Origin of the sequence: Mycobacterium sp. GA-2829, assembly GCF_001499965.1 — a bacterium.
Lineage (GTDB): Bacteria > Actinomycetota > Actinomycetes > Mycobacteriales > Mycobacteriaceae > Mycobacterium.
Map to the genome: position 1 here is coordinate 56,087 of NZ_LQIT01000007.1, position 57,671 is coordinate 113,757.

The window sequence follows — 57,671 nt, forward strand, 5'->3', positions numbered from 1 at the left end:
TCGATGACGGCGGTCTCGAGTTCACCGTCGCGCAGCTGTACGAGTTCGGTGGTGATCGCGTGGACTCTCAGGTCGGCGTAGGTCGCTCCGGCCGCCTGCGCGGCGGACAGTGCGGCGTCGGCCAGTTGCTGTCGCGGGAGGGCGAGGAAATCGGCGTCGACTCGGCGGGGCGCTGGCACGGGCTCCACCGTAACGGCGAGCGGGCCTGCGCACCGATCAGGTGGGCGCCGAACTGGTCGGCAGCACGGTGAGTTCCACCGCGAGCGCCGCGCCGCAGACCACCACGATGATCGCCAGGGTGATCCAGTCACGGGCCTTGGGTCCCGCGGGTGCGGCCGAGATCTGCCCGGTCCCGCCGCGGGCGGTGATCGCGTCGCCCATCTCGTCGGCACGGCGCAGCGCGACGGTGACCGCGGCCGCGAGCAGGTCGACGATCTCGATCAGCCACCGCTTACGGCGGTCCTTCCGGCGCGACAGGTGCTGTTTGGGCCGCAGCCGCCGCGCCGCGTAGAGCGTGGCGAATTCGTCGATGAGCATCGGAAAGGCCCGCAGCGCCAGCGCGATCGCCACCGCCCAGTCGTCGACCGGGATCCGCAGTGCCCGCAGCGGCCTGCCCAGTTTGGCGACCGCGGGGGCGATCTCGGCGACGTTGGTGGACCACGACACCATCGCGCCGAGGCCGAGCAGCACGATCGACAGCGCGGTGATCCGCAGGAAGTTGAACAACCCGCCGAGACCGACCTCGAGCGAACCGAGCGTCACCACCGGATCACCGCCGCCGAACGTGGCGGTCAGGCCGCCGAGGAACAGCAGCCCCCACAGGAACACCGGGATGGACGGCAGCGCCCCTCCCGGGATGTGCGCCAGCCGCGCGGCCACCAGAACCAGCAGCCCGACCGCCGCGATCGGCACCCAGCCCGGGTAGAAGGTCAGCAGCACCCCGATCGCGGCGACCGCGATCAGTTTGGTGCCCGCCCACAGCTCATGGATGACCGAACGGCCGGGCACCGGGCGCAGCAGCACCACCGGGCGGCGCTGACGGCGGGCGGGGGCGGTCACGCGACACCTCCCGCGGTCGCCGAAGCGGGCGCGAGCACCCCGTCGCGCAGATGCAGGGTGCGCGGGCACAGCTCCTCGAGCCCGGAGAAGTCGTGCGAGATGACGACGACGGTCAGCCCGGCGTTGCGTCGCAGGTCGGTGACCAGGCGCAGGAAGCCACGCTGGCTGGCCGCGTCGAGCCCGGCCAGCGGTTCGTCGAGGATCAGCGCGCGGGGTTTGCGGGCCAGTAGGCCGGCGAGCACGACGCGGCGCATCTGACCACCGCTGAGCTGGTCGATCCGCCGGTCGGCCATGGCCGCGTCGAGCCCGACGGTGGCCAGCGCCGCCCGCACCCGGTCGCGGTCGTGGTGGGAGAAGCCGGCGGCCGAGGCGATCTCCCGGCCGACGTGACTGCGCATCAGCTGCAGGCGGGCGGCCTGGAAGGAGATCGCGACGGCGCCGACCTGGTCGGAGACCGGTTTGCCGTCGAGCAGGCAGTCGCCTGCCGTGGGTACGGTCAGCCCGGCCATGATCCAGGCCAGCGTCGACTTGCCGGAGCCGTTGAGGCCGTGGATGAGCAGACCGTCGCCCTCGGGCACCGAGAAGTCGATGTCACGCAGCGCGGTCTTCGCCCACGGGGTGCCGGTGGCGTATTCGTGTCCGACGCCGACGAGTTCGAGGACCGGCGCAGTGACGGTGTCGGCGACGGGGGTGGTGCCGGTGGGCGCCGCCCCGGTCTCGACCATCTCGGTGTTGTCGGCCGCGCCGCCGTTACCGGTGAGGTTGATGGTGCGGTCGGCGACATTGGCCTCGTCGTTGTAGTGCGTGATGTGCACCAGCGACATGTCGTGGTGCTCGGTGAGCCCGGACAGCACCTGGATGAGGCCTTCGCGGCCCTGCTGGTCGACCATGCTGGTGACCTCGTCGGCGATGAGCAGCTTGGGTTCGCGGGCCAGCGCGGCGGCCACGGCTAGGCGCTGCAGTTCGCCGCCCGACAGGCCGCCGGTGTCGCGTTCCTCCATCCCGTCGAGGCCGACCTCCGAGAGCAGTCGGGGCACGTCGGTCTGCGTTCCGGGCGGCAGCCCCCAGACGACGTCGTCGGCGACCCGGGTGCCGAGCACCTGGCTCTCCGGGTGCTGCATGACCACCGCGGTGCCGCCCAGGCGGCCCAGCCCGACGGCGCCGGGACGGTCGACGGTGCCCGCCGTCGGTTCGCGGCCGGACAGCACCAGCATCAGCGTGGTCTTGCCGGACCCGTTCGCGCCGGTGACCGCGACGTGTTCGCCGGGATCAACCGAGAGCGACACGGGGCCGAGCGCGTCGTGCGCGGTCCCCGGATACCGGAACCGCACGTCGCGCAGCACGGTCGGAACCGGCGCGGCCGCGCCGGTTTCGGCGGGCGCCTCGAGTTTGTGGACGTCGGGAATGCTGACCAACCGGCCGAGCACCCGGGACAGCGCCCACCACCCGACCAGCGTCACCATCGTGATGCTGAGGATCCCGGAGCCCCCGATGACCAGCGGCCAGTAGTCCAGCGCGGTCGCGAAGTCACGTTTGAGCCGCTCGGCGGTGTCCTCCATGTTGGGGATCCGCGACAGCACCGCGGCGATGCCGTTGATGTTGGCGGTCAGCGAATCGAAGATCAGGTTGCGCAGGCGGGAGAGTACGGCGAGGGCGGCGACGGCGGCGGCACCGAACGCGGTGCCTGCGATCAGGGCCGCCACGAACACCGTCGGGGTGCCGCGGCCACGCCGCTTGACGATGCCGGTGAGGCCGCCGATGTAAGCGCAGTCGATCACCGACATCATGCCGCCCATCCCGGCGATCAGGAACGCGATGGTGGCACCCGCGACGGTCGCGGCCAGCAGCACGCGCAGCCGGTAGCGGTAGGCCAGCAGCCCCATCGGAACAGTGCCGAGCAGGGACAACGCGGCGGCGAAGGGCACCACGACCGCGATGATCGCGGTGGCCGCGCACAACGCGGCCATCACCGAGGCCTGCGCCAGTTCGCCGGGTTGCAACGACCCTGCGCGTCGAGGCTGGCTCGGCGTGGGGGTCGGGGTCATCACCCGATTCTGCCAGCCGGTCCGGTCGCGGCTGCGTCCGCTGGGGTCGGGCGGTGCTCGACTACATAGTGTTCCTATGTATCATGGACGCCATGACCCCACCTGCCACCGAGGAATCCCCAGTGGCCGGCGGCGAACTGCTCGGCGGTGAACTGCTCGCCGTCGTCGCCCGGCTCAACCGGCTGGCCACCTCGCGCACGCGGCTCCCGCTGCCCTGGGCGCAGGCCCGGTTGCTGTCGACCATCGAGGACCAGGGCGAGGCCCGAATCTCCGACCTTGCCACCCTCGACCACTGTTCGCAGCCCACGATGACCACGCAGGTGCGCCGGCTCGAAGACGCCGGACTGGTCTCGCGGACCACCGACCCGCTCGATGCGCGGGCGGTCTTGATCCGCATCACCGACAAGGGCAGGACGGTGCTGGCTCAGGCCCGCGTCGATCGCGCCGCCGCGATCGATCCGCGGTTGGCGCAGCTCTCGTCCGAGGACCGTCAGACGCTCGCCGACGCCGTCGAGGTCATCAAGCGGTTGCTCGCCCAATCCGACTGACAGACAGGAGACGCCCCACTCATGTGGCGCCAACCCAAAGCCGTCTGGGCCGTAGCCTTCGCCTGCGTTGTGGCATTCATGGGCATCGGCCTCGTCGACCCCATCCTCAAACCGATCGCCGACAACCTCGACGCCTCCCCCTCGCAGGTGTCGCTGCTGTTCACCAGCTACATGGCGGTGATGGGCGTGGCGATGCTGATCACCGGCGTCGTGTCCAGCCGCATCGGCCCCAAGCGCACACTGCTGCTCGGCCTGGTGGTGATCATCGTCGGCGCCGGACTGGCCGGGATGAGCGACACGGTCTCAGAGATCGTCGGATGGCGTGCGCTGTGGGGGCTGGGCAACGCCCTGTTCATCGCGACCGCCTTGGCGACGATCGTCAACGCCGCGCGCGGTTCGGTCGCGCAGGCGATCATCCTCTACGAGGCCGCACTGGGCCTGGGCATCGCCGTCGGCCCGCTCGTCGGCGGGGTGCTTGGTGAGATCTCATGGCGCGGACCGTTCTTCGGCGTCTCGGCGCTTATGGTCATCGCGGTGATCGTCACCGCGATGCTGCTGCCGACCACGCCGCGCGCCGCGCGTGCCACCACGCTGGCGGATCCGTTCCGCGCACTGCGGCACCGCGGACTGCTCGGGGTCTCGGTCACCGCGCTCCTCTACAACTTCGGCTTCTTCACGCTGCTGGCCTTCACACCGTTCCCGCTCGACCTGGGCGCCCAGGAAATCGGGCTGATCTTCTTCGGCTGGGGCGTGTCGCTCGCGTTCACCTCCGTGGTGGCCGCACCGCGATTGCAGCACCGGTTCGGCACCGTGCCAACGCTGTTGGTCAACCTGGTCGTGATGTCGGCGACGCTCGCGGTGATGGCGGTGGGCACGAACAACAAGGCCGTGCTCGCGGTGTCGGTCATCGTCGCCGGCCTCTGGTGCGGCATCAACAACACGCTGATCACCGAGGCGGTCATGAAGGCCGCACCCGTCGAACGCGCAGTCGCCTCGGCCGCCTACAGCTTCATGCGGTTCGGCGGCGCCGCGGTGGCCCCGTGGCTCGCCGGTGTGCTCGGCGAACAGATCGACGTGCACCTGCCGTACTGGGTGGGTGCGGGTGCGGTGCTGGTGGCCGCCGGTGTGCTGGCGTGCACCCGTAAGCACCTGTCCGGCATCGACGCCGAAGAGGACGACCTCACCGAGCGCACCGACGAGGCGCGCGCGGTGACGGTGGGCAGTGAGACCTGAGCCTGCAACCTAGGTCTGCACCGCCGGATCCGCGACCTGGGCGCCGGTGTTCAACGTGATGACGTTCGTCACGAAGCTCCCGGTGAAGGGGTCCAACCGCGCGACCGCGAGCTCCAGCCGCGTGCCGTCGGCGCTGAGGGTGAGCGGTCCCTTCGCCAAACCGCCGATGGCGAACGGCAGCCCGACGAGGTTGCCTGTCCCGGTGTCGTAGGTCGCCACGACGGTCGTGGAGGTGCCCGCCTTGGGGTGGTGCACCGTCACCAACCGGTAGGCCCGGGTGCCGTCGGTGCTGAAAACCGGCGCACCGGTGGCGGATCCGCTGAGGGTCTCCCACTCCCCCAGCACACCGCCGGCCACACTGTCGATGACCACCACGGTGGTCGTCGGCGAGTCGGTCTTCGGATCCTCCTTGGTGACCGTGAGGTAGCCGACGTCACCGGTGCGTCCGCTGAACATCATGCGGCCCAGCGGGGTTCCGTCGAAGGCCGCGGTGCCCAGCAGGTCGCCGGTCGAAGCGTCGAAGACCGCCACCACCTGATCGGTGGTCACATACAGGCGCGTGCCGTCGTCGCTGAACTGTGCCGCGCCCACCGAATGACCGAGGAGTGCCGTCGACCCGATCAACGTTCCGTCCTCGGCGTTGAGCACGACCACGTGGCGGTACCACTTGTCGGTGGCCAGGTCATGCTCGGTCAGCGTCAGGTAGGCGCGCGTGTCGTCGGCGCTGAACCGAAGCACTCCGCCACTGGGCTCGCCGACGAGGGTCAACGCGTCGCCGACCTGGGTTCCGGTCGCGGTGTCGATCACCGTGAGCATCGTGGTACCGGTCCCATGGGTCTGCGACGACGGGTGGATCGTCGTCAGGATGGCGTGGCTGCCGTCGGCGTTGAACTGCAGCGGGTTTCGCTCGTCGACGCCGGTCGCCGACACGGTGCCGATCACCGTGCCGGTCACCGCGTCGATCACCGCCACCTCGACCCGCGCCGGCTGATCGTCGGTGGCGAACCGGGTGACGACGCGTTGGTACAGGCGGTCGGGGGTCTGCTCCGCGAACTGCAGGCTGCCCCGCCCTCGGCCCTGCAGCACGATCGGGGTGCCGATGAACGAGCCACTCGCCACGTCGAACACCGAGATCTGCGTGGTCTCGTCGAAGGTGACCGGGTCCCACACGTTCGTCGACACGTACGCCCGCGTACCGTCCGGGCTGAACCGCACCACCGGGATTGCGTCGTCGTTGGCGGGATCGGTGAGAGCGTATCCGTCCAGGGTGACCGGATCGCCGATCAGCTGCCCCGTGACGGCGTCGAGCACCGCGACGGTGGCCTTGGAGGTACCGGTGAAATAGACGTCGACGGTGGTCACCCGGATCAGCCGGGTGTCGTCAAGACTGAAAACCAGTGGCCCACTGGGTTTCCCGTCGACGAGGACGGGATCACCGACCAGGGTCCACGTGGCGGTGTCGATCACCGACACCCACGTCTTCTCCGGCGTCGTCGCGTCGACACCGGAGCCCAGGTTGTGGGTGGTCAGATAAGCGCGGGTACCGGCGTCGTTGAACTCGAACGTGCTGTCGGCCAGAATCGTCCCCCGGTTCCACACCGGCAGCCCGGAGACGGTGATCGGGTCGGCCACCACGAGGCCGTCGGCCCCGAATACGTACACGCTGGTGGACCAGGTGCGCGCGGTCGGGTCGAACACCTTGGCGGCCTGGAAGACGATGTCGCCGTCCTCGCTCCACTGCAGGACGCCCGCCCGCTCCCCCTCCAGCGAGACCGGGGCTGTCACGGCTCCGCCGGCGCGGGCGTCGATGATCACCACGGTGGTGGTCGAGGTGCCGGTGGCGCGGTCGGTCTGCTGCGCGGTGTGCACGACGAGCGCGCCGTGCGGGCTCAACGAGAGCTCACCCGGCCTGCCGTCGACCGTCACCGGGTCGCCGATCTGCTTACCGGTCACCGTGTCGACGATCACCACCGTGGTGGTCGCGGTCCCGGTCGAGTCGTCGTAATCCTCGAGCATGCGGTAAGTCCGGGTGCCGTCGGCGCTGGTGAGCACCGAGTCCTGGGCCTCACCGATCACACGTACCTCGGCGATCACCGTGGGGCCACCGGTGACGACGGTGACCTCCACGACCTTGCGGACGGTGTCGGGTTGCGCCAGCCCGAGGATCTGCGCCCCGCGATGGAGGACGTTCTGGATGGCGCCGGCGACGCCGCCGAGCCGATAGGCCGAGGTGTTGCTCGCAGTGACGACGAAGCGGTCGACCCCGCCGGTCTGGGCGAACTCGGCGCTCGGCTGATAAGTGAACGCGCCGGTCCTCGGGTCGACGATGACGCGGCCCCGCGGAGTTTCGCCGGTCCCGCTGTAGGTGAGCGGCTGCCCGTGGAAGTCGCTGCCGAAGAGGTCACCGAGTAAGGCACCGTTGGTGGTCTGCCCCATCAGCGCGGGCGACAGGTGCGGGCTGCGGTTGAAGAAGGTGTAGTCGATCTCGCGGCGCAGCCACGCCAGCACCGCCCAGATGGTCGGGTTCTGCGCGGGTACCGAAGGGCCGTTGGTGGCGCCTTGGGGATTGATCCCCATCCACGACAGCACATTGGACACGAATCCACGCACGGCGTTGGCCGGTGCGGTCAGCGTCTGGGTCACCGGGGCCGGTGAAAAGGTATGCGAGACAGCGCTCCTCGATGCAGCGCCGGTGACGAGAGCGGCGGCTTCGGCTGCCCCGGTGGGCGCGGCGTCCGTCGGCGACGAATCGTCGGCGGGTTGATCGACGACGGTGTCGTCCTCGTCGGAGGCAGGCGCTGTGGTGACCGGTTGCGGCGCCGGTTGGGCGGGTGTACTTGGTTCGGCGGGAGCCTCGTCGTCCTTCGCCGACGACGTCTCACCCCGGTCATCGGCGGGCTCGGTCTCGACGACTGCGGCGTCGGCCGGTTCTTCGCCAGTGGGCTCTTCCTCCGCGGGCTCTTCGTCGACCGGCTCTTCGCCCTCGAGGTCGTCGTCTTCGGCGTCGTCGTCGCCCGATTCGACGTCTTCGGACTCGGTGTCGTCAGAGGTGTCGTCGTCGGACTTCGGGTCGGTCGTCTCGGCAGGACTCGGATCCTGATCCGAAGCGCGTGACTCGGTGGCCGGTGCGCTGGACGTATCGTCGGCCCACGCCACCGGCACATCGCCTACGGCGAACCCCACCCCGAGGGCCACCGCCAACGCGCCGACCCGTCCCACATACCTGCCGTATCCCACCAACTGCTGCCCTTCGTCGTGCACTCCGGGCCGGTTGTGGGCACGGGCCGCGCACCGGCGCGGCCGGGCAAGCATATGGTTGCTGAGCCTGACTCGTTAGCTTTTCAAGGATTTGCTGGCTGTCGGCGTGTCCACACGGGTCCAGATTTGCCTGCGTGACAACGGATCACCGGAGGCCGCAGCCGAGGCCATGCCTCTGGGACGGTTTGCCAGATCCGCAAGCGCGGTTGCATTGTCAAGCTCAAATTGACGTGGGCGTAATTCCCGTGGTTCGCCCCAGTCGGGTCTCAGGTGACCGTGGTGCCGATGAGCAGTCCGACGCCATAGGTCGCCGCGATCGCGACGGCGCCGAGCGCGAGTTGGCGCGTCGAGGCGAACACCACCGGTTTACGGGTGAACCGCGCGGCAACCCCGCCGACGATCAACAGACCGACCGCCCCGCACAACAAGCCCGCCCATAACGACTCGAACCCCAGCAGGTACGGGAGCAGCGGAACGACGGCCCCGATCGCGAACATGAGGAACGACGAACCGGCCGCCACCCACGGCGACGGCTTTTCCTCCGGATCCACCCCGAGTTCCTGCACCAGGTGGAAGTTGACCGCGCGGTTCTCGTCGCGGTGGATCTCGGTGGCGGCCCGGCGGGCGGTGTCGTCGGACATGCCCATCGCGACCAGCATGTCGACGAGTTCGGCCTGTTCGGCCTGGGGGTGCCTGCGGAACGACCGCCGCTCCACCCGTACCTCCGAGTCGATCTGCTCGTTGGCGGTCGTCACCGACGTGTACTCCCCGAGAGCCATCGAGAACGCCCCGGCGAGCAGCCCCGCGACACCGCTGAGCACGACGGTCTGCGCACCCGCGCCGGCCGCCACTCCCGCGATCAGCGCGGTGTTGCTGACCAGGCCGTCCATCGCCCCGAATGTCGCCGCGCGCAACCATCCGCCGCTGACGTCGGCATGCCTGTGGTCCATCGTGTGCGGCAGGCCGGTCGGTGATACCGGAGCGGGCCGGTCGGGTTCGGTCATGACGTCATTGAACGCTTGCGCGAAGGTGACGGTTTCGTGAGGTCGCCCTGGGTTTGGCACATCACGGTTTCGCGCAGTGGATAGCGGGTTACCGTCAGGTATGACCACCACTGCGGAGCATCTGCGAAACGCCCTCGACGGGCGCTGGCGCGACGTGAAGAACGACATGCGGGAAAAGCTCTCCCACGAGGTCTTCAAACCGCACTACACCCCCAACACCGTCATCGCGCGCACCAAGGTGAACGAACAGTTGCGGATCATGGCCGCCGAGGGCGCCGCCGAGGACGGCTTCGCCAAGGAGCACGGCGGCAACGGCAACGTCGGCGCCGCGATCACCCAGATCGAGATGCTGGCGATGAGCGATCTGTCGCTGATGGTCAAGGCCGGTGTGCAGTGGGGGCTGTTCGGCGGCGCGGTGGAGAACCTCGGCACCGAACGCCATCACGAGCAGTACGTCAAGCGGATCATCGACTGCGATCTGCTGGGCTGCTTCGCGATGACCGAGACCGGCCACGGCAGCGACGTGCAGTCGCTCGAGACGACGGCGACGTACGATCCGCAGACTCAGGAGTTCGTCGTCAACTCCCCCACCCCCACCGCCCGTAAGGACTACATCGGCGGCGCCGCCCAAACCGCCCGCATGGCAGCGGTTTTCGCGCAGCTGATCACCCACGAGGGCGGTGAGCCGGTCAATCACGGCGTGCACTGCGTGCTGGTGCCGATCCGCGACGAGAACGGCGATGACCTGCCCGGCGTCACCACCTCCGACTGCGACTACAAGGGCGGACTGCCCGGTGTGGACAACGGCCGCATCGTGTTCGACAACGTCCGGGTGCCGCGCGAGAACCTGCTCAACCGCTACGGCGACGTCGCCGAGGACGGCACCTACACCTCCCCCATCGAGAACCCCAACCGGCGGTTCTTCACGATGCTCGGCACCTTGATCCGCGGCCGGGTCACCGTGGGCGGCAGTGGTGCGGCCGCCGCGCGGGTGGCACTCGACATCGCGACCCGATACGCGTTGCAGCGCAAGCAGTTCTCCGCACCCGACGGTGGTGAGGTCGTCATCATGGACTACCTCGTGCACCAGCGCAGGCTGCTGCCGCTGATCGCCCGCTCGTACGCACTCCAGTTCGCGCAGAACGAGCTCGTCGCCAAATGCCACGAGCTGCAGAGCATGGAGCGTCCCGACGCCGAGGAACAGCGTGAGCTCGAGGCACGCGCCGCGGGCCTGAAAGCCGCCAACACCTGGCACGCCAGCAGGTCGATCCAGGAAGCGCGCGAAGCCTGCGGCGGCGCAGGTTATCTCGCCGAGAACCGGCTGATCGGCCTGCGCGGAGACATCGACGTGTTCACCACGTTCGAGGGCGACAACCACGTGCTGACCCAGCTGGTCGCCAAGGAACTGCTCACCGCATACGCCGACGATGTCAAGGGTATGAGCCCGGTGGAGTGGGTGCGCTTCGCGGCCAACACCGTCGGCACCCGGGTCATGAAGCGCACCGCCGCCGAGACGATCATGCAGACCATCCTCGACACCCGGCAGGACAACGAGGAGGAGGGCAGCCTCTTCAACCGCGGCACCCAGGTGCAGATGTTCGAGGACCGGGAGGAATACCTGCTGTCCTCGGTGGCCCGCCGGTTGCAGAGCAAGTCCAAGGAGTCCTCGGCGTTCGACGCGTTCAACGCCGTCCAGGACCACGTGCTGCACACCGCGCAGGCCCACATCGACCGGATCATCCTGGAGGCGTTCGTCGCGGGCATCGACGCCTGCGAGGACGAGGAGGCCCGGCGCATCCTCGGCATGGTGTGCGATCTGTACGCGCTGTCGGTCATCGAAGAGGACAAGGCGTGGTTCATCGAACACCGCTACCTGTCCACCGAGCGCGCGAAGGCCGTGACCCGCGGGATCAACGAGCGGTGCCGGTCGCTGCGGCCGTATGCCGAGACACTGGTCGACGGGTTCGGCATCCCCGAACCGCTGCGCTACGCCGCGATGATGGATCCGAGCGAACTGATGTCCCCCGAGCCGGCCTAACCGTTCGGGATCGGGTCGGCGGCCTCGAGCTTGCCGTCGGCGCCGATACGGAACCGGACGGTGCCGATACCCGTTGGGCAGCACGGGGCTTCGTCGCCCTGGCGCCACTGGTACTGCACCGTCACGGTGTCCGCCCCGGTGGGCAGCACCGAGATGTAGGGCCGCGGCTGCGGCGTGGCCGGACCCAGCGGGGCGTTCCCCGCGAAGAACAGCACCTGCTGGGGGCTGTCGGGTTGCGGTGGGGTGGAACCGATCTGGACCCAGTACAGCCGGCAGTCGGTGGTGTGTCCGTCGGCGACCTGCGTCCACGTCAGCCCCGGCGCGGCCGGTGGGGTGCCACTGATCGCGCGCTGCACGGTGTCCGGGGTGGGCCCGTCCGCCGGGGTGCACGTATCCGGTTCAGGGGGCGCGGCACCTGGTGGACTCCAGCCGCAACCCGCGGCCAGCAGCGTCGCGGAGGTGAGCAGGACGAAGGCAGGCCGCATGAGGACGAGCCTACGCATCGGCTCCGGCGCCTCATCTCCTACTCTGACCACGGCATAACTCTGCCTACTGTCGAACGAAGGAGTTCCCGATGGCGTGGTTCCTGGCGATGCAAGGGCCGCCGAGCAAGCTCGGCCAGTCGCTGGTCTACGAATTGGCCGGATCCGCCGACCGGACCAAGCTGGCCGAGGAGATGGCCAGCGCCGCGACGCTGGACCGGGTCGTGCCGGTGCCGGCGATCTTCGGTGCTCAGCGTCAGGAGGTGACGCTGTACGTGCGGCCCGCGGCGTGGGGCGTATGGGCGTTCTACGAACTCTCCGAGGAGGACCGCAGGCAGATGCTGGCGGCCAACCCCCTCGTCAACGCGTTGGCGCAGGCGGCCAAGCAGCAGCAGGCCGGCAGGGGTCAGGGCCCCGGGCCGGGCCAGACCCCGCTGGGCCTCTAGCCCACACCGGCGAGCGGGCACAACGTCGCCCGCCCGCACGAGGTTTGCCCCCATCGCTCGCCGGGTACGAACATCCCCGTCGGAGGGTCAAGCTCGGGTTCGTTGACTGTGCCCGGGCACCGGCACCGGCGAGGAGTGGGCATGACCCTTTACAGCACCGTGGCGCGACGACTGCGCCAGGCACCGATCGCGATGGCGGCGACGGTCGTACTCCTCGGCGCGATGTGCTGGTCCGCACCGAGCGCGCAGGCGTTCTACATCCAGAACCATGCGAGCATCACCCGCAGTGCGTTGCCGCCGGACCATGTCAACGAGGTCGCCATGCTGCAGATCCTCAACGGCCCGCCGCCGGGAGGCGGTGCGATGGGCAGTGACGCGTTCGCGGCGGATCAGTGGCGGCATATGGACAACGCGAAGAACCCCGCCGATATCTGCGCCCGCGCACGCCAGGCGTGGAACATCCTGCAGCCGGTCGTCCTGCGCGGATCACAGCCCGCCGACCCGGGCGCCCGGCTACTCGTGGACGGACCCGCGGCGAACGCCGCGATCGGGGGCCTGTTCCACGCGCAGCAGGACTTCTACGCCCACTCCAACTGGGTGGAGGACAACATCGCCGCCGGTCAGCTGGATCGGCTCGCTCCCCCGTTGTTCCCGTCCTGCGACCCCGGGGTCTTTCCCGCCGATCTCCACACCGGCTACTTCAACATCCTGTACTCGAAACAGTTCCCTCTCGACGGCTGCCCGCCCGCGGGTCCGCCGCCCGGCTACGCCGACTGCCATGCCGCGTTGAACAAAGACGGCCCGGACACCGCCCGCGGCGGTGAGCCGGTGCCCGGGACGTCGATGCGCGAATACGATCTCGCGGCACGGTTGGCGACGACCGCGACAACGAACCTCTACCAACAGCTCCGCGGTCTCATCGCCGGCGCGGTCTCCGCACAGCATCCCGGCGTCGACGCAGAGTGCGTGGCGGCGAAGGTCTTTCGTCCGGACCTGTTGGGGCCCTGCCGACCGCGCGGGTGATGGGATCCGGGCCCCGCGCGGTTCTGTGCAGACGCATCGTCTTCGACGCGAAATACTCGCGCACCCCGGCACGGCTCCCCTAAACTGTCGGAGTTGCGCTTACCGCGAGGGGGCCACATGGCCACAACGCAATCAGCGAATTTCACTGCCAATCTCGTCAAGGTCGGGGTCGACAGTCTAGGCGGCGTTGTCCAGGACACGATCATCTCGCGCGTCCGCCGCCGCAACGGCGCGCGCGATCCCGTCACGCGGTTCAATCCCTTCGCCGACGCGGTGATCGCGAACCCCTATCCGGAGTACGAAGAACTGCTGGCCGGACCGCCGGTGCGGTACAACCCCCGGCTCGGGATCTGGATCGTCCCGCGCTTCGCCGATGTACGGGCGGGGTTGCGCGATCACGAACACCTGTCGTCGGCGCAGAGCCAGAGCCGCTTCCGCGTCGAACTGCCGATGATGATCACCAAGGACCCGCCCGACCACACCCGACTGCGCGGGCTGGTCTCCCGCGCGTTCACCCCGCGGGCGCTGGCGATGTGGGAGTCGGCGATCGAGTTCCACGCCGAGCGTCTGGTCACCCGCATGCTCGCCATGCCCGATCCCGACGGCGTCCGCGACCTGGCCAAACTCCTTCCCACCCGTCTCATCGCCTCGATGTTCGACATACCCGAGGCCGATCACGCGCGGTTCCGGGAGTGGTCGGAGGCGCTGATCGACGGTTCGTTCGTCGAGGTCGGCCGCCGGACCTTCGGTGTGGTGCAACGCATGGTGTTCGCCACCTTCGCGATGCGGCGGTATCTCCAGCCGCTGTTCGAACAGCGCCGCAGACACCCCGGCAGCGACCTCATCTCGCTGATGATGACCGCCGAGGACGGCGACAAACTCACCGACGACGAGATGTTCTGGGGAGTGGTCATGCTCGTCGTCGCGGGCAACGAGACCACCACCAATCTGCTCGGCTGGCTGATGCACACCTTCGCGCAGCGGCCCGACGTCTACGGCGCTGTCCGCGACGAGCCCGCGCTCATCCCGGCGCTCATCGAGGAGCAGTTGCGTTTCGAATCGCCGGTGCAGGGGTTCTACCGCACCGCCATGGTCGACTACGCGGTCGACGACTACGTCATCCCACGGCAGTCGCGGGTGCTGTTGCTCTTCGGCGCTGCCAACCGCGATCCCCGCCATTTCAATCAGCCCAACACATTCCGGCTCGACCGCGGGTCGATCGACCACCTGGCCTTCGGTGGCGGTGTGCACTTCTGCCTCGGCGCCGGACTGTCCCGGCTGGAGGCACGCCAGTTCGTCCTCCACCTGACCCGGCGGGTCGCGGCCGTCGAGCCAACGGGCACTCCCACGCGGCTACACAACGCGACGATGCACGGGTGGAGTACCCTACCGCTGCGCCTCGTCCCTGCCGAGACCTGAAGCGCGCCGACCGTGGGATCGGTTCTGGTGACCGGTGCGTCGCGGGGCATCGGTCTGTCGATCGTCACCCGGCTGGCCGACGCCGGATGGGATGTGGTGGCCGGTGTGCGCACCGAACAGGACGCCCGCGACGTCGGTGCGCGCAATCCGCAGCACATCTCCCCGATACTGCTGGACGTTACGGACTCTGAACAGGTTGCCTCCCTGCAGGATTCGCTTCCGATGCGACTCGACGCCGTCGTCAACAACGCCGGGGTGGTGGTCCCCGGACCGCTGGAGACCGTCCGCCCGGAGGAGCTGCGCCGCCAGTTCGACGTGAACGTGGTCGGCCACCTCGCGGTGACCCAGGCGGTGCTGCCCCGGCTGCGCGAATCCCAGGGCCGCATCGTGTTCATCTCAAGCCTCAACGGCCGCATCTGCGTCCCGCTCATGGGTGCGTACTGCGCGTCGAAGTTCGCGCTCGAGGCTGTCGCCGATGCGCTCCGAATGGAGTTGGCGCCGTGGCGGATTCCCGTCATCGTCATCCAGCCGACCCAGACCGACACCGACATGGTCCGGAATGCGGGGGCACTGGTCGAGGAGACGGAGGCGGCGATGCGTGACGACCACCGCATCCTGTACGCCGGACACATCGACGGGATGCGCAGGTTCATCCGACGGTTCCATCTGTCCGCGGTACCCGCCGACGACGTCGCCACCGCAGTCGCCGACGCGCTCGGCGCGCGCCGACCGCGCGCCCGCTACATCGTCGGGATCGGCCATCAGTTCCCTGCTCTGCAGGCGGCGATCCTGCCGAATCTCCCGCCCGCGGCACGCGATCCCCTGCTGCGGCGCTTCGGCAGTCAGCCGGGACCGCATCGAACCCGCTGAGATTTTGCTGAAGCGATGCTGAAAGCGCATCTTCCCGACGGTGTGCGGGTTTACCATCGACAGGTGCGAGAAGGTCGGGGTGACGGACGCGGTTCTTCCGTCATCGAAGCCCGCGATCTGTGCAAATCGTTCGGACGCGGCGACGCTCAGACGCCGGTGCTGGACCACATCGACCTGGACATCGGCCAGGGTGAGTTCGTCGTGCTGATCGGGCCGTCCGGTTCGGGGAAGTCGACGCTGCTGAGCATCCTCGGTTTGCTGGAACCGCCGTCTGGCGGTGACGTCCTGGTCGACGGCCAGAGCGTGAGCCGGCTGTCCCGGCGGCAGTTGGCCCGGCTGCGGGGCCGCAAACTGGGGTATGTGTTCCAGTCGTTCAACCTGCTCGCCGGTCTGTCGGTCGTCGAGAACGTGATGCTCAGCGGTCTGCTGGTGGGCGAATCCGGTCGCGCGCAGCATGACCGGGCCATCGGACTGCTCGAACAGTTCGGCCTCGGCGGCAAGGCCAAACGCGTACCCGCGGAACTGTCGGGCGGCGAACAGCAGCGCGTGGCCATCGCCCGTGCCCTGTTCATGGAACCCGACGTCATCCTCGCCGACGAGCCGACGGGCAACCTCGACACGAAGAACGGCCGCATCGTGCTCGACGCGCTCGAGACGCTGAACGCGGAGGGGCAGACGATCGTCATGGTGACCCACGACCTGTCGATCGCCGAACGCGCCCCGCGGCTGATCGCGTTCCGCGACGGACACATCGAATCCGACAGCGGCCGAACCGACTACGACGGTGAGGTGCGCGATCCGGGGGTCGCAGTGCTGCGAGAACCCGACGGGTAGTGCCGCCCATGGCGCGTCGGCGACTGGCGGCGACTCTCAGCGTGCTGCGGATCATCAATCTTCGTGCCATCCGCCGCCACCTGCTGCGCGCGACGCTGGCCGCGATCGCCCTGGGCGGCGGGGTGGCCGTCGTCGTCGCGGTGCTGATCGAGGCGACGAGCGTCAGCAAGGCCGTCGACGACGTCGGGTACCGCATCGCAGGCCCCGCACCGCTGCGCATCGTCGGCGCCGCGAACCACGGTGGCATCGCACCGGCGAATCTCGATGCGGCGCGCGCGATTCCGGGCGTGTCGGATGTCGTGCCCGTGATCCGCGCGGTCACACTCATCCGCACCGGTGAGCGCGAGACGTACGTGGTGGCGCTCGGGATCGACTGCACCGCACGCTGGATCATCGACCCGGCCGTCTGCCCGCCGGACCGTGCGGAGCCACCGGTGCCGGCCACGTCCACCACGCTCGGCGCCGAGCTGCAACCGGAGTCGACGTTGGTGACCGACGCCGGGCAGCTGCGGTTGGACGCCGTGCAGCGCGTCTCGCAGCTGGACACGATGAACAACGGACTGGCGGTGGTGCTGCCGCTGAGCGTGGCCAAGGCGCAGTTCGCCCGGGGCGACCGGGTCGATCTGGCGTATGTGACGCTCGCCGACGACGCCCGGGCACCGGAGATCGGGGCCCAGTTGCGCGACGCCCTCGGACCCGGCTTCAGCGTGCTGACCCGCAGCGATCCCGACCGCGGCTTCAACGTCAACACGGTCCTGTTACCCCTGCTGTCGATGTTCGCTTTGATCGCCGTGGGGGTGGGCGTCATCCTGATCTCCCAGATCACGCGGCTGTCGGTCGAGGAACGCAGGCACGAGATCGCGGTCGCCGGCGCGCTCGGCGCCTCACCGCTGTCGGCGGTCACCGGATTCCTCGCCGAGGCCGCGATTCTGGGGGCGGCCGGATCGGTGCTCGGAACGCTCGTCGGTATCGCGATCGCCCATCCGGTCGTCGGCAGCGCCAGCGCACTGACCCAGTTGTATCTCGGTGTCAACGTGCCGGTCGTGGTCCGGCCCGACATTCTCGCCGCGGGGGTGGTGGTGGGCATCATCCTGGCGGTGCTCGCCGCGGCGCCGCCCAGTCTGTCTGCGCTGCACACCGCCATCGCCTCGGAGCTTTCCGGCCGGTCGGCTCAGGAGGACACCCAGCCACGGCGGATCTGGCCGAAAGCCCTCGGCCTGCTCGCGCTCGGCACGGTCGGCGTGCTGGCCGCGACACTGCCCACCCGGTCCGGCGGCCTCGAGGCCTGGCAGGCCACGCTGTCCAGCGCCGCCGTGGTGGTGGCGATCGTCGGAATGCTCACCGCCGCCGCGTACTTGAGCGCACAGGTCATCACGATGGTCAGGGTCCCAGAGCGGATCCGCGGCGCGACCGTGCGGGTGGCGCTGACGGGTCTGCGCGCCAACCCCACGCGAACGACGGCGATCGCAGGTGCGGTGGCCGTACCGGTGGCGGTGGCGATGCTGCTGTCCTCCTTCCTGGCCGGGATCGACCGCGCGTCCTCGGACCTGGCAGAGGCGCAGGCGAGCGGACGGCTGGTGGCGGGCACCACCCGCTTCAGCGACTGGGGGTCACTGGACGCGAAGATCTCACCCGAGACCGCGGATCGACTGGCGGCACTGCCCGGAGTGGAACGCGTCGAGCGGATGGTGGAGATCGAGATCGCGCTGGCGGACGGGGCGCCGGCGTACGTGCGGGCCGAGGACCATCCGACGTATCCGTTCCCGGTGCTCGCCGGCAGCCCGCCGGAGCAGACCCTCGAGTCCGGACAGTTGATCATCGGCGGCGTCCTGGCGCGCGAGCAGGGCCTGCGGGTGGGCGACACCGTGCGGTTGGGCAGCGGAGCCGAGGCGCGCGACCTGGCGGTCGGCACGATCGTGGCGACACCTGAGGTCGGCGGGCGCCGCATCTACATGCCGTACCGCTCCGCCGAGGAGATCTTCGGACCGCAGTACGCCGGCCTGGTCCGCCTGAAACCGAAACCGGGGGTGCCGGAGGAGCGCATCGAAACCGAGATCGCCGCAACGAGTTTCGCGCAGCCGGTCAAGGTGGTCGACGCCCGCGGTTACGAGAACGCAACGGCGAGCGGGGTCAACCGCTTCCTCACCACCCTCAATGCGCTCAAATACGGTTTGCTCGCAATAGCTTTCGTATCGGTGTCGGCCACGCTGCTGCTCGTCGGGATGCGCAGGCGCCGCGAGACGGCGCTGATCCAGGCGCTCGGCGCGACCCCGTCGAAGGTCTTCGCCGTCACCACCGCCGAGGCGGTCGTCGCGTGTGCGGTGGGCGCGGTGTTCGGCGCCGTGCTGTCGGTGGCGATCATGGAGGCCGTGCGCGGGGCGGCGGTCGTCACGGTGGGGTCGCTCAGCCCGTTGACGTTCTCCTGGGTGGAGGCGGTCAAGTACTCCGCACTCGCCGCGGCGGCGGCGATCCTCGCCTCCATCGGTCCCGCCTGGAAGAGCACGCAGACCGCACCCGCAACCGCGCTCCGCGAGGAATGACCCCGGGGCGTCAGAACCGGTAGGTCGTGCAGGCGATCTGGAGGCCGGACCCCGCAGCCAGGACCAGAGCGGTGTCGCCCGCGCCGACCGACCCGTGTCGGCGGGCGTGCACGAGGTTGTAGGGCAACGCCGACGAGAACGGGTCAGCGGTCACCTCGGGCGCGGCGAACCGCGCTTGCGGGATGCCGAGGCGCGTGGCCAGTTCCGCACGCGCGGCGTCGGGGAGGTGGGGTCCGAACACCGCGGCGATGCCGGCCCGGGTCAACCCCTCGCGCTCCAGCAGCTCCTCGACGGCGTCGGGGATGCACGCGAGGAGGTGGGCGGTCAGTTCCGGATCGCGGTCGATGTGCAGCCACGTCCGCCCGTTCTCGTGCCGGGTGTAGGTGGCGAGCGCGTCGGCGTGCGCGGGGTCGTGGCGGTAGACGAATCGCCCGAAACCCTCGGTGCCGTCGCCTCGGCGGAGGATCACCGCCGAGCCGGTCTCGAGGATCCCGAGCAGGGGTCCACCGCGCTGCCCGCCGTTGTTCTCGATCTCGGCGGCCACCACCATCGCGGTCTCGACGGTTCCGGCGTCGATCATCTCGGTTGCGGCGTGGCATCCGTTGAGGAAGCCCACGGCGCCGTTGAGGAGGTCGAAGGCCAGCGTCTTCGGGCCGTCGGGTGACCGGATGTCGTCGTTCATACCGAGCTCGCCCGCGATGAACGCCGCGATGGCCGGTTCGCTGATGAATTCGCTGCGGTACACGCCGGCGTGGATGAGCAGGTCGAGGGCGTCGGCGCCCAGCCCGCTGTCGTCGAGACAGGCTCGCGCGGCGCGCACTGCCAGATCGACCGAATCCGGCTGCGCGCTCTGTGCCGGGGCCGTGCCGACCCCGGCGATGCGGACGCGGTGCGTGGCCACGTGGTCGCTGGCCCGCGTGTTCGGTGTGCGGCGGGCGTTCGGCGCTTGTCCGTTGTGGCCGTCGGCGTTGCGACGGAGCCGGTCGGGCAGGTCGTCGAAGGTGTAGAGGGCGGCGCCGACGGTCTGCCCGGAGCCGCTGATGCCGAATACCGCATTGTCCCCGGACTGGATCCGGTTGCCCAGGATGTGGTCCTTGAGCGCCACGAAATGCGATGTACTGGCGGTGTTCCCGCGCTCCGCGAGGTTGAACACGGTGTTACCCGGGTGGGCGGCAGCCTTGCCGAACACCCGGTTGATCGCCAGCATCGCATCGTTGAGCGAGGACTCCGAGGTCTGGTGGATCACGAGGTGATCGCAGCTCTGGGGCCGCCAGCCGTGCCGCTGCATCACCGCGGAGACGAACGGCACCGCCGCCTTGACCGCGACCGCCGTCCCGCCGATGGAGTCGGTGACCATGATCGCGCCGCCGTGGGACTTGTCGGTCACCTTGGCCACGCACAGCTTGCTGTACCGGCCGAGGGTGGCCATCTCGATGTCGTGGAAGCCGACGCGGTCGTTGGGTCCGCGTTCCAGGATGACCGCCGCGCCCGCGTCGCCGAGCGTGAGGCACGCCAGCCGCGGGTCCATCGGGCCGTCGATCTCCTTCTGCGCCGTCTCGGTCAGGTGCGTGATGTACTCGCCGCTGACCACCATCGCGCAGCGCACCCCACCGGTCTGCAGGAACGCGTCGGCGACCTTGATACCCGTCCACATGCCCGCACAGGCATTGCTGATGTCGAAGGCCACCGCATTGACGAAACCGCACCGGTCACGCAGCCGCACCGCGGTGCCGGGCTCGAACACGAACTTGTGGTCCGGACCGTCACAGCGGGAGATGTTGCAGGCGATGAGCAGATCGATCTCCCCGGGTCCGTGGCTCGAGCGGGACATACAGTCGACCACCGCCTGCCGCGACAGGTCGATCGAGAACTCCCCCGGCGCGACCACGCGCCGGTTCCGGATCCCGGTGAGCCGTTCCATCGGGATGCCGATCTCGGTGGCGCAGCCGGCGAGCACCGCGGCGGTGGACACCGCTTCGGCGGGCAGGTACGTGCCGATGCTCTCGATCAGCGTGTTGTGGGTGCGCCGCCGACGAGCGGGCACCACCGCGGCGGGATGGGTCGTCTCCTCGACCACGTCGGCCACTTCGGGCGCCATCACCGGCCCACGGTTGCGATCCGCCGAATCCTCGGAGCCGTCCTCGGCGGCCAGCGCGGCGATGGTCCCGCACAGGAAGACCGCCTCCGGCGTCAACGCCAGACCCGCCGCCCGCGCCTTGGTGGTGACCTCGAGGCTGTGCGTCGAACACCCGCCGAGCGCGAAGAAGTCGTCGTGGATGCCGATCCGGTCGACGTCGAGCACCTCACGCCAGATGCCGGCCAGAATGCTCTCCGCGCGGGTCCGCGGCGCGACATACTCGCGCTGCTCCGGCGGTTCATCGGCGGCCACCGCGGTCAATGCCCGGCGGTCGACCTTCCCACTCGTGTTGTGCGGCAACGACTCCGTGATCCGAAAGACGGCGGGAACCATCATCGTGGGAAGCTTGTCGACGAGGAAACTCCGCAGGTCGGCGGTGGACGGCGCGGGGTCCTGCGCGGGCACCAGGTACGCGACCAGCCGGGTGTGGCCGGAGGCGTCCCGACCGGGTACCACCGCGCACTCGCGGATTCCGGGGCACTTCGACACCGCCGCCTCGACCTCGCCGAGCTCGATCCGGACACCGCGGACCTTCACCTGGTCGTCCAGGCGTCCCAGGTACTCGATGTTGCCGTCGGGCAGGTACCGCGCCAGATCGCCGGTGCGGTACATCGACTTCCCGGGTTCGCCACCGAACCGGTCGGCCACGAACTGGGCGGCGGTGGCGTCGGGCCGGTTGAGGTAGCCGCGGCCCACGCCGGCCCCGGCGATGTACAACTCCCCCGGCACCCCGACCGGCACGGGTTGTCCCGCGGCGTCCAGCAGGTGGACCCGCACGTTCGCGATGGGCCGTCCGATCGGGACCCGCGGGCCCGCGGCGCCCTGCACGCAGCGGAAGGACGTGGCGGTGACGGCGGCCTCCGCCGGACCGTACTCGTTCCACAGGTTCGCGTTCAGCGTGGCCAGGAAGCGTTGGGTGAGTTCGTAGGGCACCGGTTCACCACCGCAAGAGACCCTGCGCAGCGCCGTGCATTCGGCGACGTTCGGGTCGGCGAGGATCGCGCGCAGCATCGACGGGACGAACAGGGCCGTGGTGACCGCTTGTTCGGCCATCGTGCGCACGAGGTACCCGACGTCTTTGTGGCCCTCGGGCGCCGCGATGACCACCCGCGCACCGGCGATCAACGGCCAGAAGATCTCCACGATCGACACGTCGAACGTCACCGGCGTCTGATGCAGCATCCGGTCGTCGGCGCCCAGCGGGTCCGCCTGCTGCATCCACAGCAAGCGGTTGCGGATCCCGCCGTGGGTGATGAGCACGCCCTTCGGCACCCCGGTGGAGCCGGAGGTGTGGATGACGTAGGCGAGGTTGGCCGCGGTCGTGTGCGCGGGGCGGGCCGGGGTGTCCGCCTCGACGGAGTGGTCGAGGCACAACCGCACACCGGCGAAGTCGCTCAGCCGGTCTGAGAACCGTTGGTACGTCAGGCAGAGCGGTGACTGCGCCACACCGGACACCATGGCGGCGATGCGGTCGACCGGTTGCGTCGGATCGATCGGCATGAATGCGCCACCTGCCTCGACGACCGCGAGCAGCGCGACCACGAGGTGGATCGAGCGGGGCAGCAGGACGGGCACGATGGTGTCCGGGGCGACGCCGAGACTCTGCAGGCGGGCCGCTAGTTTCTCTGCGCGGCGGTGCAGTTCGGCGTAGGTCACCTCGTCGCCCTCATACGTCACGGCGATCGCATCGGGGCTGCGCTCGACCACCGCCGCCACCATGTCGTGCAGACAGTCAGGGGCATCGAAGTCGACGCGGGTGGTGTTCCATTGCGCCTGTTCGCGGCGCTCGGCGTCGGTGAGCAGCGGCAGTTCCGAGAGGCGCGCGGCGGGGTCGGCCACGATGCCGGCGAGCAGGGTCCGGAAGTGCCCGGCGATGCGTTCGATGGTGGCCGCGTCGAACAGGTCGGTGTTGTACTGCAGTGCGCAGACCAGCTCGCCGTCCCGCTCGCCCATCAGCATCATCAGTTCGTCGGGCGCACCGCCCTGTCCGATGTGCACGGTCCGCATGTCGAGTGTCGTGGCGCCGCGGTCGCCGTCGGACCCCTCCCGGAACCGGCGGTGTTGCTCCCAGGCGAACGACACCTGGTACAGCGGAGCAGTACTGGCGTCCCGGACCGGCTTGAGCCGCTCGACCAGCAGCGTGAACGGATACTGTTGGTGCGCAAAGGCTTCGAGCACGATCTGCTTGACGTGTGCGAGCAGTGTCGTGAACGGTGCGTCGCGGGTCGCATTCAGCCGGAGCACCAGTGGATTGGCGAAGTATCCGACCACGCCTTCTGATCCCAGCCGCTCGCGGTCCGCGAACGGTGAGCCGATGAGGATGTCCTGCTGACCGCTGTAGCGGTGCAGCAGTGCCGTGTACGCCGCGAGCAGCGTCATGTACGGTGTGGCGCCCGCGGTTCGGCCGGTCTCCTTCAGCGCCGCGGTCAATCCGCGGTCGATCGTGAAGCGGTGGACGCCACCGCGGTAGGTCTGCGCGGCACGGCGTGGCCGGTCGACCGGCAGCTCGATGACCGGCAGGTCGCCGGCCAACCGGTCCCGCCAGTAGGCCCACAGGCGTTCCCCGTCGGGTCCGGCCAGCATCCGGCTCTGCCGTTCGACGTGCTCGATGTAGGTCTCCGGGCGCGCCGCGGGTGCCTGTGCGCTGTGCTGGGCCGCGTAGAGCCTGCGCAGTTCGTCGAGGATGACGTCGATGGACCAGAAGTCGACGGCGATGTGGTGGACCACCAGGACCAGGGTGTGCTCTCCGGACGCGCGCCGCACCAACGACACCCGCAGCACCGGACCGGCCTCCAGGTCGAACGGGCGGTCCGCCTCGCGGCGCAGCCACCGGTCGAACTCGGCGTCGGAGTCGATGTCGCACCGGGTGATTCGCGCCGGCCACCGCGGATGCACGAGCTGCACCGGCTGCCCCTCGCGGACCGCGTAGGTGGTCCGCAGGATCGCGTGCCGGTCCACGAGCCCTTGGACGGCCTTCTCCAGCGCGGACTCGTCGAGCCTGCCGCTGATGTGCCCGGCGTAGGTGATGTTGTAGGCGGGACTGCCCGGGGCGAGTTGGTGGAGGAACCACAGGGACCGCTGTCCATAGGACAACGGATGCGCCGACGCCGAGACCTCGGCTCGCTGTTTGAGCAGACGCGCCAGCAGTTCCCGCTTCTCCGCGGTGGACAGCCCTGCGACGTCAATGGAGCTGGTCGTCATCGTCGTTCTCTCCGGCCGCCAATATTTCGCAGAGCAGATCGTCGACGTCGTCGTCGGCGACCTCCGGTATGCGGGTGAGCAGGTCGAGCCAGCGCGAGCCGTCGCCGTCCGGCACCGCCACTGCGGTGTCGGAGACGGTCACCTCGGCGGGGAAGTCGGTGAGCGCGATGCCGAGCCACTCGACCAGCTCGGCGACACTCGGCCCGTTCAGCAGATGGACGACCGGTATCTCGATCCCGAGGTCCTGCTCGACGCGGGCCCGGAGTTCGGCCGCCATGAGCGAGTCGAGGCCGAGCGTGTGCAGGGGCGCCCGGATGTCGAGCGACTGTGGGAGCAGGCCCAGCCTGCTCGCGGCCTGCTCCCGTAGGTAGGACTCGAGCAGCCGGTCTCGTTCCTCGCGGCCGGCGGTGCGCAGCAGGTCGCTGAGATTCGGCGCCACCGAGACCGGAGCGGTCAGGGGGACGGCTCTCTGGAGACGGCGCCTGCCCGCGCCGAGAACGCCCACCGCGGCGCCCAGCAGCCGCCGGATCAGCGCCGCTGTCGGGACGCCGGGCGGGCCCTCCAGCGCGGAGCCGGCAGGTCGCATCGCCTCGGCGCCCAGTAGCGACTCCGACGGGACGGCCGCCTCGAAAGGTGTTGCTCGTGTGCCGTTTTCGGCGGGTTCGAGCCAGAATCGCCTGCGCTGCCACGGATACGTCGGCGTCACCGGGCAGTGGGACCCGCGGGGCTGCACCCGAGCCCAGTCCACCGCGTGGCCGTTGGCGTAGTGGGTGGCGAGCGCTGTGTGGTCGTCGCCGGTTTCGCCGGCGTGGGCGTGCACCGCGTCGGATCGCTGCCCGGGGCGGCGCTGTCCCGCGTGGGCTCCGGGATGCGACGCCCCCCGCCGGTAGGCCGCCAGGGCGTCGACCAGCTCGTCGCGGGTGGCGCCGACCACGGCGAGCCGATGGTCGTGGTGATCGCGGCGCACACCGGCGGTGTGACACAGATCGGCGATCCGCGCGCCCGCCGTCAACGCCGACTCGTACCGGCCCGCCAGTGCGACAAGCGCTTCGGGCGACTTGGCGGAGACGGGAAGGATGTACGGCTGATCGTCGCCCGCCTCGTCAGCGGTGACGCGGACCTCCGGCGCCTCCACCAGCACCACGTGCGCATTCGTGCCGCCGAACCCGAACGCGCTCACCCCGGCCGTGGCCCTGCCGCCACCGTCGGGCCACGAGGTCACGCTGTCCGCGACCCGCAACGGCAGGTCGGCGAACGGGATGTTCGGATTCGGCCGCGTGTAGTGCAGCGTCGGCGGGATCAGCCGATGGTGCAGTGCCAGTGCGACTTTGATCAGTCCGGCCACACCGGCGGCCGCCTCCAGGTGTCCGATGTTGGTCTTGACCGAGCCGACCAGGCAGCGGGTCTGCGGCGGGCGGTCCTGTGACAGGACCGCCCCGAGCGCCTGGGCTTCGATGGCGTCGCCCACCAGCGTGCCCAGACCCTGCGCCTCGACGTACTGCACCGCCCCGGGCGACACCCCGGCACGCCGATACGCCTCTGCCACAACGGCTTCCTGCGAGACCCGGCTGGGGGCCATGAGGCCGTTGGTGCGGCCGTCCTGGTTGACAGCGGAGCCCCGGATGACCGCGTACACCCGATCGGCGTCGGCCAGAGCCCGGCTCAACGGTTTGAGCACCACCATCCCCGCGCCCTCACCCCGCACCCAGCCGTCGGCACGCGCGTCGAAAGCCTTGCATCGACCGTCCGCGGCCAGCACCCCGGCCCTGCTGAAGTTGAGCCCGATCGCCGGGGTCAGCATGACGTTGACCCCGCCGGCCAGCGCCAGCTCGCACTCACCGTCGCGCAGGCTGCGGCACGCCTGGTGGACGGCGACCAACGACGACGAGCAGGCACTGTCCACCGCCAGGCTGGGCCCGCGGAAGTCGAAGAAGTACGACAGCCGGTTGGCGGCGATGCTCGAGGCGGTCCCGGTGCCGCTGTAGCCGTCGATCAGTTCGGGACGGCTCAGCTGCAGGTGCTGGTAGTCGTTGGTGGACACACCGGTGAACACCCCGGTGCGGCTGCCCGCGAGTCGCTGCGGCGCCTGACCGCCGTCTTCGAGGGCTTCCCACGCCACCTCGAGCAGGAGCCGCTGCTGCGGGTCCACTCGGACGGCTTCGCGCGGCGAGATGCCGAAGAACGCGGCGTCGAACTCGTCGATCCGGTCGAGGAATCCACCCCAGGCGGCGGCGCCACTGACGTCGGCGCCCCAGCGGTCCGGCGGCGTTTCGGTGACGGCGTCGACTCCTGCGCACAGCAGCTGCCAGAACGCCGACGGACCGTCGGCGCCCGGGAAGCGGCATCCGATGCCGATGATCGCGATGGGCTCGTCCGCGCGCGGTTCCGGCAGGGCGGCGGGCGCGGTCCGGGTGTCGTCGGCCGCGTCGCCGGACAGATACGCGGCCGCCTGATCGATCGTCGGGTACTCGTACACCAGCGTGGGCGGCACCGCGCGGCCGAGCCAGGTCTCCAGCGCCCCGAGCATCTGGATGGCGTGCACGGAGTCGAGCCCGTGGTGGGCGAACGGCAGGGTGGTGTCGATCTCGGCCGTCGAGACCCCGAGCTCGAGGGCCAGCCGGTCGACGAACCACGCCCTGATCTTGTCGGTGTCGGCCGACGGTCGGCCGGGGTCCGTCGCGGCCGGTGTCCGGCGGTCATCGGGCGGTGCGGGCGCGTGCCACTTGGCGAACACCTCGAGCGTTCCGTCGAGATAGCGCTGTCTGCAGGCGCTGCGCCGGATCTTCCCGCTCGACGTCGTCGGGATCCGTAACGGCTCCATCAGCACGACGGTGTGCGCGCGGATGTCGTGCTGGGCGGTGACGGCGGCACGGATCTCCGCGATCACTGCGTCGACGTCGTCCTCGCCGAGCAGTTCGCGGTCGACCTCCTGGACCACGGCGAGCTGTTCTACGCCGTCGGCCTCGAGCGAGAAGCACGCACCGCGACCGCTCATGAGCGCCGGGTGCGTCTCCTGGACCGTCGCCTCGATGTCGTTCGGGTAGTAGTTGCGGCCGCGGATGATGACGAGGTCCTTGAGCCGTCCGGTGACGAACAACTCGCCGTCGAGCAGAAAGCCCAGATCACCGGTGCGCAGGAAGGGACCGCGGCCGGTGTCGGACGTGAGCGCCTGGAACGTCTCCCGCGTCTCGGCGGGTTTGTTCAGGTACCCCTGCGCGATGTTGTCCCCGGCCACCCAGATCTCGCCGACCGCACCGGGACCACATTCGGTGCGGTGCACGGGATCGGCGATGACGATCTCCTCGCCGTGGCCCGCGGGTCCGCAGCCCACGACCGCGGCGGCGGTGGGATGGCCGGCGGGCACCCGGGCGACACGGTGTTCGCGCAGCGCGACGCCGTCGAGGTGTCGCACCGTTGGCGCGACGCCGCGCTGCGCGTTGCCCGACACCAGCAGGGTCGCCTCGGCGAGGCCGTACACCGGGTGAAACGTCTCGGGGCGGAAACCCGCGGGCGCGAAGGCGCTGGCGAACCGCTCGAGGGTGGCGGCCCGCACGGGTTCGGCACCGCAGTACGCCCGCACCCAGTGCGACAGGTCCAGCGCCGCGCGCTCCTGCGGGGTGCTGCGTTCGACGCACAACTCGTAGCCGAAGTTCGGCCCCACACTGATGTTCGCGCGGTGCCGGGAGATGGCCTCCAGCCACGCCATCGGGCGCTGGATGAACGCCGAGGGCGGCATCAGGAAGCTGGTCCCGCCGAAGTAGGCGGCTCCGAAGACGCCACCGATGAGGCCCATGTCGTGGTGCAGCGGCAGCCAACTGACCACGCGTGTCCGGTCGCCGAGGCCGGCGTCCCTGCTGATGGTCTCCAGGTTGGCGAGAAGGTTACGGTGGCTCAGCACAACGCCTTTCGGCGCACTCGTCGACCCCGAGGTGTACTGCACGAAGGCGATCGCATCGGCGGCGACGTCCGGGGTGATCCAGTCCGAGGCGGCGTCGGGTGCGACGGCGTCGACGGCCAGCCAGCTCATCGACCGGTCGGCGGTGAGCCCGTCGAGGACCTCTCGCATGCCGGACTGCGTGTCGGCGGTGGTCAGCACAAGGCTCGCCTGGACGTCGGCCACGATCGACGCGACGCGGGACATCAGCCGGTTGTGCACCGGCGGGTGTACGGGAACAGCCACCACCCCGGCGTAGAAACAGCCGAACATGGCGGCGATGAAATCCAGACCCGAGGGACACAGCACCAGCGCGCGCTCACCCGCCGCGTGGTGGTCCTGCAGTGTGGCGGCTATCGCGCGGGCGCGGGCGTCCAGACCACCGTAGGTGAGCCGGCTGTGCTCGTCCGCCTGTGTCGAGTAGTCGAACGCTAGCTTGTCCGGGACCGCCGCTGCCCTTTGCCTCAGCAGTTCCAGCAAATTATATGTCACCGCGCACCCGATCCTCAGGCGTCCGCCCGATGAAGGTGTTGTTGTTTCACCCGCAACCTCCTGAGCCGCGTTGTCCACGGCCCTCGCCGGAACCGGCGTGGTTGGGGCTGTTCATCACTACCGGCCTCGCGGAGGTCGGCATCGTCATACGGTTCGTCGGTTATGGCCCGGGCTAGCCATCGGATCGCCCCGGCGAACTGTTTCGATCGTCCTCTTTGGACCGGAAAGCGTCAATATCCAAACCGTTGACGCAGCTGGCAATTTTCTGTGAACAAATTGTTGGCGAAGTATGGCAACGCGCACCGCGTCGTGCACGACGCCATTTCGGGCGGACTCGGTACGCGCGTCAGCAACACCCCGGAGTTCGGCAAGAAACCACTGCCGTCGTCGACCCGGGCACCGACCGATCGCATCGGGCAAACTGAGCGATGTTTGAGGAATTGACGTTCGCACAATGTCGCGACCGAATACGGCGGCTGCGGCACCGGTCGATGATTGAGTGATGCCATGCGGTCTCAGCGGACCTATCAGGCACTCGGGGTGTACATGGCGCTCAGCGCCGTCGTGGAGGCACTCGAGCCGGGTTTCATCGCCCGCACCCGGGAGACCGTGCAACTACCGCCGCACGTGCGGCGGCTCGTCTGGCCGCTCAAGGCCGCGGCAGCGGCCTCCCTGCTGGCGGTGCGCCCGTGCCCCGGCGTGGCCCGCCTCGGCGCCGGGACGTTGACGGGATTGTTCGTCCTCGCAGTGGCCGCGCACATCCGGGTCCGTGACCTCAGCGTCGCGATGCTGGCCGCGGCTGTGAACGCGGCGGTCTTCGCCGCGGTGAGCGTTCGGGGGCCGTGACTCAGGAATCATCGTCGGAGCCGCCCGAATCGTCCTCGGAGTCGTCCTTCTCAGAGGATTCGAGCTTGTCCGCGTGCTTGGTCAACAACGCGGCGAGTTCGCGGGCTTCCTCGACCTGCAGGACGTCCTCGGACACGCGTCCGTCCTCGTCATCGAACCGCTCGAGGGTGATCGCGTTGTCCTTGGTTCCGACATCCCACCGGCTGCCTTTTTCACGAGCCATGAGAAGAGCCTTTCGACGGAGCGAAGTGGATACGTGCGGATACCCACCTCGCGAACGCCGGAACCGGCGACGCGTTTCGAAAGAGCTCCCCCGGCTGGACTCGAACCAGCAACCCTTCGGTTAACAGCCGAATGCTCTGCCAATTGAGCTACAGGGGACTGCGGTGTCCGCGTGAGCTTTCCGCGCGAACCGAGGAGTGACTCTAGCCTATGGACCCACGCCGCCGCCAACGCGCTCCCCGGCACGGCGCGAACCGCCCGTCATGAGGCAGGATGGGAGCCACGCACCGTCTAGTGGAAGGGCCTTCGTGATCGGGTACGTCGCCGTGATGGCCGTCGGGTACGTGTTGGGCACCAAGGCAGGCCGCCGCCGCTACGAACAGATCGCCGGCACCTACCGTGCGGTGACCAGCAGCCCGGCCGCGAAGGCCGTCATCGAGACGTCACGACGCAAGATCGCCGAGCGGGTGTCCCCCGATCCGCAGCTGACCACGCTGACGCCGATCGATGAGAAGACGACGGTGCTGCACCCCGAGGCGCAGACCGAGAAGTGAGGCGCGAAGCGCGCTAGTTGCCGCCGATACCGCGGCTGATGGTGGTGCCCGGCAGCAGCGGACCGGTGCTGATCCCGTTGCCGTTGAAGCTCACCGACGGAGTCCCGACGCCGACGCCGTTGCCGTTGGAGTAGCCCAGGCAGTGGCCGTCTTCCTTGTTGCCGAACCATGCCAGGCACGCCGGGCCGGCCTGGGTGGCCTGCTCGGGTGCGGACGTCAGCGCGGCGGCCAGGGGCGCCGCGACAGCGGCGGCGGCGAATGCGCCGATCGCGACCGAACGCCGGATCTGTTTCATGGTTGCCACAGGAGCTGCCTTCCCTCGCCGTTCCCCCAACGGGTGTATAGCGCGCTCACCATATCGCGTTACAGCGACTCACGCAGTGAGGTCGTCGCCGCTGGCCTGTTCCAGCAGGCTGCGCCGGTACGCCTCCATCGCGACCAGGTCACCGAACAGCGCGTGATATTCGTCGCCCTGCTCCACCGGCGACATGCGCTGCAGCTTCGACTTCACCTCGGCGATCTGGCGGCCCACCCAGACTTCCTGCAGCCGGGCCAGCACACCGCCGATGTAGCGCGGCAGCTTTTCCTCGTCCTCGACGCGAAAGGCCTCGACGCTGAGCTCGTTGACGAGATTGGCCGCCTGCGGGCTGGCGGTCTGCCCGCGCACCGTCTCGATCCACTGCGCACCGGACAGCCCTGCAGCCGCACCGCCCGCGGCCTCGATCGCGGTCCGCACCGCCCGGTAACCGGGGTGGGTGAAGCTCTCGACGGTCAGCGCATCGAAGACCGGTCCCGCCAGCGCCGGGTACTGCAGCGCCGATTTGAGCGCCTCCCGCTGCGGCCACAGCGTCGGATCCTTCGGATCCGGCCGGGCGGCGGGTTCGGCGGTGCGGCGCTGCGGCGCGGCCGGTTCGGTGCCGTTGCGCCTGCGCCCGCGTTCGGGCGCCCCGCGTTTGGACGCTTCCTCGCGCACCCGGCTGAGCACCTGCGCCTCATCGGCCCACCCGGTCCAACCGGCCAACCGGCGGGCGTACACGTCGCGCAGCGCGTGGTCGCGGATCCGCGACACCAGCGGTACGCATCGGCGCAACGCCTCCACCTGCGCCGACGGATCGTTGTCGAGGACGTCGCCGGAGGGGATCAGGCTGCGGACGGCGAACTCGAACATCGGGATGCGCCGGGCGACCAGATCGCGCAGCGCGTTGTCCCCGGATTTCAGCCGCAGGTCGCACGGATCCATCCCGTCGGAGGCGATCGCCACGAACGATTTACCCGCCACCTGTTGATCGCCGTCGAACGCCTTGAGCGCGGCGGCCTGACCGGCGGCGTCACCGTCGAACACGAAGATCAGCTCACCGCGGTACCAGTTGTCGTCCATCATCAACCGGCGCAGCAGCGCGAGGTGCCCGTCGCCGAACGCCGTGCCGCAGGACGCCACGGCGGTGGTCTCTCCTGCCAGGTGCATCGCCATCACGTCGGTGTAGCCCTCGACGACGACGGCGCGGTGCGCTTTGGCGATGTCGCGTTTGGCCAGATCCAGCCCGAACAGCACCGCGGACTTCTTGTACAGCACGGTCTCGGGGGTGTTGACGTACTTGGCCTCCATCGGATCGTCGTCGAAGATCCGCCGGGCGCCGAACCCGATCACCTCTCCCCCGGCCGCCCGGATCGGCCACAGCAGCCTGCGGTGGAAGCGGTCCATCGGGCCGCGCTTACCTTCCCGCGACAGTCCCGCGGCCTCGAGCTCCTTGAACTCGAAACCCTTGCGCAACAGATGTTTCGTGAGCTTGTCCCACCCCGACGGGGCGAAGCCGCAGCCGAAGCGCGCGGCTGCGGCCGCGTCGAAGTTGCGCTCGATGAGGTACTGCCGCGCCGGTGCGGCCTCCTCGGATTTCAGCGCCTCGGCGTAGAACTCCTGCGCGGCGGCGTTGGCGGCGAGCAGCCGGCTGCGGCTGCCGCGGTCGCGCTGGACGTTGGTGGTCGACGCCCCGGTGTAGGTGACGGTGTAACCGATGCGGTCGGCGAGCAGTTCGACGGATTCGACGAAGCTGACGTGCTCGATCTTCTGCACGAAGGCGTAGACATCGCCGCCCTCACCGCAGCCGAAGCAGTGGAAGTGGCCGTGGTTTGGCCGCACATGGAACGACGGTGACTTCTCGTCGTGGAACGGGCACAGGCCCTTGAGGGAGTCCGCGCCCGCGCGGCGCAGCTGCACGTAATCGCCGACGACGTCCTCGATGCGGACGCGGTCACGGATCGCTGCGATGTCGCGATCTGGAATCCGCCCGGCCACCGGGTCAGTCTAGAGGTCTGGGCGACCGTGCCTCGTGCACGCGTTCCAACCGTCCCTCGGTGTAGGACGCGATCTGGTCGACCACCACACGCAGCCGCGCACCGTCGTCCTCGGCGGCGACGAATTCCGGCGCGAACAGCGGATCGAGGCTGCTCGGGGCCTGCCCCCACAGGATCAGCGCGACCTCGTGGATGCGGGTGCGCTGATCGGCCTGGATCCCGAGGTGGCCGTGGTCGCTCATGATGAATTGCAGCGCCAGCATCTTGAGCACCGCGACCTCGGCGCGCACCAGTGTCGGCACGGCCAGCTCGGTGTGGAACCGCCGCAGCGGGCCGTCCCCGGCGACCGCCCTGGTCTCGGTGATCGCGGCGTTGGCGAACCGGCCGACCAGCTCGCTGGTCATCCGCTTGAGCGCCACCGACGCCGCCAGCGTCCCGTCGTACTTGCCGACCCCGGCCACCACCGGCATCTCCGAGAGTCGTTGGGCCGCGGCCCGCAGATCGTCGGTCGGCAGCGACGGAAAAGCCGCGGCGCCCAGCCGCGCCAACGAACTCGCCGCGTCGTCGTCGGCGAGCACCCGCAGGTCGATACGGCCGGAGACGACGCCGTCCTCGACGTCGTGGACGGAGTAGGCGACGTCGTCGGCCCAGTCCATGACCTGTGCCTCCAGGCACGGCCGCTCGGCCGGGGCGCCGTCGCGCACCCAGCGGGCAGCGGCCATATCGTCGCTGGAAAAACCTCCGTAGAACCCGAACTTCACCCGGTCACCGCGCTGCCACGGATACTTTGTCACCGCGTCCAGCGCCGCCCTGGTCAGGTTCAGTCCCGCGCTACGGCCTTCTGCGTCAAGCACTTTCGGTTCGAGCCGGGTGAGGATGCGGAAGTTCTGCGCATTGCCCTCGAAGCCGCCGAACGCCTTGGCGATGTCGTTGAGCGCCCGCTCGCCGTTGTGCCCGTAGGGCGGGTGGCCGATGTCGTGGGCCAGCCCCGCGAGGTCGACGAGGTCGGGATCGCAGCCGAGTCCGACGGCCATACCGCGCCCGATCTGGGCCACCTCGAGCGAATGGGTGAGCCGGGTGCGCGGGGTGTCGCCTTCGCGGGGGCCGACCACCTGCGTCTTGTCGGCCAGCCGGCGCAGCGCGGCACAGTGCAGGACGCGGGCCCGGTCTCGCGCGAAGTCGCTGCGGTGTTCGGAGTCGGTGCCGGGCAGGACGGCACTCTTCGCCGGTTCGGCCACCAGGCGTTGGCGGTCGAACTCGTCGTAGTCGTCCTGCAGTCGTGGGTTCACCGAGGCACAGTCTGCCAGCACGGTGCGTCGGTCTCGGCGAGGTCGGGGCCGCGCGGCACTAGATTTGCGTCATGCGCATCACGCGACTGCTCGCCCTCCTGGCCACCGTCCTGACGACGGCCGTACTCCTCGCGCCGGGCGCCGCGGCCCAGACGCCGTTCCGGCTGCCCGGCTACGTCACCGACCAGGCCGGGGCGCTGTCCCCGGCCCAGCGCGGTGAGGTGCAGCAGGCCGTCGACCGGCTCTACAACGACCGCAAGGTCCGGCTGTGGGTGGTGTTCGTCGACGACTTCTCCGGCCAGGGCGCGGTCGGCTGGGCGCGCAGCACCATGCAGATCAGTGATCTCGGCGACTACGACGCGCTGCTGGCGGTGGCCACCGTCGACCGGGCCTACGCGCTGCAGGTGCCCCAGACGGTGCCGGACCTGACCGCCGAGAAGGTCGACGAGGTGCGGCGCAATCAGGTCGAGCCCGCACTGCGTGCCGGTGACTGGGCCGGCGGCGCGGTGGCGGCCGCCGACGGATTGAACAGCGCCGCGGCACCGGCCCGCATCCCCTGGGGCGGAATGCTGTTCGCGCTCGGGGTGATCGCGCTGGCGGTGGCGGTGCTGTGGGTGTGGGCACAACGACGCAGCCGCAAGCGCCGCGCCGCGGAGATCGAACGGGCCCGCAACGTCGACCCCAGCGATCCCGACGCGTTGGCGGCGGTCCCGCTGCACGCCCTCGACGAGCTGTCGCGGTCCATCGTCGTCGAGGTCGACAACGCGGTGCGGACCAGCAGCAACGAACTCGCGCTCGCGGTCGAGGAGTTCGGCCAGGAGCGCACCGCACCGTTCACCCGCGCGGTGGACAACGCCAAGGCCACACTGGCGCAGGCATTCTCGGTGCGCCACCAACTCGACGACGCCATCCCCGAAACCCCCGCGCAACGCCGCGAACTGTTGACCCGGGTGATCGTCTCCGCGGCGCAGGCCGACCGCGAACTCGATGCGCAGACCGAGGCCTTCGAGCAGCTGAGGGAGCTCGTCATCAACGCCCCGTCGCGGCTCGACGGCCTGACCCAGCGGGTCGTCGACATCACCGCCCGCATCGAACCGTCGCGGCAGAAACTGGCCGCCCTGCACACCGAATTCGACGCCGCGGCGCTGGCCTCGGTGGCGGGCAACGTCGACGCCGCCGCGGAGCTGCTGACCTTCGCCGACCAGAACATCACCCGCGCGCGGGAACTCGCGGCGCGGCCGGTGGCGGGCGCGCAGAGCGAGTTGGTCGACGCGGTGCGTGCGGCGGAATCCGCGCTGAGCCAGGCCGGTTCGCTGCTCGACGCGGTCGACAGCGCCGCCGGGGACATCCGGCGCGCGGCGTCGCGGTTGCCTGCGGTGATCGAGGACATCAAGTCGGGTATCCGGCAGTCCGGGGACCTGCTGTCGAGCGGCAAGGTCCCGCAGCAGGCGGAACTCACCGCCGCGCGGGACGCCGCATCGGCGGCCGTCGCGGTCGCCCAGCGGTCCGGTTCGACCGATCCGCTCGGCGCGTTCACCCAGCTGACCAAGGCCGACGCCGACCTCGACCGGCTGCTGGCGACGGTCGAGCAGGAACGCGAGGCGGCCGAACGGCTGACCCGCGCTCTGGACGAGGCGCTGTTCGTCGCGCGCTCACGGGTGCGGTCGGTGTCGGACTTCATCGACACCCGCCGCGGCAGCATCGGTCCTGAGGCGCGGACCCGGCTGGCCGAGGCGGTCCGGCAGATCAGCGCCGCGGACGCCAAACGCGAGACCAACCCGTCCGAGGCGATCGCGCACGCCAACGGCGCCGCCATGCTCGCCGCGCAGGCCCAGCAGTTGGCCAACTCCGATGTGCAGTACGCGCAGCAGGCCTACATGGGCCGCTACGGCGGCGGCGGGGGCGGCAACATGGGCGCGATGATCGGCGGCATCCTCATCGGCAACATCCTCAGCGGCGGGATGCGCGGCGGCTTCGGCGGCGGATTCGGCGGCGGCGGATTCGGTCCCGGCTCCTTCGGCGGCTCCGGGGGCGGAGGCGGCGGGATGTTCGGCGGCGGCGGCCGCTTCTGAATCCACGCGAGCAGACACAAAATCGCCCTTTTCCGCGCGGAAAAGGGCGATTTTGTGTCTGCTCGCGCAGGGCGTTCTAGCAGCCCTTCAGCCGCACCGCCAGGTAGTCCGACACCTCCGAGAGCGCGATGCGGTCCTGGGTCATGGTGTCGCGCTCGCGGATCGTCACGGCGTGGTCTTCGAGCGAATCGAAGTCGACCGTGATGCAGTACGGCGTGCCGATCTCGTCCTGGCGGCGGTAGCGCCGTCCGATCGCCCCGGCGTCGTCGAACTCGACGTTCCAGTTCCTGCGTAGTTCGGCCGCGAGGTCGCGGGCCTTGGGCGACAGGTCGGCGTGGCGCGACAGCGGCAGCACCGCGGCCTTGACCGGCGCGAGCCGCGGGTCGAGTCGCAGCACGGTGCGCTTGTCGACGCCACCCTTGGCGTTGGGCGCCTCGTCCTCGGTGTACGCGTCGACGAGGAACGCCATCAGCGAACGGGTCAGCCCGGCTGCCGGTTCGATGACGTACGGCGTGTACCGGGTGTCGGCGGCCTGGTCGTAGAACGACAGATCGGTGCCCGAATGCTTGGCGTGCGTGGACAGGTCGAAGTCGGTGCGGTTGGCGACGCCCTCGAGCTCACCCCACGGATTGCCCGCGAAACCGAACTTGTACTCGATGTCGACCGTGCGATCCGAGTAGTGCGAGAGCTTCTCTTTCGGATGCTCGTAGAGCCGCAGGTTGTCGCGGTCGATGCCGAGGTCGACGTACCACTGCAGCCGGGTGTCGATCCAGTACTGGTGCCATTCCTTGGCCGTCGACGGTTCGACGAAGAACTCCATCTCCATCTGCTCGAACTCGCGGGTGCGGAAGATGAAGTTGCCGGGGGTGATCTCGTTGCGGAAACTCTTGCCGATCTGGCCGATGCCGAACGGCGGCTTCTTGCGCGCGGTGGTGACCACGTTGGCGAAGTTGACGAAGATGCCCTGCGCGGTCTCCGGGCGCAGGTAGTGCAGACCCTCCTCGGACTCGATCGGGCCGAGGTAGGTCTTGAGCATCATGTTGAAGTCGCGCGGCTCGGTCCACTGACCCTTGGTGCCGCAGTCCGGGCAGGTGATCTCGCTCATCGCCACGGAATCGGGATCATCGATCCCCTTCTTCTCCGCATACGCCTCCTGCAGGTGGTCCTGCCGATGGCGTTTGTGGCAGTTCATGCACTCGACGAGCGGATCGTTGAACACGTCGACGTGACCGGAGGCCACCCATACCTGCCGCGGCAGGATGATCGCGGAGTCCAGGCCCACGACGTCGTCGCGGCCGGTCACCACGGACTTCCACCACTGCCGCTTGATGTTCTCTTTGAGCTCCACCCCGAGCGGTCCGTAATCCCACGCCGACCGTGTACCGCCGTAGATCTCGCCGGACTGGTAGACCAGGCCACGGCGTTTCGCCAGGTTCGCAACGGTGTCGATGATCGAAGAAGATGGAGCCACGGTCTGACAGCGTAGTGGGCGCGCCGACCCTCCTCCGCCACCCCATCACCAGGCTATTGAGACTCAACCCTTGACGTGAGACGAAAATCTCATTATGAATTGAGCGTATCGGATCGGAGGTTGTCATGGCACTCACCCGCGAACAGATGGACCGCATGCTCGACGAGCACTTCGGTTACGAGGCCGCCGACGACGTCGACGGCGTCCTCGCGACGCTGACCCCCGATGTCGAGCACGACATCGTCGGCGCCCCGACGGGTCCGACGCTGGGACCCGACAATGCCCGCGCCTTCTACGAGGGCCTGTTCGAGGACCTCGCCGAGAGCAGCGTGCGGACGATCCGCAGGCTCTACGGCGAGGACTTCATGGTCGACGAATCGCTCTGGAGCGGCCGCGCCCCCGGGCGGCCGTTCGGCGTCGAGGGCCGCAACCGGCCGCTGCAGTTCCGCTTGCTGCACGTGCTCGAATTCGCCTCCGACGGGCGGATTCGCCGCGAGAACGTCTGGGTCGACCTCGCCGCGATCCTGGCCCAACTGCCGCAGGACGAGCGCGAGCCGGCGACGGCCGCCCCGTGACGGCGACCGAGGCGGCCGGCAGGCCCAACCAGCGCAGGCGCACCCGCAAGGATCTGCTGCAGGCCGCGGCGCGGCTGATGAAACAGGGCCGTATCCCGACGATCGAGGACGTCGCGCAGGAGGCGCTGGTCTCCCGCGCCACCGCGTACCGCTACTTCCCGACGGTGGAGGCGTTGATGCGCGAGGCCGCACTCGACGTCGCGATGCCGGAACCCGACCACACCCTCGCCGACGTGGACTCCACCGACCCCGTCACCCGACTCGAACGGGTCGACGGCGCGCTCCACGAGTTCATCCTCGAGAACGAGACCGCATTGCGGATGATGCTCGCCCACGCCATCGAACAGGGTGCGCGCCAGGACGACGACGGCACCGCGCCGCGCCGTCAGAACCGGCGCGTCCCGATGATCGAGGCCGCGGTCGACCCCGCGCGGGAGCGGTTCACCCCCGCCGCGCTCGACAGGTTGACCCACGCGCTCGCGCTGATCATCGGGCCGGAGGCCGTGGTCGTCGGCAAGGACGTCCTGCAGCTCGACGACTCCGAGATGCGCGAGGTCAAACGTTTCGCGATCAACGCCCTCGTGACGGCGGCACTCAAGGACGGCTGACGCTCCCGTTGACATGCGAATCGATGCATGTATGGTGGCAGCCATAATGAAAATCGTTTCCAGCACGGTGGAGTCCGACGCCGGCCACGAGCACGGCGCAGCACCGCTGCCCGCCCTGCCCTCCCGCGAGGTGCTCGACTCGGCCGGTGAGCTGCTGCGGGCGCTGGCCGCGCCGGTGCGGATCGCGATCGTGCTGCACCTGCAGCAGTCCCCGCGCTGCGTGCACGAACTCGTCGATGCGCTGAGCGTGCCGCAGCCGCTGGTCAGCCAACACCTGCGCATCCTCAAACAGGCGGGCGTGGTGGCCAGCGAACGGTCCGGCCGCGAAGTGCTCTACCGGCTGGTCGACGCCCACCTCGGCCACATCGTCACCGACGCCGTCGCGCACGCCGGCGAGGACGCCTCGTGAGCCCGGCCCCGGTTCGCGCCACCCGCCAGCGCGCGGCGATCGCCGACCTGCTCGACGGGCTCGACGAGTTCCGGTCGGCCCAGGAGCTGCACGATGCGCTGCGACAGCGTGGCGAGGGCATCGGTCTGACGACGGTGTACCGCACCCTGCAGTCGATGGCGGAGTCCGGGCTGGTCGACGTGCTGCGCACCGACACCGGTGAATCGGTGTACCGCCGCTGCTCGGCCGACCACCACCATCACCTGGTGTGCCGGTCGTGTGGTTCGACCGTGGAGATCCAAGGCGGCGACGTCGAGGACTGGGCTGCCCGCGTGGCGCGCGAGCACGGATTCTCCGAGGTCAGCCACACGATCGAGATCTTCGGCGTGTGCGGGGGCTGCGCCGAGACGTGAGCCGTCAACGGCGGCCGCTGCGCCACCCCAGGACCGCGATACCGATGCCGACGATCGCGATGATCGGCCCGAGGATCGACCATGTGGTGGTGCCGGTCATCGGGCTGCCCGCGACCGCCCCGAACCCCTGGAGGGCGAACAGCAACCCGAAGAGCGCGACCACCACACCCACGACGACCAGCACGATGCGCATGGCCGCGACCCTATCCGGTCAGGGCCCGCCGGATGTCCGCGCCGGCGGTGAGCACCAGCAGCAACAGCGTGCGCAGCGCCTCGTCGGTCAGACCCGCGGCCGGGAAGTTGTAGCGCAGCAGTACATCGGCGGCCTTCTTCGAATTGCGCTTGGCGCCCGCGGCGATCTCCTTGTCGCCGTGCTTGGCCGCCAGCGACACCGTGCCCAGCAGCGTCCCGTGCGCGTGGTCGGCGACCGCGGTGCGCAGTTTGGCGTCCAGCGGCAGATCCCAGGCCAGGATCTGGGTCAGCGACACCAGGTCGAGGTCCTCGGCGATCGTGACCACCCGCAGCGAGGCGATCGTGCCGTCGTGACGCACGGTCAGCGCACCGTCGGGTTCGGCGGTGAGCGCATCGACGAATCCGTCGAGGACCGCGGCCAACCGGGGCTGCAACTCCATCAGGCGCGCCCGCTCAGGCACATCATTCGGCTCTGCCGAAGCGACGGTTGCGGCTGACGTACTCCTCGCACGCCGCCCACAGATCGCGCCGGTCGTAGTCCGGCCACAACTTGTCCTGGAACACGTACTCGGCGTAGGCGGACTGCCAGAGCAGGAAGTTGCTCGCCCGCTGCTCCCCCGACGTGCGGATGAACAGGTCCACATCCGGGATGTCGGGCCGGTGCAGGTGTTTGGCGAACGCCGCCTCGGTGATGCGCGAGGGGTTGACCTTGCCGTCGACGGCCTCCTGCGCGAGTTGGCGCGCCGCCTCGACGATCTCGGTGCGTCCGCCGTAGTTCACGCAGTAGTTGATGGTGATGACGTCGTTGTCGACGGTCATCTCCTCGGCGATGTCGAACTCCTTGCTCACGCTGCGCCACATCCGCGGGCGGGAGCCGACCCAACGCATCCGCACCCCCATGTCGTTGAGGTTCTCGCGGCGGCGGCGGACCACCTCGCGGTTGAACCCCATCAGGAAGCGCACCTCTTCGGTGCTGCGCTTCCAGTTCTCGGTGGAGAACGCGTACACGGTCAGGTGTTTGATCCCGATCTCGATGGCGCCGCAGGTGATGTCGATGAGCACGGCCTCGCCCATCTTGTGCCCCTCGGTCCGGCCGAGTCCGCGCTGGGTGGCCCACCGGCCGTTGCCGTCCATCACCACCGCGACGTGCTGGGGTACCTGGTCGGCCGGGATCTTCGGCGCGGCCGCCTTGCTCGTGTGCTGGGGCGGGCGCGCGAATCTGCCGTTGGTGTTGGGCGGCAGCTCGGGGAACACCACCGGCCACGTCGACTTGTCGGGAAAGGTCGGATAGTCGTCGGCGGGTGGCTCGAGCTGCGGGAATTGTGACTTCTTGCGCTCAGCTGCCCGCCGCGAGCTGGTCACCCGGTTCGTCACCACGGTGCACATCCTGCCGCAACACCGAAATCCGGTGGTCGGCGACCGCGTGATCAATTCGGTAGACGCGCTCGACCAGCGGCAATGTGCGCAGCTGTCGCTCCAGGTGCCACTGCAGATGCGCCGCCACCAGACCGCTGGCCTGGCTGCGGTGCGACGGCGTCGACGCCTCGGCGGCCTGCCAGTCACCGTCGTGCAGCGCCGACATCAGGTCCAGCACCGCCTGCGGCGGGGTCACCGACCCCGACGGCCTGCAGTGCACGCATACGCTGCCACCCGCCGCGACGTGGAACGCCCGGTGCGGGCCGGGGGTGGCGCAGCGGGCGCATTCGGTCAGCGCCGGGGCCCAGCCCGCGATCCCCATGGCCCGCAACAGGTACGCGTCGAGCACCAGTTCACGCGGCCTGCTGCCGTCGGCGACCGCGCGCAGCGCGCCGACGGTCAGCCGGTGCAGCGCGGGCATCGGGGCGCGTTCCTCACCGGCGAGCCGTTCGGCGGTCTCGAGCACCGCGCAGGCCGATGTGTAGCGGCCGTAGTCGCTGACGATGTCGGCAGCGAACGCGTCGATCGCCTGCACCTGGGTGACGATGTCGAGGTTGCGGCCGGGGTGCAGCTGGACGTCGATATGGGCGAACGGTTCCAGCCGGGCGCCGAACTTGCTGCGGGTACGGCGCACCCCCTTGGCGACCGCGCGGACCAGCCCGTGGTCGCGGGTCAGCAGGGTGACGATGCGGTCGGCCTCCCCCAGCTTGTGTTGGCGCAGCACGACGGCGCGGTCTCGGTACAGCCGCATCTCATCAGTCTCTCACCGCACTACGACAGCGGCGTTAAGCGCGCCGATTAGGCTCGGTGCCGATGCTCGACTCGTCGTCCTCCCGCCCGCCGCGCACCGCCTTCCCCACCCTGACCGATCAGCTGTATCAGCTCGCCAGCGGTGCGGTCACCGCTGGCGAGCTGGCCCGCCGCTCGCTCGACGCGATCACCGCGAGCCAGCCCTCACTCAACGCGTTTCGGGTGGTGCTCACCGAACAGGCGCTGGCCGACGCCGCCGAGGCCGACCGCCTACGCGCCGCCGGAGTGCAGCGCCCACTGCTCGGAATCCCGATCGCGGTGAAGGACGACGTCGACGTCGCGGGCGTGCCGACCCGGTTCGGCACCAAGGGTGCGGTGCGGCCCGCCACCGCCGACGCCGAGGTGGTCCGCCGACTGCGCGCGGCCGGTGCGGTGATCGTGGGCAAGACCAACACCTGCGAACTCGGCCAGTGGCCGTTCACCAGCGGGCCCGCGTTCGGCCACACCCGCAACCCGTGGTCGCGGGAACACACCCCGGGTGGATCCTCGGGCGGCAGCGCCGCGGCCGTGGCGGCCGGATTGGTCACTGCCGCAATCGGTTCCGACGGGGCGGGCAGCGTCCGGATCCCGGCCGCCTGGTGCCATCTGGTCGGTATCAAACCGCAGCGCGGACGGATCTCCACCTGGCCGCTACCCGAGGCGTTCAACGGCATCACCGTCAACGGGGTGCTGGCGCGCACGGTCGCGGACGCCGCCCTCGTCCTCGACGCTGCGTCGGGCAACGCGCCCGGCGATCTGCACCGCCCGGCACCGGTCCGGGTATCCGACCACGTCGCGCAGGCGCCCGGCCCGTTGCGGATCGGATTGTCGACGTCGTTTCCGTTCAACGGTTTCCGCGCCACCCTGCACCCCGAGATCCGCACCGCGCTGAACACCGTCGCCGATCTGCTGCGGGATCTCGGCCACCGCGTGCGGCCCGCCGAACCCGACTACAGCGTCGGGATGAGCTGGAACTTCCTGTCGCGCTCCACCTCCGGCCTGCTCGACTGGTCCGAACGGCTCGGTTACGGCGTCGAATTCGACAAGCGCACCAAGGCGAATCTGCGCATGGGCCGGTTGTTGTCCGAACATGTGCTGCGCACCGCGCGGGCCCGTGAGGCGGCGGCGCAACGCCGGATCGGGTTGATCTTCAACATCGCCGATGTGGTGCTGGCCCCGACCACCGCACAACCCGCACCGCCGGTGCACGACTTCGACGACCGCGGCGGACTGTCCACGGATCGGGCGATGATCAAGGCCTGCCCGGTGACGTGGCCGTGGAATCTGCTGGGCTGGCCCTCGGTCAACGTGCCCGCCGGATTCACCTCCGACGGGCTGCCCATCGGCGTGCAACTCATGGGCCCGGAAGGCAGTGAGCCGCTGCTCATCTCGCTGGCCGCCGAACTCGAGGCCGTCAGCGGCTGGGTGCGGCGTCAACCCCGCCCGTGGTGGACCTACCCCTCCTGAGGGTCCCCCATAGGGAAACACCCGATTTGTCGTCCGGGCCGCGGCCATAGCGTTACCTCACCCGCAGATCCACGACGCCCCAGAATGAGGTAGTCCACTACGTCAGTACGTCGCGCCGGCTGTCTCTAGCGTCTGGTCCGCACTGAGTTTCGTCTCGACACCTGAGAGGACCACCGATGTACCGGACAACCTTGGCACGGACAGCACTGCCCATCTCGGCCGCCGCGATCGCAGCGTTCGCGTTGGCGCCGGCGATCGGCGCCCAACCCTACGGACCCGACACCTGTATCAGCGGATACGTCTGGCGCGAGGCTGCACCCGGCGACAACGTCTGCGTCACCCCCGCCGTGCGCGACGCCACCCGCGCGCAGAACGCCCAGGCCGTCGCCAACCGGGATCCCAACGGCGCCTACGGATCCAACAGCTGCAAACAGGGCTTCGTGTGGCGGGAGGCCTTCGACGGCGACGTCGTGTGCGTGACACCCGACATTCGGACCGCCACCAAGGCCGACAACGCGGCGGCCGCGTCCCGCAAGGTGACCAATCAGCCTGCGCAGGCGCCGGCCGCGCCGCCGGCGCAGAACCCGTTGTGCGGTCAGCCGTTCCCCGTCATCGGGCAGTTCCCGTGCTGACGGTCTAAAACCCAAGCCTGCCAAGCTGTTTGGGGTCGCGCTGCCAGTTCTTGGCGATCTTGACACGCAGGTCGAGATAGACCTTCGTCCCGAGGAGCTTCTCGATCTGCGTGCGGGCGGCGGTACCGACCTCCCGCAATCGGGTCCCGCCCTTGCCGATCACGATGCCTTTCTGGCTGTCGCGTTCGACGTAGAGGATCGCGTGCACGTCGATGAGGTCGTCTCGGTCCTCGCGGGGTTCCACCTCGTCGATGACCACCGCCAGCGAATGTGGCAGTTCGTCGCGCACCCCCTCGAGGGCGGCCTCGCGGATGAGTTCGGCCATCAGCGTCTCTTCGGGCTCGTCGGTCAGCTCGCCGTCGGGGTAGAACGCCGGCCCCGGCGGCAGCTTGCTCGCCAACACCTCGGCCAGTACGTCGAGTTGTTCACCTGCGGTCGCCGACACGGGCACGATCTCGGCCTCGGGCCCGACCAGTTCACTCACCGCGATCAACTGGGCGGCCACCCGGTCGCGGGCCACCTTGTCGGTCTTGGTCACGATCGCGACCAGCGTCGTGCGGGGCGCGACCGCGCGGATCTGCTCGAGGATCCACCGGTCCCCCGGCCCGATCGCCTCGTCGGCGGGGATGCACAGCCCGATCACGTCGACCTCGGAGTACGTGGTCTTCACCAGGTCGTTGAGCCGCTGACCGAGCAGGGTCCGCGGCCGGTGCAGGCCCGGGGTGTCGACGAGGATGATCTGAAAGTCCTCGCGGTGCACGATGCCGCGGATGGTGTGCCGGGTGGTCTGCGGCCGGTTCGAGGTGATGGCCACCTTCGCGCCGACGAGCGCGTTGGTCAAGGTGGACTTACCCGTGTTCGGCCGACCGACGAAACACACGAAGCCGGAGCGGAATTCGGTCACGACACCACGTTCCCGGAGCGGTCGGTGACGAAAACCGCAGCTTGGGCGGACAGCTCACGCACCGCGGCCACCCCCGCGTCGTCGGCCGAACCGCCGACCAGGACCGCGGCCTCCAACCCCTCGGCGCCGCTGGAGACCGCCGCGGCCACGGCGGCCTGCAGTGCGGTCAGCGGCAGGGCACTCAGCGCGACGGGCGCGCCGGCGTAGGTGCGGCCGTCGAGGTCGCGGACCGCGGCGCCACTGGCCGCTTCGGCGCGCGCCATCGCACCGCGGGCCAGGACGACGAGTTTGGCGTCCTCGGGGTCGAGTTCAGTCACGGCGCTCCTCGGAGTCGTCGGCGTCGTCGGGCTCGGGTTCGGTGGGGCTGACCAGGACCGTGCCGATGCGGACCCGGCCGCGGTGGTCGGGGCCGCCCTCGGCCCGCAGCCGCAGCTTGTCCCAGGTGACCTCGGCGCCGGGCAGCGGGACGCGGCCGAGTTCGAATGCGACCAGCCCGCCGACGGTGTCGACGTCGAGGTCCTCGTCGAATTCGATGTCGTAGAGCTCGCTGAGATCCTCGATCGGCAGCCGCGCCGACACCCGGTACTCGCGGTTGCCGAGGTCCTCCACGGGGGCGACCTCGTCGGTGTCGTACTCGTCGGCGATCTCACCGACGATCTCCTCGAGGACGTCCTCGATGGTGACCAACCCGGCGATCGCCCCGTACTCGTCGACCAGCAGCGCCATGTGGTAGCGGTCGCGCTGCATCTCGCGCAGCAGTTCGTCGAGCGGTTTGGAGTCCGGGACGAACACCGGCTCGCGCATCACCTGCACGACGGTGGTGTCGCGCCCGCCGTTGACCGAGTAGTACGTCTGCTGGACAAGGTCTTTGAGGTACACGACGCCGACGACGTCGTCGACGTTCTCACCGATGACGGGGATACGCGAGTGCCCGCTGCGCACCGCCAATGACGTGGCCTGCCCGGCGGTCTTGTCACTCTCGATCCACACCATCTCGGTGCGCGGCACCATCACCTCGCGGGCGGCGGTGTCGCCGAGTTCGAAGACCGACTCGATCATCCGGCGTTCCTCTTCGGCCACCACACCGCGCTGCTGGGCCAGGTCGACGACCTCGCGCAGTTCGATCTCGGAGGCGAAGGGGCCGTTGCGGAATCCGCGACCCGGCGTCAGCGCGTTGCCGATCAAGACCAGCAGCCGGCTGATCGGGGTCAGCAGCACCGAGATCGCCTGCAGCGGAAGGGCGGTGTACAGCGCGATGGGATAGGCGTTCTGCCGCCCGACGGTGCGCGGGCCGACGCCGACCGCGACGAAGCTGGCGACCACCATGATCGCCGCGGCCGCGGTCAGCCCCCAGCTCACCCCGAGGTGGCCGTCGAGGTAGGCGGCGAGCAGCACCGTCGCGGTCACCTCGCAGGCGATCCGCAGCAGCACGATCAGGTTGATGTACCGGGGACGCTCGTTCATCACCCGCTGCAGCCGCACGGCGCCGGGTCGTTCGTCGCGGACGAGTTCCTCGACGCGGGCCATCGAGACCGTGCTCAGCGCCGCGTCGATAGCCGCGAAGACTCCGCCGAACGCGACGAGCGCGATCACACCGATGAGTTGGGGCAGTCCGCTCATTCGTCGAAGTACCGCGACTTGTCGAGCAGTCGGCGGTCGCGTTCGGTCTGCTTGTCGAGGTGGTAGGCCTCCACCTGATCGGCCACCCAGCCCTCGAGCAGTTCACGCTGCAACCCGAACATCTCTTTCTCCTCGTCGGGTTCGGCGTGGTCGTAGCCGAGCAGGTGCAGGACACCGTGCACGGTCAGCAGGGCCAGTTCGTGGCCGAGTGAATGTCCGGCTTTCTCGGCCTGTTTCGCGGCGAACTCCGGGCACAGCACGATGTCGCCGAGCATCGACGGACCCGGATCGGGTGCGTCGGGCCGGCCCCCGGGTTCGAGTTCGTCCATCGGGAAGCTCATCACGTCGGTCGGACCGGGCAGGTCCATCCACCGCATGTGCAGATCGGCCATCGACGATTCGTCGAGCAGGACCATCGACAGTTCGGCGGCCGGGTTGACGTCCATCTTCTCGATGACGAACCGGGCGACGCTGATCAACTCCTCCTCGGAGACGTCGACGCCGGATTCGTTGGAGACCTCGATGCTCATCGCGCCCTACCGCCGCGGCCGGCCGTTGGACGCCCGCCGCTGCGCCCGGTTGAGCTGTGCGGGCTCTTCGAAACGCGCGTAGGCGTCGACGATCTCTCCGACCAGGCGGTGGCGAACCACGTCGGCGCTGGTGAGTTCGGCGAAGTGGATGTCGTCGATGTTGTCGAGGATCCGCATCGCCGCGCGCAGTCCCGACTCCGCACCGCCGGGCAGGTCCATCTGGGTGATGTCACCGGTGACGACGATCTTCGAGTTGAAGCCCAGCCGGGTGAGGAACATCTTCATCTGCTCGGCGGTGGTGTTCTGCGCCTCGTCGAGGATGATGAACGCGTCCGAGATCGTACGGCCGCGCATGTACGCCAGCGGCGCCACCTCGATCACGCCTGCACTCATCAGCTTCGGGATGAGTTCCGGGTCCATCATGTCGTGCAGCGCGTCGTAGAGGGGCCGCAGGTACGGGTCGATCTTCTCGCTCAGCGTGCCGGGCAGGAAGCCGAGGCGCTCACCGGCTTCCACCGCGGGCCGGGTCAGGATGATGCGGCTGACCTGCTTGGTCTGCAGGGCGCTGACGGCCTTGGCCATCGCGAGGTACGTCTTGCCGGTGCCCGCGGGGCCGATGCCGAACACGATGGTGTGGGCGTCGATGGCGTCGACGTAGTGCTTCTGGTTGAGCGTCTTGGGCCGGATCGTCTTGCCGCGGCGCGACAGGATGTCGAGCGTCAGCACCTCGGCGGGCGACGCGTCATCGGTTCCGGTGAGCATCGCGACGCTGCGGCGAACGGCGTCCGGGCTCAGCGACTGGCCGCCGGCGACGATCGCGATCAGCTCGGAGACCACCCGCTCGCCGAGCGCGACGTCAGCGGGTTCACCGGTCAGTGTCACCGCGTTGCCGCGGACATGGAGATCGGCGGAGAGCAGCTTCTCGAGTTCGCGCAGGTTCCCGTCGGCGGAGCCGAGCAGGCCCATGACGAGGTCGGGCGGAACATCAATGCTGCTGCGTACCGGGGCTTCCGTGCTGGGTGAGCCCGTCGCGGAGGCCACAGGAGGCCCGGACGAGTCAGCGTTCGTTTCGCGGGACGTCACGTGCTGCTTTCTGCCTGCTTTCTGTCTTGTCCGGCGCCGCCGGTCGTGTTGTCGCTGGTCCAGTCTACCGCCGGCGCCGACACCGCCCCAGTGGATGAAGCCCTACTGCCAGCGCGGCGTCAGCACCCCTAGGGCGCCGAGGCCGACGGCCGCCGCGGTCGAGGTACGCAAAACCGTGGGCCCGAGCCGCACCGCGACTCCCCCGGCCGAGGTCAGCGCCTCCACCTCATCATCGGTGATTCCGCCTTCGGGTCCGACGATCAGAGTGAGCGCCGCGACATCGGCGAGCGGGACCGCGGTCAGCGGTCCGGAAGCCGATTCGTGCAGCACCAGCACCCGGGCGCCGGCGGCCACCTCGGCGGTCACCCGCTCGACCAGCTGCGCGATCGTCACCACACCGTCGACGGTCGGGATGTGGGCGCGACGGGACTGGCGCGCCGCGGCCTGGGCCACCGCACGCCACCGGCGCAGACCCTTGTCCACCTTGGCCGCCCCGTCCCAGCGGGCGACGCAGCGCGCGGCCTGCCACGCGACCACCGCGTCGGCGCCCGCCTCGGTCGCCAGTTCGACCGCCAGTTCGGCGCGGTCGGACTTGGGGATCGCCTGCACGACGGTCACGGTCGGCGTGGGCGGTGCGACGGTGCGGCGTTCCAGCACCCGCGCGGTCAGCCGCCCCTTGCCGGCGTCTTCGACGACGCAGTGCGCGACCGTGCCCGCACCGTCGCCGAGGTCGAGGTGTTCACCGGGCCGGGTGCGCCGCACGTTGGTCGCGTGGAAGCCCGCGTCGCCGTCGACGACAGCGAGCTCACCGACCTCGGCCAGCGCGTCGACGTAGAAGAGGTCGCGCACGCGGCGGCCTCAGCGGCCGGTGAACGTCTCGCGCAGCCGGCTGAACAGGCCGCCGGAGTTCGACCCGGCGGACGAGCTGCTGGTCCGCACCTCGGCGACGTCGCGGCTGCGGTGGTCCTTGAGTTTGCGCAGCAGCTCGATGTCGGTGTGGTCGAGCCGGGACGGCACCACGACGTCGATGTGCGCGTGCAGATCACCACGCACCCCGGAGCGCAGGTGCGGCATGCCGTGCCCGCGCAGGGTCGTCACGGCGCCGGGCTGCGTGCCCGCCGCGACCGTGAGCTCGACGGTGCCGTCGAGGATGTCGTCGACGGTGACGGTCGTGCCCAGTGCGGCGTCGACCATCGGCACCGACACCGTGCAGTGCAGATCGTCGCCGTCGCGGACGAAGACGTCGTGCGGCTTCTCGTGCACCTCGACGTAGAGGTCACCCGCCGGACCACCGCCGGGCCCGACCTCGCCCTGGGCCGCCAGCCGCACCCGCATACCGTCGCCGACCCCGGCCGGGATCTTGACGCTGATCTCGCGGCGCGCGCGGACACGGCCGTCACCGCCGCAGCGGTGGCACGGGTCGGGGATCACCTCGCCGACGCCGCCGCACACCGGGCACGGGCGGGTGGTCATGACCTGACCGAGCAGCGAGCGCTGCACGGTCTGGATCTCGCCGCGGCCACCACAGGTGTCACAGGCCTGCGGGGTGGAGTCGCCGTGGGTGCCCTTGCCGTGGCACAGATCGCACAGCACGGCGGTGTCGACGGTCACCTGCTTGGTCACCCCGGTCGCGCACTCGGCGAGGTCAAGACGCATCCGCAGCAGCGAATCCGACCCGGGACGGACCCGGCCGATGGGACCGCGCGAACCGCCACCGCCGCCGAAGAACGCCTCGAACACGTCGCCGAGGCCGCCGAAACCACCCGAGAAGCCGGCTCCGTTTCCGCCGCCGCCGCTTTCCAGCGGGTCGCCGCCCAGGTCGACGATGCGCCGTTTCTCCGGATCGGAGAGCACTTCGTAGGCGGCGCTGATGTCCTTGAACCGGGCTTGGGCCTCCTCGTCGGGGTTGACGTCGGGGTGCAGCTCGCGGGCGAGCTTGCGGTAGGCGCGTTTGATCTCCTGATCGCTCGCGCCCTTGCTCACTCCGAGCAGGCCGTAGTAATCGCGTGCCACGCTTGACCTTTCGATGCCTGTGGTGCCGGGCCGAACCCGGCTTGTCGTGCCGGTGTTACCGGCTGCCGAGAACTTCGCCGATGTAGAGAGCAACCGCCGCGACGTTGGCGATGGTTCCCGGATAGTCCATTCGAGTGGGGCCCACCACACCCATGCCGCCGTAGACCTTGCCCGAACTGCCGTAGGCGGTGGTGACCACCGAGGTGCCCGCCATCTGTTCGGCCTCGGTCTCGTGCCCGATCCGGACGGTGACCTTGCCCGCCTCCTGCTGGGCGGCGAGCAGGCGCAACACGACCACCTGCTCCTCGAGGGCTTCGAGCACCGAGCGCAGCGACCCGCCGAAGTCGGCGGTGTTGCGGGTCAGGTTTGCCGTGCCACCGAGCAGCAGCCGCTCCTCGGTGTGCTCGACCAAGGTCTCGACCAGGACGGTGGCCGACCGGCCGACCGCATCGGCCAGCCGGTGCGACATCCCCGGGGCGCCGCTGAGGTGCGCGGCGAGATCCGAGACGGCCACCGAGGCCGCCGAGAGGCGCTTACCGTCGAGGGCCTTACCCAACAGATCGCGCAGGGTGGCCAGTTCGGTGTCGTCGAGCGCGTCGCCGAGTTCGACGATGCGCTGGTCGACACGTCCGCTGTCGGTGATGACCACCAGCAGCAGCCGGGCCGGTGTCAGTGCCACCACCTCGAGGTGGCGCACGGTGGAGGTGGACAGGGTCGGGTATTGCACGATCGCGACCTGACGCGTCAGCTGGGCGAGCAACCGCACTGCACGGCGCAGGACGTCGTCGAGGTCGACGCCGCTCTCGAGGAATTTGAGGATCGCGCTGCGCTCCGCCGACGAGAGCGGTTTGACGTTGTCGATGCGGTCGACGAACTCGCGGTAACCCTTCTCGGTGGGGACCCGTCCAGAGCTGGTGTGCGGCTGGGCGATGTAGCCCTCGGCCTCGAGTACGGCCATGTCGTTGCGGACCGTCGCGCTCGACACCCCGAGGTTGTGCCGTTCCACCAGCGTCTTGGAGCCGATGGGCTCCTTGGTGGCGACGAAGTCGGCGACGATGGCGCGCAGCACCTCGAAACGACGCTCGTCGGCACTACCCATGATGTTCACCCACCTTCCCCCGCAGAACCGCACACAGTCGGCCTCCAGTTTACGGTGCTCAGCGGCGGTGTTCCGCATCGCGCACGGTGGCCGGGATACCCCGCGGCCCAGGTTCGGCTAACCTTCCGTCGTGGAGGGGGCAGAGCAACCGAAGGCGCGCCGATGATCTTCAAGGGTGTCCGCGACGGGAAGCCTTACCCGGAACACGGTCTCAGTCACCGCGAATGGTCGCGGATCCCGCCCCGCCAGATCCGATTGGACGAGATCGTCACGACGACGACGGTGCTCGCACTGGACCGGTTGCTCTCCGAGGACTCCACCTTCTATGGCGACCTGTTCCCGCATGCGGTGCGCTGGCAGGGCGTGATCTATCTGGAGGACGGACTGCACCGCGCGGTGCGTTCGGCGCTGCGCAATCGCACGGTCCTGCACGCCCGGCTCTACGACATGGACGTGCCGTACTCCCAGCAAATTTGACGGATTCGAAAACCGTCTAGCTAACTCGCGTAACTACCGCTTGCAAGCGTCGGACGGCTGATCTTGCTTTCTGAACAGCCTCTCAGGTTGGACATCGCGCGCCTCACCAGCGAATAAGATGCTTAAGGGTCGCCTAAGTTAAGTTAGGCGTACCTATTGAAACTCAGGTAACCCTCAGTTAGCGTTTGGCCTCGCCGCAAAGGCACCAAATTTGCAGAACCACTGAGGAGAATCCGTGCAAGAAGCACTACGCGACGATGCTTTCGGCTGGGAGACCATGTCCGAAACCGCGAACTCGGCGTCGCGTTCGAAGAAGTTCCTGGCCGCCGGTGTGGCCGTCGTTGGCGCAGGTGCCGTGGCCGTGAGCCCGGTGACCGTGACGCCGACCCTCCCCGACATCCAGGTGCGGGCGGTCGAGCTGTCGGCGGTCGTCGACCCGTTCACCCAGCTGGCGGCGAGCTTCGAGGCGACGGTCGAGAACCTGGAGCTGTGGACGACCAACCTGTCGAACGTGACGCTGCCCGCGCTGCAGCAGATCCTCGTCGGCTACCCCGAACTCCTCGGTGACTTCGTCCAGGTCGGCGCCTCCGGCGTGGTGGATCCCCTCGGCACATTCGCCGCGATCCGGGGGGTGTTCGACACCTACGCCCCGATCATCGAGAGTGGCAACGCGGCGGCCACCGCGGCGCTGCAGACCGCGTTCGAAAACCTGCCGACGGTCATCGACAACACGCTGAACTATCTGCGCAACGGCGAGTTCGTGGAAGCCTTCAGCGAGGTCAACATCTGGTTCCTCGTCCAGCTCCTCGAGCGGCCGTTCGTCCCGCTCGTCCCGACGCTGGGCATCCCCGGTGACATCGCCGACGCCCTCGGCGCCGAGACCGCGGGCAACGTGCTGGACGCGCTGTTCACCCGCGGCGGCATCAACGGCATCACCAAGGCGCTGCTCGCCCCCGCGCTGACCGCGGTCCTGCAGGGCGCCGTCGTCCTCGACGAGGTCCGCGCCGCCTACGACGACGGCGACACCGCCGCCGCGCTGACCGGGCTGGCCACGCTGCCGCTGGCGGTGGCCAACGCGTTCGTCAACGGGTTCGTCCCGCCGTTCACCACCCGTTCGAACTGGCCGGGCATCTTCGGCGACGGCGGCCCGGTCGACTACTTCACCGTCGACCTGCCCCGCATCCTCGGCAACGCGCTCAAGCCGCAGACCCCGGCGCTGCTGCGCGCGGCGTCCACTCCTGCCGCGCTGGAGTCGGGTGACGTGGCGTCGACCGAGATCGGGTCGTCCGACACGCTGACGCTGGACGTCGCGACCGGTACCGCCACCGCTGAGAAGGCGACCGCCGAGAAGGCCGCCACCACCACGCCGGCCGTCGAGGCCGAGGCTCCGGTCGCCGAGACGCCCGCCGCCGAGGATCCGGAAACCGGTGCCGAGGTCGTCCCGGTCGCCGACGCCGATCCGGTCACCGAAGCACCGGAGAAGACCGTCAAGCGCCCGAACCCCATCAAGGCGTTCAACGACGGTGTGGCCAAGGCCGTCAGCGACACCAAGATCACGCTGAAGAAGGCCTTCGGCGGCAGTACCTCGAAGAAGGAGTCCACCACCAAGGATTCCGATTCGAAGTCCGAGTCCGGCTCGGCCGGCGCCGACAAGGGCGGCAGCGACGCCAAGAGCGATTCGTCCTCCGCTTCGGAGTAGCGAACCCCGCCAACGCAATCGGGCCCCCTCCCTCGCGGAGGGGGCCCGATCCGCATGCGGGTCTAGTCGCCGGCCATCGCCTCGCGCAGGCTGCGTGGCCGCAGATCCGTCCAATTCTCCTCGACGTAGGCCAGGCACTCCGCGCGCGATGCCTCGCCGAACACGACACGCCACCCGGCAGGCACCTCGGCGAAGGTGGGCCAGAGGCTGTGCTGGTCCTCGTCGTTGACCAGCACGTAGAAACGGCCGTTGTCGTCATCGAATGGGTTGGTGCTCAACGTTTCTCCTGTATGTCGTTGGATCGGCCGCCAGTTCCGCACCGAGGACACGGTCTGACAGCAGGCCGAGGCAGCTGAGGTTCGGGAACCCGGGGCCCTGGTTGAGCCCGGCGAGGCCGGGCAGGAACAGCTTCGGGGTGACCCCCGCGACGGCGAGGTCGTGTCCGATGGACTCCTGGAGGAGTTCACCGGTCAACGGGCCGCCGAGGCCGAGTTCGAGCAGATCGCGGGCGTCCTGGCCGAGCAGCGGCATGAACCACAGCGGATCGGCGCCCTGACCGTCGATGACGAGGTCGAAACCGTGCACGGTCTCCACCCGCTCCCCGGCGCGGTCGGTGTGCAGGGTGAGCCGGATTCGCCCGTCCCGCGGTACGGCATGGGCGACGCGGCCGCGCAGGTGCCGGATCCGGTCGTCGGCCAGCAGCGCCTCCTGCACGCGCGCGGAGAAGACGCCGCGGTCGGTGCGGAACATCGCGTCGCGCCGTTCGGCGAGCGTCAGACCGGTCCACCCGGTGGGGTCGGAGAACAGCGTGTTCTCGAAGAACCCCTCGCCGCGGGTGAACAGCGTGACCTGCGGGGAGATCACGGTGATGGTCGAAATGCGGTGGCGGAACAGCTCATTGAGCATCGAGGCCGCGGTCTCCCCGCCGCCGATCATCGCGACACGGTCGGCGACGATGAGTTCGTGACCCGCGGCGCGCCGCCAGAAGTCGGCGATCGACATCACGCGCGGATGACCGGGCAGCAGTGTGCGTTCGGCCTGTCCCGGACCGGTGACCAGCATCGCGTCGGCGTCGATGGTGGTGTCGCGGGTGTGCAGTTCCCAGCCGCGTCCGCCGACGTTGATCCGCTCGACTTCCCCACGTACCAGCGTCATCCCGACGGCATCGGCGACCCATCGCAGGTACGCCGCCCACTTGTGGTGGTTCGGCGCCGGCCTGCCGCGGTCGATCCATTCGGCGAACTGCGAGGTGGCGATCAGGTAGGCCTGCCAGCTGTGCCGGGTCATCCGCTCGTCGAGTTCGGCGTTGCGCCGGGGTACCAGCGCGGAGCGGTACGGGAAACCGATGTCCTTCTCCGGGCTGGTGCCCAACCGGTGCTGCCCGTCGGTCCAGCCGCCCGCGGCGGTCCAGTTCGCGCCCACCTCGGTGCGTTCCACGACCACCACATCGGGTGCGTCGAAACCCATGTTGCGCAGTTCGGCGGCCTTCGCGGCGACGGCGACGGCCTTGGGGCCCGCACCGATCACGGCGAGCGTGGCGGTCATGGGGCAACCTCCTGGAGTGCGTCCTGCCAGAGGGTCTGCAGGACGGCGACGTCGTCGGCGGACAGCACGTCGGGCAGCGTGCGCCACTGGGTGGCCAGCACCGGTGTCTCACCGTGGGCGAGGATCGCGGCCATCACCGTCACCTCGTGGCGGACCGCCGCATCGGGTTCGGGCAGCACCGACACCTCGGTCAGCAACCCCCGGTCGGCGCTGAACGACCCGGTCCCGCCGACGTCGGCGCGGCCGAGGTAGTTCAGCAGCAGTTGGGGTTCGCGGTAGCCGCCGAGTTTCTCCGCGGTGTCGGCACGCAGATACCGGAGCAGTCCGTAATCGATGGTGTCGCCGGGGATCTCGGGCGGACCCGCGTCGGGATCGACGCGAACCGGGTAGATGGCGCTGAGCAGGCCGACGGTGTCACCGGTGTCGGCGCCGGCATCGACGGCACCGTCGGCGCGGCCGTGGGTCTCCAGCGCGAGCAGCGGCGGCGGGGTGGGTTGTCCGCGGCGGCGGCGCCATGCGGTGACGGTCCTCGCCGCGGCCTTGGTCAGCAGCGCGGGCATGGCCTCCGGTGCGGCGATGAGCCGGGCGGTGAGTTCCGGTTCGCTGACCGAGACGCTGACCTCGACCGACCCGGCGCGGTCTCGGTCCGGCCGGATCCGGCGGGCGCCGAGATCCGGGTCGTCCCCGTCGAGTTGCGCCGCCCAGAACGATGCCGTGTCGAGTCGGTGGGCCCGCTCGTGCAAATGGGCCGACCACTGGCGGTAGTCGGTGTGCTCCCGTGCCGGCGCGGGGGTGCACCCGGCCCGCAGCGCATGCCAGGCGGCGTCGAGTTCACCGAGCACGACCCGCCACGACGCGGGGTCGATCGCCAGCACGTGCGCGGTGAGTACCAGCACACCGGGACCCTGCTGCGGGCGCAGCCAGGCGGCCGACCACAGCCGTCCGCGCTCGGGATCCAGTGCCGCGACGGCGGTTTCGGTGTGTGCGGCGACCGCGGTCGCGAGGTCGCCGTCCACCGCGACCTCCGTGAGAACGGGGGCCGTATCATGTTGCGGCACAAGCGTCATGGCCGCCCGGTCGAACCGTGTGCGAAGCACCTGGTGGCCGTCGGCCAGTGTGGCCAGCAGCGTCCGCAACCCGTCGGCAGTGATGCCGTCGGGCAGCGGAATCGCCTCGGTCTGCGCGAGGCGGCGCGGGTCACCGAATGCGTAGAGCCAGTGCACGTTCGGGAGCACCGGGATCGGCTCGGTGCTGTCGCCCCGCGGTGAGTCGGCCTCTCCGGTGTCGGCTTCGGCGTCGATGGCGGCGGCGAGTTCGCGGATGGACCCGCACTCGAGCATCAGCCGGGCCCGCAGCGCGATCCCGCGCCTGCGCGCGGCCTGTACCACCGACAGCGCGACGATGCTGTCCATCCCGAGCGTGAGCAGCTCGGCGTTGACGTCGACGGTCGAGGTGCCGAGCAGTTCGGCGACGGCGGCGGCCAGCGCCGCCTCGGTGGGCGTCTCGGGTGCGGCCCCGGGACCGGCCGCGACGGCGTCGTGTGCGGTGAGCGCGGCGTCGTCGATCTTGCCGTGGGCGGTCAGCGGCATGTCGTCGAGCACCGCGATGTGCTGCGGGACGAGGTAGCGCGGCAGCCGGGCGGTGAGCATTCGACGCAGTTCGGTGACGTCCACGGGCGTGCCGGCGGTGGCGGCGTAGGCGATCAACCGCGGACCGCTGGGGTGGCTGCGGACGGCGACGTGGGCGGCGCGCACCGCGGGGTGGGTCTGCAGCACCGCGGCCACCTCCCCCGGTTCGACACGGAAGCCGCGGATCTTGACCTGATCGTCGCTGCGGCCGAGGTACTGCAGCGCACCGTCGGCGTCTCGGCGCACCACGTCGCCGGTGCGGTACATGCGGTTTCCGGCGTCGAACGGGTCGGCGACGAACCGGCCCGCGGTCTCGCCGGCGCGGCCGAGATAGCCGCGGGTGAGTTGCGCGCCGGACAGGTACAGCTCGCCTGCGACGCCGTCGGGCACCGGGCGCAGCCATGCGTCGAGCACATAGGCGCGGGTGTGGCGCGTCGGCGAGCCGATCACCGACTGCGCGTGCCCGGCGATGGGGGCGACGACGGCCTCCACGGTCGTCTCGGTGGGGCCGTAACAGTTGTAGGCCGCCATTCCGGTATGCGCGCACTGCTCGCGGATGAACCGCCAGGTCCCGCTGCCGACGGCTTCGCCGCCGAGGGCCAGCACCGCCAGCGGCACCCGTGACATCAGCCCGAACGCCCGCAGCTGCGCGAACATCGACGGAGTGGTGTCGATCATGTCTATGCCGAACCGGTCGATGGTGTCGACCAGCGCCTCGGCGTCGCGCTGGACGTCGTCGCCGATGATGTGCACGCAGTGGCCCTCGAACAGCGCCACCAGCGGCTGCCACGCGGCGTCGAACGTGAACGACCAAGCATGCGCTATGCGCAGTGGGCGGCCGAGCCGGGCGGCCGCCGGGCGCAGGACGTGCCGGGCGTGGTCGTCGCCGTAGGCGAGCACCGCGTCGTGGGTGCCGATGACACCCTTGGGCAGTCCGGTGGTGCCGGAGGTGAAGACCGCGTACACGGCCTGGCCGGGGTGCACGGCGACGGGGGTCCACGACGGGTCCGGCCCGGTGACGTCGGCCAGCAGTGCCTCGTCGACGATCACCGGCGCGGCGGTCTGGCGCAGGATCTCGGCGATCCGCTCCCCCGCCATCGCCGGGTCGAGCGGGACGATCATGCCGCCCGCCTTGAGGATCGCCAGCATCGCGACCACGTAGTCCGGGCCGCGCGAGAGCGCAACGGCCACCGGGGTTTCCGACCGTACGCCCCGGGCGGTCAGTGCGGCGCCCAGCCGGTCGGCGGCGGCGTCGAGTTCGGCGTAGCTCAGCGTGCCCTCGTT

48 protein-coding genes and 1 tRNA gene (2 of these 49 running past the window's edge) are annotated in these 57,671 nt (G+C 69.7%); 20 read left to right on the forward strand and 29 right to left on the reverse strand.

The features are described from left to right. The 3 genes in view from AU194_RS05845 to AU194_RS05855 are tightly spaced (at most 37 nt apart) and all read right to left on the reverse strand, a layout consistent with a single transcriptional unit that may run on beyond the window. Positions 1-179 carry the start of a TldD/PmbA family protein gene (locus AU194_RS05845; protein ID WP_059088355.1) on the reverse strand. The gene continues 1,339 nt to the left of window position 1, outside the view, so 179 of the gene's 1,518 nt are visible here — the first part of the coding sequence; its start codon is at positions 177-179; its stop codon lies off the left edge, out of view. Positions 180-216: 37 nt separating this feature from the next. Next, entirely contained in the window at positions 217-1,059 is an 843-nt protein-coding gene (locus AU194_RS05850; RefSeq protein WP_059088290.1) for an energy-coupling factor transporter transmembrane protein EcfT, read from the reverse strand. Then, on the reverse strand, positions 1,056-3,104 hold the full coding sequence (locus AU194_RS05855) for an ABC transporter ATP-binding protein (RefSeq protein WP_059088291.1): 2,049 nt from the start codon (positions 3,102-3,104) through the stop codon (positions 1,056-1,058). The genes AU194_RS05850 and AU194_RS05855 overlap by 4 nt, the downstream gene beginning before the upstream one ends. 83 nt (positions 3,105-3,187) lie before the next feature. On the opposite strand from AU194_RS05855, the gene AU194_RS05860 reads away from it, so the two are divergent. Then, the gene (locus tag AU194_RS05860) at positions 3,188-3,652 is read left to right on the forward strand and encodes a MarR family winged helix-turn-helix transcriptional regulator (protein ID WP_059088292.1); all 465 of its coding nucleotides are present in this window, start codon (positions 3,188-3,190) and stop codon (positions 3,650-3,652) included. Positions 3,653-3,673: 21 nt separating this feature from the next. Beyond that, positions 3,674-4,885, forward strand: coding sequence for an MFS transporter (locus AU194_RS05865; protein WP_059088293.1), 1,212 nt, complete (start codon positions 3,674-3,676; stop codon positions 4,883-4,885). Positions 4,886-4,894: 9 nt separating this feature from the next. Here the strand turns inward: AU194_RS05865 and AU194_RS05870 are convergent, their stop codons facing one another. Further along, positions 4,895-8,197, reverse strand: a complete 3,303-nt coding sequence (locus AU194_RS05870; RefSeq protein WP_157575914.1) for a hypothetical protein — start codon at positions 8,195-8,197, stop codon at positions 4,895-4,897. A gap of 212 nt (positions 8,198-8,409) precedes the next feature. Then, a complete protein-coding gene (locus tag AU194_RS05875) occupies positions 8,410-9,147 on the reverse strand; it encodes a VIT1/CCC1 transporter family protein (RefSeq protein WP_059088295.1) in 738 nt (245 codons plus the stop codon). A 100-nt stretch (positions 9,148-9,247) separates the two neighbouring features. Here AU194_RS05875 and AU194_RS05880 point away from each other — a divergent pair, with 100 nt between their 5' ends. Beyond that, positions 9,248-11,185 (forward strand): acyl-CoA dehydrogenase, encoded by a 1,938-nt coding sequence (locus AU194_RS05880; protein ID WP_059088296.1) that lies wholly within the window; start codon positions 9,248-9,250, stop codon positions 11,183-11,185. On the opposite strand, the gene AU194_RS05885 is transcribed toward AU194_RS05880, so the two are convergent. Next, entirely contained in the window at positions 11,182-11,670 is a 489-nt protein-coding gene (locus tag AU194_RS05885; RefSeq protein ID WP_059088297.1) for an LppP/LprE family lipoprotein, read from the reverse strand. The genes AU194_RS05880 and AU194_RS05885 overlap by 4 nt on opposite strands. Positions 11,671-11,759: 89 nt before the next feature. Here AU194_RS05885 and AU194_RS05890 point away from each other — a divergent pair, with 89 nt between their 5' ends. From AU194_RS05890 to AU194_RS05915, 6 genes are all read left to right on the forward strand, one after another. Next, positions 11,760-12,113, forward strand: coding sequence for an LPXTG cell wall anchor domain-containing protein (locus tag AU194_RS05890; protein WP_059088298.1), 354 nt, complete (start codon positions 11,760-11,762; stop codon positions 12,111-12,113). A gap of 141 nt (positions 12,114-12,254) precedes the next feature. After that, entirely contained in the window at positions 12,255-13,136 is an 882-nt protein-coding gene (locus AU194_RS05895) for a hypothetical protein (protein ID WP_059088299.1), read from the forward strand. A 117-nt stretch (positions 13,137-13,253) separates the two neighbouring features. Further along, a complete protein-coding gene (locus AU194_RS05900; protein WP_059088300.1) occupies positions 13,254-14,555 on the forward strand; it encodes a cytochrome P450 in 1,302 nt (433 codons plus the stop codon). A gap of 27 nt (positions 14,556-14,582) precedes the next feature. After that, positions 14,583-15,425, forward strand: a complete 843-nt coding sequence (locus AU194_RS05905) for an SDR family NAD(P)-dependent oxidoreductase (protein WP_082698503.1) — start codon at positions 14,583-14,585, stop codon at positions 15,423-15,425. Positions 15,426-15,488: 63 nt separating this feature from the next. Then, complete coding sequence (locus AU194_RS05910; RefSeq protein WP_231743181.1) at positions 15,489-16,259, forward strand: ABC transporter ATP-binding protein; 771 nt, start codon at positions 15,489-15,491, stop codon at positions 16,257-16,259. An 8-nt stretch (positions 16,260-16,267) separates the two neighbouring features. Further along, a complete protein-coding gene (locus tag AU194_RS05915; protein ID WP_059088302.1) occupies positions 16,268-18,799 on the forward strand; it encodes an FtsX-like permease family protein in 2,532 nt (843 codons plus the stop codon). Between the two features lie 10 nt (positions 18,800-18,809). Here the strand turns inward: AU194_RS05915 and AU194_RS05920 are convergent, their stop codons facing one another. Beyond that, positions 18,810-24,137, reverse strand: coding sequence for a non-ribosomal peptide synthetase (locus AU194_RS05920; RefSeq protein WP_059088303.1), 5,328 nt, complete (start codon positions 24,135-24,137; stop codon positions 18,810-18,812). Then, the gene (locus tag AU194_RS05925; protein WP_157575915.1) at positions 24,118-28,563 is read right to left on the reverse strand and encodes a beta-ketoacyl synthase N-terminal-like domain-containing protein; all 4,446 of its coding nucleotides are present in this window, start codon (positions 28,561-28,563) and stop codon (positions 24,118-24,120) included. The genes AU194_RS05920 and AU194_RS05925 overlap by 20 nt, the downstream gene beginning before the upstream one ends. 507 nt (positions 28,564-29,070) lie before the next feature. Between AU194_RS05925 and AU194_RS05930 the strand changes: the two genes are divergently transcribed. Further along, the gene (locus AU194_RS05930) at positions 29,071-29,409 is read left to right on the forward strand and encodes a DoxX family protein (RefSeq protein WP_059088305.1); all 339 of its coding nucleotides are present in this window, start codon (positions 29,071-29,073) and stop codon (positions 29,407-29,409) included. 1 nt (position 29,410) lies between these two features. Here AU194_RS05930 and AU194_RS05935 read toward each other — a convergent pair whose 3' ends face one another. Together AU194_RS05935 and AU194_RS05940 are read right to left on the reverse strand one after the other, a co-directional pair. Continuing rightward, the gene (locus AU194_RS05935; RefSeq protein WP_231743182.1) at positions 29,411-29,632 is read right to left on the reverse strand and encodes a hypothetical protein; all 222 of its coding nucleotides are present in this window, start codon (positions 29,630-29,632) and stop codon (positions 29,411-29,413) included. Between the two features lie 85 nt (positions 29,633-29,717). Further along, positions 29,718-29,790, reverse strand: a tRNA-Asn gene (locus AU194_RS05940). Positions 29,791-29,939: 149 nt separating this feature from the next. Between AU194_RS05940 and AU194_RS05945 the strand changes: the two genes are divergently transcribed. Next, entirely contained in the window at positions 29,940-30,185 is a 246-nt protein-coding gene (locus AU194_RS05945) for a hypothetical protein (RefSeq protein ID WP_059088306.1), read from the forward strand. A 13-nt stretch (positions 30,186-30,198) separates the two neighbouring features. Here AU194_RS05945 and AU194_RS05950 read toward each other — a convergent pair whose 3' ends face one another. From AU194_RS05950 to AU194_RS05960, 3 genes are all read right to left on the reverse strand, one after another. Further along, entirely contained in the window at positions 30,199-30,489 is a 291-nt protein-coding gene (locus AU194_RS05950; RefSeq protein ID WP_059088307.1) for a hypothetical protein, read from the reverse strand. A 69-nt stretch (positions 30,490-30,558) separates the two neighbouring features. After that, complete coding sequence (gene dnaG / locus AU194_RS05955) at positions 30,559-32,478, reverse strand: DNA primase (RefSeq protein ID WP_059088308.1); 1,920 nt, start codon at positions 32,476-32,478, stop codon at positions 30,559-30,561. A gap of 4 nt (positions 32,479-32,482) precedes the next feature. Further along, positions 32,483-33,766 carry a deoxyguanosinetriphosphate triphosphohydrolase gene (locus AU194_RS05960; RefSeq protein ID WP_059088309.1) on the reverse strand — a complete coding sequence of 428 codons (1,284 nt, stop codon included), beginning with the start codon at positions 33,764-33,766 and terminating at the stop codon, positions 32,483-32,485. 71 nt (positions 33,767-33,837) lie between these two features. Here AU194_RS05960 and AU194_RS05965 point away from each other — a divergent pair, with 71 nt between their 5' ends. After that, a complete protein-coding gene (locus AU194_RS05965) occupies positions 33,838-35,838 on the forward strand; it encodes a TPM domain-containing protein (RefSeq protein WP_059088310.1) in 2,001 nt (666 codons plus the stop codon). 76 nt (positions 35,839-35,914) lie between these two features. Here the strand turns inward: AU194_RS05965 and AU194_RS05970 are convergent, their stop codons facing one another. After that, positions 35,915-37,309 (reverse strand): glycine--tRNA ligase, encoded by a 1,395-nt coding sequence (locus AU194_RS05970; protein ID WP_059088311.1) that lies wholly within the window; start codon positions 37,307-37,309, stop codon positions 35,915-35,917. Between the two features lie 125 nt (positions 37,310-37,434). Here AU194_RS05970 and AU194_RS05975 point away from each other — a divergent pair, with 125 nt between their 5' ends. From AU194_RS05975 to AU194_RS05990, 4 genes are read left to right on the forward strand one after another with little or no spacing between them, the layout of a single operon-like run. Then, a complete protein-coding gene (locus tag AU194_RS05975; protein WP_059088312.1) occupies positions 37,435-37,884 on the forward strand; it encodes an ester cyclase in 450 nt (149 codons plus the stop codon). Beyond that, entirely contained in the window at positions 37,881-38,492 is a 612-nt protein-coding gene (locus AU194_RS05980; RefSeq protein ID WP_059088313.1) for a TetR/AcrR family transcriptional regulator, read from the forward strand. The genes AU194_RS05975 and AU194_RS05980 overlap by 4 nt, the downstream gene beginning before the upstream one ends. A gap of 46 nt (positions 38,493-38,538) precedes the next feature. Beyond that, positions 38,539-38,901: a helix-turn-helix transcriptional regulator gene (locus AU194_RS05985; RefSeq protein ID WP_059088314.1), complete on the forward strand. Its 363-nt coding sequence runs from the start codon at positions 38,539-38,541 to the stop codon at positions 38,899-38,901. Then, the gene (locus AU194_RS05990; RefSeq protein ID WP_059088315.1) at positions 38,898-39,293 is read left to right on the forward strand and encodes a Fur family transcriptional regulator; all 396 of its coding nucleotides are present in this window, start codon (positions 38,898-38,900) and stop codon (positions 39,291-39,293) included. Before AU194_RS05985 ends, AU194_RS05990 begins: the two co-directional genes overlap by 4 nt. A 4-nt stretch (positions 39,294-39,297) precedes the next feature. Here the strand turns inward: AU194_RS05990 and AU194_RS05995 are convergent, their stop codons facing one another. Genes AU194_RS05995 through recO form a run of 4 tightly spaced genes read right to left on the reverse strand, consistent with a single transcriptional unit; the run spans position 39,298 to position 41,652 of the window. Continuing rightward, on the reverse strand, positions 39,298-39,486 hold the full coding sequence (locus AU194_RS05995) for a hypothetical protein (RefSeq protein ID WP_059088316.1): 189 nt from the start codon (positions 39,484-39,486) through the stop codon (positions 39,298-39,300). Between the two features lie 10 nt (positions 39,487-39,496). Next, positions 39,497-39,925: a hypothetical protein gene (locus tag AU194_RS06000; RefSeq protein ID WP_059088317.1), complete on the reverse strand. Its 429-nt coding sequence runs from the start codon at positions 39,923-39,925 to the stop codon at positions 39,497-39,499. Positions 39,926-39,947: 22 nt separating this feature from the next. After that, a complete protein-coding gene (locus AU194_RS06005) occupies positions 39,948-40,847 on the reverse strand; it encodes a decaprenyl diphosphate synthase (protein WP_157575920.1) in 900 nt (299 codons plus the stop codon). Further along, the gene (gene recO, locus AU194_RS06010) at positions 40,822-41,652 is read right to left on the reverse strand and encodes a DNA repair protein RecO (protein ID WP_059088319.1); all 831 of its coding nucleotides are present in this window, start codon (positions 41,650-41,652) and stop codon (positions 40,822-40,824) included. The genes AU194_RS06005 and recO overlap by 26 nt, the downstream gene beginning before the upstream one ends. Before the next feature lie 62 nt (positions 41,653-41,714). On the opposite strand from recO, the gene AU194_RS06015 reads away from it, so the two are divergent. Together AU194_RS06015 and AU194_RS06020 are read left to right on the forward strand one after the other, a co-directional pair. Continuing rightward, complete coding sequence (locus AU194_RS06015) at positions 41,715-43,157, forward strand: amidase (protein ID WP_059088320.1); 1,443 nt, start codon at positions 41,715-41,717, stop codon at positions 43,155-43,157. A 176-nt stretch (positions 43,158-43,333) separates the two neighbouring features. After that, positions 43,334-43,789, forward strand: coding sequence for a hypothetical protein (locus AU194_RS06020; protein ID WP_197417527.1), 456 nt, complete (start codon positions 43,334-43,336; stop codon positions 43,787-43,789). 4 nt (positions 43,790-43,793) lie between these two features. Here AU194_RS06020 and era read toward each other — a convergent pair whose 3' ends face one another. From era to hrcA, 8 genes are all read right to left on the reverse strand, one after another. Next, positions 43,794-44,693 carry a GTPase Era gene (gene era / locus AU194_RS06025; RefSeq protein WP_059088321.1) on the reverse strand — a complete coding sequence of 300 codons (900 nt, stop codon included), beginning with the start codon at positions 44,691-44,693 and terminating at the stop codon, positions 43,794-43,796. Continuing rightward, positions 44,690-44,956: a cytidine deaminase gene (locus tag AU194_RS06030; RefSeq protein ID WP_231743186.1), complete on the reverse strand. Its 267-nt coding sequence runs from the start codon at positions 44,954-44,956 to the stop codon at positions 44,690-44,692. The genes era and AU194_RS06030 overlap by 4 nt, the downstream gene beginning before the upstream one ends. 46 nt (positions 44,957-45,002) lie before the next feature. Beyond that, complete coding sequence (locus AU194_RS06035) at positions 45,003-46,313, reverse strand: hemolysin family protein (RefSeq protein ID WP_059088323.1); 1,311 nt, start codon at positions 46,311-46,313, stop codon at positions 45,003-45,005. Further along, positions 46,310-46,843, reverse strand: a complete 534-nt coding sequence (gene ybeY, locus AU194_RS06040; protein ID WP_059088324.1) for an rRNA maturation RNase YbeY — start codon at positions 46,841-46,843, stop codon at positions 46,310-46,312. The genes AU194_RS06035 and ybeY overlap by 4 nt, the downstream gene beginning before the upstream one ends. Before the next feature lie 6 nt (positions 46,844-46,849). Further along, positions 46,850-47,926 carry a PhoH family protein gene (locus tag AU194_RS06045; protein WP_059088325.1) on the reverse strand — a complete coding sequence of 359 codons (1,077 nt, stop codon included), beginning with the start codon at positions 47,924-47,926 and terminating at the stop codon, positions 46,850-46,852. A 102-nt stretch (positions 47,927-48,028) separates the two neighbouring features. Next, positions 48,029-48,775: a 16S rRNA (uracil(1498)-N(3))-methyltransferase gene (locus AU194_RS06050; protein WP_059088326.1), complete on the reverse strand. Its 747-nt coding sequence runs from the start codon at positions 48,773-48,775 to the stop codon at positions 48,029-48,031. Between the two features lie 9 nt (positions 48,776-48,784). Continuing rightward, entirely contained in the window at positions 48,785-49,939 is a 1,155-nt protein-coding gene (dnaJ, locus tag AU194_RS06055; protein WP_059088327.1) for a molecular chaperone DnaJ, read from the reverse strand. Positions 49,940-49,994: 55 nt separating this feature from the next. Next, positions 49,995-51,038, reverse strand: a complete 1,044-nt coding sequence (gene hrcA / locus AU194_RS06060) for a heat-inducible transcriptional repressor HrcA (RefSeq protein ID WP_059088356.1) — start codon at positions 51,036-51,038, stop codon at positions 49,995-49,997. 162 nt (positions 51,039-51,200) lie between these two features. On the opposite strand from hrcA, the gene AU194_RS06065 reads away from it, so the two are divergent. Together AU194_RS06065 and AU194_RS06070 are read left to right on the forward strand one after the other, a co-directional pair. Next, positions 51,201-51,515: a type II toxin-antitoxin system VapB family antitoxin gene (locus AU194_RS06065; protein ID WP_059088328.1), complete on the forward strand. Its 315-nt coding sequence runs from the start codon at positions 51,201-51,203 to the stop codon at positions 51,513-51,515. Between the two features lie 235 nt (positions 51,516-51,750). Continuing rightward, entirely contained in the window at positions 51,751-53,214 is a 1,464-nt protein-coding gene (locus AU194_RS06070) for a hypothetical protein (protein ID WP_059088329.1), read from the forward strand. 62 nt (positions 53,215-53,276) lie between these two features. On the opposite strand, the gene AU194_RS06075 is transcribed toward AU194_RS06070, so the two are convergent. The 3 genes in view from AU194_RS06075 to AU194_RS06085 are tightly spaced (each overlapping or abutting the next) and all read right to left on the reverse strand, a layout consistent with a single transcriptional unit that may run on beyond the window. Continuing rightward, positions 53,277-53,492, reverse strand: coding sequence for an MbtH family protein (locus AU194_RS06075; protein ID WP_059088330.1), 216 nt, complete (start codon positions 53,490-53,492; stop codon positions 53,277-53,279). Next, entirely contained in the window at positions 53,470-54,759 is a 1,290-nt protein-coding gene (mbtG, locus tag AU194_RS06080) for an NADPH-dependent L-lysine N(6)-monooxygenase MbtG (RefSeq protein ID WP_059088331.1), read from the reverse strand. Before mbtG ends, AU194_RS06075 begins: the two co-directional genes overlap by 23 nt. Next, a protein-coding gene (locus AU194_RS06085; RefSeq protein WP_059088332.1) for a non-ribosomal peptide synthetase crosses the window boundary here: on the reverse strand, positions 54,756-57,671 show its 3' portion. The gene runs 1,446 nt beyond the window's last position; only the last 2,916 of its 4,362 coding nucleotides appear in the window; its start codon lies off the right edge, out of view; it ends in the stop codon at positions 54,756-54,758. Before AU194_RS06085 ends, mbtG begins: the two co-directional genes overlap by 4 nt.

Excerpts from the sequence above, each read along its gene's own strand:
- AU194_RS05855 (WP_059088291.1), bottom strand. The coding sequence starts at position 3,104 with ATGACCCCGACCCCCACGCCGAGCCAGCCTCGACGCGCAGGGTCGTTG.
- AU194_RS05860 (WP_059088292.1), top strand. The coding sequence starts at position 3,188 with ATGGACGCCATGACCCCACCTGCCACCGAGGAATCCCCAGTGGCCGGC.
- AU194_RS05865 (WP_059088293.1), top strand. The coding sequence starts at position 3,674 with ATGTGGCGCCAACCCAAAGCCGTCTGGGCCGTAGCCTTCGCCTGCGTT.
- AU194_RS05870 (WP_157575914.1), bottom strand. The coding sequence starts at position 8,197 with ATGCTTGCCCGGCCGCGCCGGTGCGCGGCCCGTGCCCACAACCGGCCC.
- AU194_RS05875 (WP_059088295.1), bottom strand. The coding sequence starts at position 9,147 with ATGACCGAACCCGACCGGCCCGCTCCGGTATCACCGACCGGCCTGCCG.
- AU194_RS05880 (WP_059088296.1), top strand. The coding sequence starts at position 9,248 with ATGACCACCACTGCGGAGCATCTGCGAAACGCCCTCGACGGGCGCTGG.
- AU194_RS05885 (WP_059088297.1), bottom strand. The coding sequence starts at position 11,670 with ATGCGGCCTGCCTTCGTCCTGCTCACCTCCGCGACGCTGCTGGCCGCG.
- AU194_RS05890 (WP_059088298.1), top strand. The coding sequence starts at position 11,760 with ATGGCGTGGTTCCTGGCGATGCAAGGGCCGCCGAGCAAGCTCGGCCAG.
- AU194_RS05895 (WP_059088299.1), top strand. The coding sequence starts at position 12,255 with ATGACCCTTTACAGCACCGTGGCGCGACGACTGCGCCAGGCACCGATC.
- AU194_RS05900 (WP_059088300.1), top strand. The coding sequence starts at position 13,254 with ATGGCCACAACGCAATCAGCGAATTTCACTGCCAATCTCGTCAAGGTC.
- AU194_RS05915 (WP_059088302.1), top strand. The coding sequence starts at position 16,268 with ATGGCGCGTCGGCGACTGGCGGCGACTCTCAGCGTGCTGCGGATCATC.
- AU194_RS05920 (WP_059088303.1), bottom strand. The coding sequence starts at position 24,137 with ATGACGACCAGCTCCATTGACGTCGCAGGGCTGTCCACCGCGGAGAAG.
- AU194_RS05930 (WP_059088305.1), top strand. The coding sequence starts at position 29,071 with ATGCGGTCTCAGCGGACCTATCAGGCACTCGGGGTGTACATGGCGCTC.
- AU194_RS05935 (WP_231743182.1), bottom strand. The coding sequence starts at position 29,632 with ATGGCTCGTGAAAAAGGCAGCCGGTGGGATGTCGGAACCAAGGACAAC.
- AU194_RS05965 (WP_059088310.1), top strand. The coding sequence starts at position 33,838 with ATGCGCATCACGCGACTGCTCGCCCTCCTGGCCACCGTCCTGACGACG.
- AU194_RS05975 (WP_059088312.1), top strand. The coding sequence starts at position 37,435 with ATGGCACTCACCCGCGAACAGATGGACCGCATGCTCGACGAGCACTTC.
- AU194_RS05985 (WP_059088314.1), top strand. The coding sequence starts at position 38,539 with ATGAAAATCGTTTCCAGCACGGTGGAGTCCGACGCCGGCCACGAGCAC.
- AU194_RS05995 (WP_059088316.1), bottom strand. The coding sequence starts at position 39,486 with ATGCGCATCGTGCTGGTCGTCGTGGGTGTGGTGGTCGCGCTCTTCGGG.
- AU194_RS06000 (WP_059088317.1), bottom strand. The coding sequence starts at position 39,925 with ATGGAGTTGCAGCCCCGGTTGGCCGCGGTCCTCGACGGATTCGTCGAT.
- recO (WP_059088319.1), bottom strand. The coding sequence starts at position 41,652 with ATGCGGCTGTACCGAGACCGCGCCGTCGTGCTGCGCCAACACAAGCTG.
- AU194_RS06015 (WP_059088320.1), top strand. The coding sequence starts at position 41,715 with ATGCTCGACTCGTCGTCCTCCCGCCCGCCGCGCACCGCCTTCCCCACC.
- AU194_RS06020 (WP_197417527.1), top strand. The coding sequence starts at position 43,334 with ATGTACCGGACAACCTTGGCACGGACAGCACTGCCCATCTCGGCCGCC.
- AU194_RS06030 (WP_231743186.1), bottom strand. The coding sequence starts at position 44,956 with ATGGCGCGCGCCGAAGCGGCCAGTGGCGCCGCGGTCCGCGACCTCGAC.
- AU194_RS06035 (WP_059088323.1), bottom strand. The coding sequence starts at position 46,313 with ATGAGCGGACTGCCCCAACTCATCGGTGTGATCGCGCTCGTCGCGTTC.
- ybeY (WP_059088324.1), bottom strand. The coding sequence starts at position 46,843 with ATGAGCATCGAGGTCTCCAACGAATCCGGCGTCGACGTCTCCGAGGAG.
- hrcA (WP_059088356.1), bottom strand. The coding sequence starts at position 51,038 with ATGGGTAGTGCCGACGAGCGTCGTTTCGAGGTGCTGCGCGCCATCGTC.
- AU194_RS06065 (WP_059088328.1), top strand. The coding sequence starts at position 51,201 with ATGATCTTCAAGGGTGTCCGCGACGGGAAGCCTTACCCGGAACACGGT.
- mbtG (WP_059088331.1), bottom strand. The coding sequence starts at position 54,759 with ATGACCGCCACGCTCGCCGTGATCGGTGCGGGCCCCAAGGCCGTCGCC.